46 protein-coding genes (2 of these 46 running past the window's edge) are annotated in these 57671 nt (G+C 35.1%); 27 read left to right on the top strand and 19 right to left on the bottom strand.

Annotated features, from left to right (window positions below; genetic code table 11):
- The 3 genes in view from GIY83_RS04560 to GIY83_RS04550 are tightly spaced (at most 36 nt apart) and all read right to left on the bottom strand, a layout consistent with a single transcriptional unit that may run on beyond the window.
- Positions 1–458, bottom strand: the 5' portion of a protein-coding gene (locus tag GIY83_RS04560) for a RagB/SusD family nutrient uptake outer membrane protein (RefSeq protein ID WP_208685112.1). The gene continues 1249 nt to the left of window position 1, outside the view; 458 of the gene's 1707 nt are visible here — the first part of the coding sequence; it begins with the start codon at positions 456–458; its stop codon lies beyond the left edge, outside the window.
- 11 nt (positions 459–469) lie between these two features.
- On the bottom strand, positions 470–3646 hold the full coding sequence (locus GIY83_RS04555) for a TonB-dependent receptor (RefSeq protein ID WP_208685110.1): 3177 nt from the start codon (positions 3644–3646) through the stop codon (positions 470–472).
- A gap of 36 nt (positions 3647–3682) precedes the next feature.
- Positions 3683–5056: a glycoside hydrolase family 28 protein gene (locus tag GIY83_RS04550; protein ID WP_229029211.1), complete on the bottom strand. Its 1374-nt coding sequence runs from the start codon at positions 5054–5056 to the stop codon at positions 3683–3685.
- 350 nt (positions 5057–5406) lie between these two features.
- On the opposite strand from GIY83_RS04550, the gene GIY83_RS04545 reads away from it, so the two are divergent.
- Positions 5407–6435 carry a LacI family DNA-binding transcriptional regulator gene (locus tag GIY83_RS04545; RefSeq protein WP_194620360.1) on the top strand — a complete coding sequence of 343 codons (1029 nt, stop codon included), beginning with the start codon at positions 5407–5409 and terminating at the stop codon, positions 6433–6435.
- Between the two features lie 148 nt (positions 6436–6583).
- Here GIY83_RS04545 and GIY83_RS04540 read toward each other — a convergent pair whose 3' ends face one another.
- The 8 genes from GIY83_RS04540 to GIY83_RS04505 form a co-directional block, all read right to left on the bottom strand.
- Entirely contained in the window at positions 6584–8197 is a 1614-nt protein-coding gene (locus GIY83_RS04540; RefSeq protein ID WP_208685106.1) for a UxaA family hydrolase, read from the bottom strand.
- An 88-nt stretch (positions 8198–8285) separates the two neighbouring features.
- Positions 8286–9728, bottom strand: coding sequence for a tagaturonate reductase (locus GIY83_RS04535; RefSeq protein ID WP_208685104.1), 1443 nt, complete (start codon positions 9726–9728; stop codon positions 8286–8288).
- A 204-nt stretch (positions 9729–9932) separates the two neighbouring features.
- Positions 9933–10604 (bottom strand): bifunctional 4-hydroxy-2-oxoglutarate aldolase/2-dehydro-3-deoxy-phosphogluconate aldolase, encoded by a 672-nt coding sequence (locus GIY83_RS04530; protein WP_208685102.1) that lies wholly within the window; start codon positions 10602–10604, stop codon positions 9933–9935.
- Between the two features lie 10 nt (positions 10605–10614).
- A complete protein-coding gene (locus GIY83_RS04525) occupies positions 10615–11637 on the bottom strand; it encodes a sugar kinase (RefSeq protein WP_208685100.1) in 1023 nt (340 codons plus the stop codon).
- 97 nt (positions 11638–11734) lie between these two features.
- Positions 11735–13141, bottom strand: coding sequence for a glucuronate isomerase (gene uxaC, locus GIY83_RS04520; RefSeq protein WP_208685098.1), 1407 nt, complete (start codon positions 13139–13141; stop codon positions 11735–11737).
- 23 nt (positions 13142–13164) lie between these two features.
- The gene (locus GIY83_RS04515; RefSeq protein WP_208685096.1) at positions 13165–13956 is read right to left on the bottom strand and encodes a gluconate 5-dehydrogenase; all 792 of its coding nucleotides are present in this window, start codon (positions 13954–13956) and stop codon (positions 13165–13167) included.
- A 5-nt stretch (positions 13957–13961) separates the two neighbouring features.
- Complete coding sequence (gene kduI / locus GIY83_RS04510) at positions 13962–14801, bottom strand: 5-dehydro-4-deoxy-D-glucuronate isomerase (protein WP_208685094.1); 840 nt, start codon at positions 14799–14801, stop codon at positions 13962–13964.
- An 86-nt stretch (positions 14802–14887) separates the two neighbouring features.
- Entirely contained in the window at positions 14888–16360 is a 1473-nt protein-coding gene (locus GIY83_RS04505) for an MFS transporter (RefSeq protein WP_208685092.1), read from the bottom strand.
- Positions 16361–16824: 464 nt separating this feature from the next.
- Between GIY83_RS04505 and GIY83_RS04500 the strand changes: the two genes are divergently transcribed.
- Complete coding sequence (locus tag GIY83_RS04500) at positions 16825–17751, top strand: alpha/beta hydrolase (protein WP_208685090.1); 927 nt, start codon at positions 16825–16827, stop codon at positions 17749–17751.
- Between the two features lie 178 nt (positions 17752–17929).
- Here GIY83_RS04500 and GIY83_RS04495 read toward each other — a convergent pair whose 3' ends face one another.
- The 3 genes from GIY83_RS04495 to GIY83_RS04485 form a co-directional block, all read right to left on the bottom strand.
- Complete coding sequence (locus GIY83_RS04495) at positions 17930–19363, bottom strand: PepSY domain-containing protein (RefSeq protein WP_208685088.1); 1434 nt, start codon at positions 19361–19363, stop codon at positions 17930–17932.
- Positions 19364–19438: 75 nt separating this feature from the next.
- Positions 19439–20677, bottom strand: coding sequence for a DUF4374 domain-containing protein (locus GIY83_RS04490; protein WP_208685086.1), 1239 nt, complete (start codon positions 20675–20677; stop codon positions 19439–19441).
- 24 nt (positions 20678–20701) lie between these two features.
- The gene (locus tag GIY83_RS04485; RefSeq protein WP_208685084.1) at positions 20702–23095 is read right to left on the bottom strand and encodes a TonB-dependent receptor; all 2394 of its coding nucleotides are present in this window, start codon (positions 23093–23095) and stop codon (positions 20702–20704) included.
- Between the two features lie 107 nt (positions 23096–23202).
- Between GIY83_RS04485 and GIY83_RS04480 the strand changes: the two genes are divergently transcribed.
- From GIY83_RS04480 to GIY83_RS04440, 9 genes are all read left to right on the top strand, one after another.
- Complete coding sequence (locus tag GIY83_RS04480) at positions 23203–24234, top strand: AraC family transcriptional regulator (protein ID WP_208685082.1); 1032 nt, start codon at positions 23203–23205, stop codon at positions 24232–24234.
- An 844-nt stretch (positions 24235–25078) separates the two neighbouring features.
- Positions 25079–25393 carry a hypothetical protein gene (locus tag GIY83_RS04475; protein ID WP_194620309.1) on the top strand — a complete coding sequence of 105 codons (315 nt, stop codon included), beginning with the start codon at positions 25079–25081 and terminating at the stop codon, positions 25391–25393.
- A 230-nt stretch (positions 25394–25623) separates the two neighbouring features.
- Positions 25624–26313 (top strand): hydrolase, encoded by a 690-nt coding sequence (locus tag GIY83_RS04470; RefSeq protein ID WP_065449042.1) that lies wholly within the window; start codon positions 25624–25626, stop codon positions 26311–26313.
- Between the two features lie 87 nt (positions 26314–26400).
- On the top strand, positions 26401–28188 hold the full coding sequence (locus GIY83_RS04465; RefSeq protein ID WP_208685080.1) for an amidohydrolase: 1788 nt from the start codon (positions 26401–26403) through the stop codon (positions 28186–28188).
- A gap of 3 nt (positions 28189–28191) precedes the next feature.
- Positions 28192–29562, top strand: a complete 1371-nt coding sequence (locus tag GIY83_RS04460; RefSeq protein ID WP_208685078.1) for an alginate export family protein — start codon at positions 28192–28194, stop codon at positions 29560–29562.
- Between the two features lie 149 nt (positions 29563–29711).
- Entirely contained in the window at positions 29712–30275 is a 564-nt protein-coding gene (locus tag GIY83_RS04455; RefSeq protein WP_208685075.1) for a 2'-5' RNA ligase family protein, read from the top strand.
- Between the two features lie 114 nt (positions 30276–30389).
- The gene (locus GIY83_RS04450; protein ID WP_208685073.1) at positions 30390–31313 is read left to right on the top strand and encodes an AraC family transcriptional regulator; all 924 of its coding nucleotides are present in this window, start codon (positions 30390–30392) and stop codon (positions 31311–31313) included.
- A gap of 187 nt (positions 31314–31500) precedes the next feature.
- A complete protein-coding gene (locus tag GIY83_RS04445) occupies positions 31501–32226 on the top strand; it encodes an SDR family oxidoreductase (RefSeq protein WP_208685071.1) in 726 nt (241 codons plus the stop codon).
- Between the two features lie 204 nt (positions 32227–32430).
- Positions 32431–33195 carry an SDR family NAD(P)-dependent oxidoreductase gene (locus tag GIY83_RS04440; RefSeq protein WP_208685069.1) on the top strand — a complete coding sequence of 255 codons (765 nt, stop codon included), beginning with the start codon at positions 32431–32433 and terminating at the stop codon, positions 33193–33195.
- 155 nt (positions 33196–33350) lie between these two features.
- On the opposite strand, the gene GIY83_RS04435 is transcribed toward GIY83_RS04440, so the two are convergent.
- Positions 33351–33824, bottom strand: coding sequence for a hypothetical protein (locus GIY83_RS04435; RefSeq protein ID WP_208685067.1), 474 nt, complete (start codon positions 33822–33824; stop codon positions 33351–33353).
- Between the two features lie 149 nt (positions 33825–33973).
- Between GIY83_RS04435 and GIY83_RS04430 the strand changes: the two genes are divergently transcribed.
- A complete protein-coding gene (locus tag GIY83_RS04430) occupies positions 33974–34690 on the top strand; it encodes a DUF4386 domain-containing protein (protein WP_208685065.1) in 717 nt (238 codons plus the stop codon).
- 103 nt (positions 34691–34793) lie between these two features.
- On the opposite strand, the gene GIY83_RS04425 is transcribed toward GIY83_RS04430, so the two are convergent.
- Together GIY83_RS04425 and GIY83_RS04420 are read right to left on the bottom strand one after the other, a co-directional pair.
- Positions 34794–35492, bottom strand: coding sequence for a LytTR family DNA-binding domain-containing protein (locus GIY83_RS04425; RefSeq protein WP_194618340.1), 699 nt, complete (start codon positions 35490–35492; stop codon positions 34794–34796).
- Positions 35489–36529: a sensor histidine kinase gene (locus tag GIY83_RS04420; RefSeq protein ID WP_208685058.1), complete on the bottom strand. Its 1041-nt coding sequence runs from the start codon at positions 36527–36529 to the stop codon at positions 35489–35491. The genes GIY83_RS04425 and GIY83_RS04420 overlap by 4 nt, the downstream gene beginning before the upstream one ends.
- A gap of 165 nt (positions 36530–36694) precedes the next feature.
- Between GIY83_RS04420 and GIY83_RS04415 the strand changes: the two genes are divergently transcribed.
- The 7 genes from GIY83_RS04415 (at position 36695) to GIY83_RS04385 (ending at position 45702) form a co-directional block, all read left to right on the top strand.
- Positions 36695–38080, top strand: coding sequence for a TolC family protein (locus tag GIY83_RS04415; RefSeq protein WP_208685056.1), 1386 nt, complete (start codon positions 36695–36697; stop codon positions 38078–38080).
- 10 nt (positions 38081–38090) lie between these two features.
- Positions 38091–41375, top strand: a complete 3285-nt coding sequence (locus GIY83_RS04410) for an efflux RND transporter permease subunit (RefSeq protein ID WP_208685054.1) — start codon at positions 38091–38093, stop codon at positions 41373–41375.
- Entirely contained in the window at positions 41365–42453 is a 1089-nt protein-coding gene (locus tag GIY83_RS04405) for an efflux RND transporter periplasmic adaptor subunit (protein WP_208685052.1), read from the top strand. Before GIY83_RS04410 ends, GIY83_RS04405 begins: the two co-directional genes overlap by 11 nt.
- Before the next feature lie 604 nt (positions 42454–43057).
- On the top strand, positions 43058–43501 hold the full coding sequence (locus GIY83_RS04400; protein ID WP_208685051.1) for a hypothetical protein: 444 nt from the start codon (positions 43058–43060) through the stop codon (positions 43499–43501).
- A 317-nt stretch (positions 43502–43818) separates the two neighbouring features.
- Positions 43819–44082, top strand: a complete 264-nt coding sequence (locus tag GIY83_RS04395) for a hypothetical protein (RefSeq protein WP_208685049.1) — start codon at positions 43819–43821, stop codon at positions 44080–44082.
- A gap of 192 nt (positions 44083–44274) precedes the next feature.
- Positions 44275–44880: a hypothetical protein gene (locus GIY83_RS04390; RefSeq protein WP_208685047.1), complete on the top strand. Its 606-nt coding sequence runs from the start codon at positions 44275–44277 to the stop codon at positions 44878–44880.
- Positions 44881–45282: 402 nt separating this feature from the next.
- Entirely contained in the window at positions 45283–45702 is a 420-nt protein-coding gene (locus GIY83_RS04385) for a DUF4359 domain-containing protein (RefSeq protein WP_208685046.1), read from the top strand.
- 204 nt (positions 45703–45906) lie between these two features.
- On the opposite strand, the gene GIY83_RS04380 is transcribed toward GIY83_RS04385, so the two are convergent.
- Entirely contained in the window at positions 45907–46455 is a 549-nt protein-coding gene (locus GIY83_RS04380; protein WP_208685044.1) for a type 1 glutamine amidotransferase domain-containing protein, read from the bottom strand.
- 544 nt (positions 46456–46999) lie between these two features.
- Here GIY83_RS04380 and GIY83_RS04375 point away from each other — a divergent pair.
- The 7 genes from GIY83_RS04375 (at position 47000) to GIY83_RS04345 (ending at position 55990) form a co-directional block, all read left to right on the top strand.
- On the top strand, positions 47000–47671 hold the full coding sequence (locus GIY83_RS04375; RefSeq protein WP_208685036.1) for a response regulator transcription factor: 672 nt from the start codon (positions 47000–47002) through the stop codon (positions 47669–47671).
- A 2-nt stretch (positions 47672–47673) separates the two neighbouring features.
- Positions 47674–49032 (top strand): HAMP domain-containing sensor histidine kinase, encoded by a 1359-nt coding sequence (locus tag GIY83_RS04370; protein ID WP_208685034.1) that lies wholly within the window; start codon positions 47674–47676, stop codon positions 49030–49032.
- A gap of 97 nt (positions 49033–49129) precedes the next feature.
- Positions 49130–50416 (top strand): TolC family protein, encoded by a 1287-nt coding sequence (locus GIY83_RS04365; protein ID WP_208685032.1) that lies wholly within the window; start codon positions 49130–49132, stop codon positions 50414–50416.
- A 38-nt stretch (positions 50417–50454) separates the two neighbouring features.
- The gene (locus GIY83_RS04360) at positions 50455–51543 is read left to right on the top strand and encodes an efflux RND transporter periplasmic adaptor subunit (RefSeq protein ID WP_208685030.1); all 1089 of its coding nucleotides are present in this window, start codon (positions 50455–50457) and stop codon (positions 51541–51543) included.
- Between the two features lie 31 nt (positions 51544–51574).
- The gene (locus GIY83_RS04355) at positions 51575–54679 is read left to right on the top strand and encodes an efflux RND transporter permease subunit (protein WP_208685028.1); all 3105 of its coding nucleotides are present in this window, start codon (positions 51575–51577) and stop codon (positions 54677–54679) included.
- Positions 54680–54808: 129 nt separating this feature from the next.
- Positions 54809–55234: a response regulator gene (locus GIY83_RS04350; RefSeq protein ID WP_208685027.1), complete on the top strand. Its 426-nt coding sequence runs from the start codon at positions 54809–54811 to the stop codon at positions 55232–55234.
- A 327-nt stretch (positions 55235–55561) separates the two neighbouring features.
- A complete protein-coding gene (locus GIY83_RS04345; RefSeq protein ID WP_208685025.1) occupies positions 55562–55990 on the top strand; it encodes a GNAT family N-acetyltransferase in 429 nt (142 codons plus the stop codon).
- Positions 55991–56030: 40 nt separating this feature from the next.
- Here GIY83_RS04345 and GIY83_RS04340 read toward each other — a convergent pair whose 3' ends face one another.
- Positions 56031–56867 (bottom strand): AraC family transcriptional regulator, encoded by an 837-nt coding sequence (locus GIY83_RS04340; RefSeq protein ID WP_208685023.1) that lies wholly within the window; start codon positions 56865–56867, stop codon positions 56031–56033.
- A gap of 98 nt (positions 56868–56965) precedes the next feature.
- Between GIY83_RS04340 and GIY83_RS04335 the strand changes: the two genes are divergently transcribed.
- On the top strand, positions 56966–57671 hold the 5' portion of the coding sequence (locus tag GIY83_RS04335) for a ketopantoate reductase family protein (protein WP_208685021.1). The gene runs 224 nt beyond the window's last position; 706 of the gene's 930 nt are visible here — the first part of the coding sequence; its start codon is at positions 56966–56968; the stop codon falls past the right edge of the window.

Below are 57671 nucleotides of genomic sequence, written 5' to 3'. Positions count from 1 at the left end.
ACAATTGGCACACCTCCATAAGTCTGAACTAATAGAAAATAAGCATTTGCTCTTAAAAATTTAAGTTCACCTACTCTTGTATCCAGTGTACTTGTTTTCTCTGTAAGGGTAGAATAATATATTCCTTTATTGGCTTGTTGAATGGCCATGTAACAAGTTCTGTACAATAAATCAACTCCTGCAGATGATGAGGATAATGTTAAATATTTGGCTAATCCTTCAGGCTCCTGATTTCTTCCCTCAGAGTACATATCTGTACCTGCTTCAAATAACCACGGATCACCACCATAAATATCTTTTAAGGTTGAATAATTTGTATTTACCAATGACTCAAACCCGGCAGAGGTAAGAAAATATTGTTCTGCTGAACCAAAAGCAAGATTTTCTTCTTCAATAAAATCTGAACAAGAATGTAGTGTGGTTGCCAGAATTGCTATAACTATTATTAATTTTTTCATTTTTCTTTAATTTAAAATTTTAAACTTAATCCCATCTGAACCGTCATTGTAGAGACACGGTTAACTGCTAAAGCCGCAGTTGCCCATTCAGGGTCATATCCTTCATAATCGGTAAATACAAAAGGATTCAAGACATTAACATATAATCTTAAACTTTTAATTTTCAGCTTACTAACCAGATCCTGATCAAAACTATATCCTAAGGCAATGTTTTGAACTTTTACAAATGAAGCATCTTTATAAAACGCTACGTTGTTGGTATCATAGTAAACACCTGCTCCACGAGGCAAAGGATTTGTATTGGAGTATTGAGAAGGAAGACCTGCTCCGTTTGCCGGAACATACCAATCACCAAGATCTAATTTCTGACGACCTCTATCTGTAACATCGGCAAAATTATCGTGGAATCCACTAAATACAGTCATTCCCTGATTGGTGATTAAAGACAATGATAAATCAAATTGTTTTACTTTTAATGTTGTAGAAAAACTTCCTGACCATTTAGGATCATAGTTCCCCAGAATAGCCCTGTCGTTATTGGCATCAATTTTTCCATCATTATTCAAATCCTTTACTCTTGCCTCACCTGGTTTCTGACCGTAAGAAAGTGCCTTAGCTGCTTCACTTTCCTGCCATACTCCATCAAATACAAAATTGTAATAAGAGTGAACGTTTTCCCCAATAAATAAGTTGTTTCCAACATCATCTACTTTATCTTGTCCGTAAATAGATTCTAATTTATTTACGTTTTTAGTAAAAGTAAAACTGGTTTCCCAAGACACATTTTTAGTCTGAATGTTTTTAGTCACTAGCGCAACCTCGATACCTTTATTTCTAATAGACCCCACATTTGAAGTAATAGTAGGAACTCCTATTTCCAGTGGTAAAGCTTGTTGAAACAATAAGTCTTTAGACAAACGATTGTACACATCTACACTACCTGAGATTCTATTGTTAAAAAAGCCAAAATCTAAACCTAAATTCACCTCTTTTGTTTTTTCCCATCCCAAATTTGGATTTCCTAAACTCGATGCTGTGTAACCATTGGCAACAGTAGAACCATATTCATAATAAGTTGGTGTTTTAAGAAGACTTAAACTTGAATAAGGATTCACATTATCGTTTCCTGTATAACCAATACTTCCTCTAAATTTAAAGTTAGAAACAAAAGATAATTTTTGCATGAATGCTTCCTCATGAAGATTCCATCCTAAAGCTACAGAAGGGAAAGCAGTCCATTTATTTCCTTCAGCTAAAACTGATGATCCATCATATCTCACTGAAGCTGTCAATAAATAGCGCCCTTTATAAGCATAATTAAAACGAGCTGCATATGATTCTAAAGTATTTTTAGAATAAGGAGTAAACACACCAGAAGGAATCAAAGCAATATTGCCACTTCCAGGGGTCAATGTATAAGTAGACTGAGCTCCTGATCCTAAATTATAAAAACTGGTTTCGAAAGGATTTTCTCTTGAGGCTGCAAAATAAGTTTCAGTAGTATTAGAATAAAAACTCTGAAGTCCTAAAAAGCTAAACACATGATCCTTTGCCAGGGTATAATTGATATTAAACTGGTTGTCCCAGGTATAATTAAAGTTTTGCACGTTGGTTACATCACCAGATGGCAAACTTTTGTTTTTAAGTCCAAAATCTGTTTGTGCACCAAATGATCTTCCTTCTCTTGCATCCATTTTCCCAGCTGAAAAAGTAGATTTAAAAGACAGCCAGCTATTGACTTTGTATTCTGCAAATACATTTCCAATTGTGGTGAATCTCTCTATTTCATCGGCAGAATTGGCAATTTCTAAAAATGGATTATACGATCCTGTTTTATTAATGGCAGATGTTCCGTTTGGATATTTTAATGTACCTGGCTGTTGCGCATAAGTGCCTACAATGTCGTTACCGGCTGCATCAATTGCCCAAGGTGAAGTAAATGGATTTTGTCTAAAAGCTTCCTGCATGGCAGTTGGGCTTCCTAACTGCTCATCTGTTTTAGAAATGGTAAGATTTACTCCAAATGAGATTTTATCATTTACTTTATGATTTAAACCTGCCTTAAAGTTGTATTTATCGATACCTTCATTATCAATAACTCCGGTTTCTTTTTGTACTCCCAGACCTATATTATAAGAGAGTCCGTTATCGGCGCGACCTGAAACATTTAGATAATTATTCTGAGTCATCCCTCCTTTAAGGATTCTGTCCTGCCAATTATAAGTTTTGTTTTTTACTACTCTCTGAAACAAAAGAGGATTAGAACCTGCCTGACCTACAGCGGCTTCTAATTCTGTTTCGTTGATATCATTATAAGTTGGATTTGTAGCTGAAATGGTAGTGGCTAAAAATGCTGATTGATGGTAATACCACCATTTTTCAGGGCTCATTAATTTAGGTAATCTCACTGCTTGTTTGTTACCATAAGAAGAATCGAATGAAACTGTTACTCCTGATTTTGCATTTGTTCCGCTTTTAGTGGTAACGATGATAACCCCGCTTCCACCTCTGGAACCATAGATTGCCGCAGACGAAGCATCTTTGAGTACATCCATTCTGGCGATATCCTGCGGATTCAAAAAGTCAATATTATCAGTAGGTACTCCATCGACAACAAAAAGTGGTTTAGAACCATCTTTATTAATGGAGTTTGTTCCTCTGATAATCACATTAAATCCATCACCTATACGACCTGAATTCGAAGTTACCTGAACCCCTGCAATTCCTCCCTGGATAGCCTCCATAGGGTTGGTTACGTTTCTTTCGGTAATTTTTGCGGCAGATAAAGTATTAATTGCACCGGTTAGATCTGTCTTTTTTGCCGTGCCATATCCCACTACAACAACCTCGTTAAGTGAGTTTGATTGTTCAGAGAGACTTACGTTTACTTTAGATTTTCCAGCTACACTAACTTCCTGTGTTTGAAAACCCAGGTAGCTAATTACTAAAATTGCTTTATTATTGGTTACATTAATTTTAAAACTTCCCTCAAAATCTGTTGAAGTTCCGTTTTTAGTTCCTTTCTCCTGGACATTTACACCTGGTAGTGATAATCCTGCAGCATCTGTAATTTTCCCTTCTACCACAGTAGATTGAGCGTAGATTGTAGTGCTCAACAGGAAATTCAGGAAAAATAAAAATACAAGATTGTATTTTATTTTTTTCTTTGATAATTGTTTAAAATTCATAGTGTGGTTAAATAGTTTTGGTTAAATTGAAAGTTTTTAATTTTTAATGGTTTCTACTCTTTTTTCATTCGCATTTGTATTTATAAAATTGATATTCTTTACATTTTTCAATAAGTAGGGCTCCCCTACTTTGGCTATTGTTACATTTTTCAGGGTAATATTCTCCACGGGAGATTCCTGATATCCTTCTGCCCACACTGCGTATTTTCCGCCGTTTTTTACCGTTATATTCTCAAGGTTTATATTTCTCACTGTAGGTATAAAATTCCCTGTTTGCGAACCGTATACATTATAGAACATCGTTACGCGCAAAACACATTCTTTTACTGTTCCTACTTCAAGATTTCTCACATAAATATCCTCTACAATTCCTCCTCTTTTTGAATTTGTTTTAATACGAATTGCACGATCCAGATTGGGGCTGTCCATTACACAATTCTCTACAAAAACATTATTTACACCGGCAGATATTTCGCTTCCCATGACAACTCCGCCATGACCATCGATCATTTTACAATTCTGAACAATGATATTTTTACTTGGTATGGCCACTCTTCTGCCGTCTGCATCGCGTCCGGATTTTATGGCAATACAATCATCACCGGTATTAAAAGTGCAGTTTTTAATGAGTACATTTTGCGAATATTCAGGATCACAGCCATCATTGTTAGGTCCATGACTATTTACTGTTACACCATCAATGATGATATTATTTGTTTTTATGGGATGCAGAATCCAAAACGGGGCATTGATCACCGTAATGTCTTTTACCAAAACCGTGTTGCACTGAAAAAATTCAATAAAATTGGGGCGTAAATAACGTCCTTCACCAAACACGCGCTCCGAAACCGGAACACCTTTTTCGGCCATTTCAATTAAAACCTCGCGGTTTTGAGGATCATTTTGAGAAGGAATTCCTTTCTTCCAGCCATAATCTTTACCTGCCGACCAAATCCACCAGTTCGTATCATCAGCCTGACCATTAAGAGTTCCTTTTCCTGTTATGGCAACATTCGTTTTATTTTTTGCATATATAAGAGGAGAATAATTCATCAGTTCGGTTCCTTCCCATGAAGTATGAACCATTGGATAATCTTTTGGATTTATGCTGAAAAGAATTTCGGCGTTGTCTTCTAAATGCAAATTCACATTACTCTGTAAATGTATAGGTCCTGTGAGATATTTTCCATTAGGCACCAAAACTCTTCCCCCACCATTATCAGCACATGCCTTAATTGCTTTTTCAAAAGCCAGTGTATTTGACGTTTTTGCGTCTCCTACAGCGCCAAAATCATTTATATTGAAAGTTTTATCAGCAAATTGAGTCTGAGGAATACTCTTTATAATTAATTCCATCTTTTTCCACGGATCTGAATGAGAAACTACAGCAGTACGCTTTGTACATGACATTATTGTTATAGCCACTGTACTGGAGATTAAAAAAGTTTTAAGTGCTATAATCTTATTTACAAACATTTGCGCGGGATTTATTGTTTACTCTTTCAAATCATTACATATATGTAATCGATTACACGAAAGTATAAAATAAGTTCTTACACACCAAATTAATTAGCAAAAAATTTATATATTTAATTTTTATTATGAAATATAATTACACTTTATGTAAAAAAACCTATAATTTATTATCATTGTTGATTCGAAAACGTTTTAATTATAAATTATGGTAATCGATAACAATTTGTGTAACGTTATAAAAAAAAATGTATTTTTGTCTAAGATTAATCTGAAAACCTTTTTTAATGAGCGAAAAAATAACTATTTACGATATTGCTGAAAAATTGAATATCACTGCCGCTACTGTTTCAAGGGCTTTAAACAACAATCCTAAAATAAAAGAAAGCACGCGCGAGCTGGTTATTAAAACTGCTGCTTCGATGAACTATAAGCAAAATAAACTGGCGTTGGCATTAAAAAGCGGACGTAGTAATAATATTGGCGTTATTGTTCCTCGTATCGACAGCAACTTTTTTGCCTCTGTCATTAGAGGAATCGAAGAGGAACTTCATCCTCATGGTTATCAGGTAATCATTTGCCAGACTCATGAAAGCGCAAAAAGAGAAAACGAAAATTTATATACTTTAATAGATGCGCAAGTAGACGGTATCCTAATGTCTGTTACTGATGTAACAGGCGAGAATAGCGGCGCTTTTGATAACGTATTACAAAAAAATGTTCCGCTTATCTTTTTCGACAGAAGCAAACATATCGATGGGGTTAGCTCAGTAACCATTAATGACTTTAAAGGAGGATATATCACTACAAAGCATTTAATTGATGAAGGCTGTAAATCTATTGCTCATTTATCGGGAGATCAATCCCTAGAAATTTTCAAAAACAGGTTTTTAGGCTACAAACAAGCTTTACTAGACAATGGAATGGAATTTAAAGAGGAATATGTAATCCCCGTTAAAAGTTTTGTTGATGCCGGAAAAGATGCAGTTGATATTTTATTACAATTGCAAACCCCGCCAGATGCTATATTTTCATCGAGTGATTTCGCTGCGTTAGGAGCAATTCAGGAATTACGATCCAGAAATATCAGCATTCCTAAAGATTTCTGTGTTGCGGGTTTCAGTAACGAGCCCTTTACTAAATTCATGGAATTATCTATTACCTCTGTCGATCAGTCGCCACTTGAAATGGGAAAAATGTCGGCGCGTGTTTTCCTGGAACAAGTAGACAAAACCGATACTATTAAAATTGAAAAAAAGGTAGTTCTCGCTCCTGAATTACACATCCGTAAATCATCATCAAGATCTAACTCATAATTTTTTTACCATATAAGTTCATTTAACAATGAACTTTTTTTTACCATTAAGATAGTAAGAAAATGAAGTTCAAAGCTTATATCTTAATGGTAAAAAACAAAAAAGCTCACTGTTCAAGTGAGCTTTTTGTTATATAGTTAGCTTTTAATTAAAGCGAAACTCCTCTTTTCCAGGGAATAAATACATCTTGTTTCAACTGGTCTGCTTTTGTTTCCACCTTTCCGCTCGCCAATTCTATAATGTAATCTACTATTTCTGCTCCAACCTCGGTAATGGTTTTCTCACCCGTAATCACCGTTCCGGCATTTACATCGATAATATCAGACATTCTATTAATTAATGCCGTGTTCGAAGAAATTTTTACAACCGGTGCAATGGGATTTCCCATCGGATTTCCTAAACCTGTGGTAAATAAGACAACTGTTGCGCCCGATCCAACCAATCCTGTGGTACATTCTGCGTCATTTCCTGGCGTATTTAAAAGATTTAATCCTGGTTTTGAAATATATTCTCCGTAATCTAAAACATCTACAACAGGTGAAGTTCCACCTTTTTTAGCTGCGCCAGCAGATTTCATTGCATCTGTAATTAATCCGTCTTTGATGTTTCCCGGAGATGGATTCATATCAAAGCCTGAACCTGCATCTACAACTGATTTTTCAAAAGCTTTCATTAAAGATAAAAACTTATCTGCTTTTTCTTCATCCACACATCGGTTCATCAATTCTTGCTCAACGCCACATAATTCTGGAAACTCTGCCAAAATTGTTTTCCCTCCCAAAGCTGCAAAAATATCTGAAACAATTCCTAATGCCGGATTAGCAGAAATTCCTGAAAATCCGTCAGACCCTCCACACTCAAGACCAATACTTAGCTTTGAAAGAGGAGCAGGTTTGCGTTGAATTTTGTTGGCTCTTTTAATGGCTTCATAAGAATCTTTAATCACCATTTGAAACATTTGATCAGTAGTTCCAATTTGTTGTTGCTCATAGATCAAAATTTCTTTATCACTATTGGGACTCATTTCTTTCAATGCCTTTTTAAAAATATCAACTTGCAAATTTTGGCAACCTAAACTTAAAACAGTTGCACCTGCAACATTTGGGTTATTCACATATCCTGCAAGCAGTTTTGCCAACAATTCTGAATCTTGTCGAATCCCTCCACAACCACCTTGATGATTGATAAATTTTACCTCGACATTATCTAAAAGATTTTCATTCAAATTTTTATCCGAAACTTCTTCTACGCTTTTTTCTTCAATTAAAGAGCGTAACAAATTTTTATAAGAAACTTCTTTTTTGGGCATTAATTCGTTTTCGAAAATATCTTTGAGTTTTTCGATATTTTTGTTTTCACAAAAAACCAATGGAAAAAACAACCAAACGTTTTTGGTTCCAACTTGTCCATCAGTACGGTGGTACCCGTTGAAAGTTTTGTCTTTCCAACGATCTACATTTGGGGGAGTCCAACCTAAATTTCCGTTTTTACCAAATACTTTTTCACTTTGATGTTTTACATTTTCGGTGGTAATTACTTCTCCTTTTTTTATAGGTTTAGCAGCCTTTCCAACCAAAACACCATACATTATAATATCACTACCAATTGTAAAATCTTTCTCTGCGATTTTATGTTTTGCTTTAACATCAGTTGTTGGTGAGACACTAGTTCCTTCAAAGATAATTTGTTCGTTTTGCACCAAATCGGTTAAAGCGACAATTAGGTTATCTACTGGGTTGACTTTTATTAATTTTTTTTGCATGATCGTTTTTTTTAAAGTAGCTAATTCTCTAAGGTGCTGAGTCGCTAAGATGCGTCCCGAAACCTTAGAATTCTAGAAACTATTCCAATTAATAGTGTTTGCTGAAATTAGCAAAACCTTTTTCTATTCCGTTTTCTTCAATTTCATTTAAGGCCAGTATTAAAGCTTCAGATAAACCTTTTACCTGAGTTAAATCTTCACCCCAGAATTCAGTATTAGTCAATATTTTAGCTACAACTAAATCTGTAGCTTTTAATTGCCACGCGTTTTTAAATGCTTCAACTATCTCCGGAGAATCTTTTACAGGTAATACCTCGTCATTCCAGGTTCCTTTGTAGAACTGAATTAAACTTGCTAATGAAAAAGTTAAGTTAACAGGCAATTTTTTATTAGCATTGTAATATCCTAATAAACTAGGCAAAACCCTTACCTTGAATTTTGAAATAGAATTTAATGCAATATCGGCCAGGGCATGTTTGATAAATGGATTTTTAAATCGGTCCATTACCTCTTCCGAGTAAGCTGTAATTTCATTTTTGTCCATATCAAGGGTTTCACTAATTTCACCAATAACGCTCTTTACGAATTTTCCGGTAAAATCTCCGTTAACGGTTTCCATTACTAATTTATTACCATATAAAAGTGAAAAAGGAACCATTGCCGTGTGTGCACCGTTTAGAATACGAACTTTAATCATTTTAAAAGGACGTATATCGTCCACGATTTTTACATTCAAATCTATTTTATCAAAAGGTAATTTTGCTTTTAAAGCATCGCCACCTTCAATAGCCCAAAGAAAGAAAGGTTCTGCAGCAACAATTAAATTGTCCTGATACTCTAATTTATTATTGTATTCTTCAATTTCAGCTCTTGGATATCCCGGAACAATTCTGTCAACCAAAGTACTGTGATACGTACAAGAATCTGATACCCAGGTTTTAAATTCATCCTCTAATTTCCATAAATCAACATATTGTAAAATATATTTTTTAAGCGTCTCTGAGTTATAATCAATCAATTCACAAGGAATTATGGTTACTGCTTTAGAAGTATCTCCATTGAAATGTTTAAATCTTTCATATAATAACACGGTCAACTTTGCAGGAAATGAAACTGGCGGCTGCATATCGGCAGTATCACTTTCGATGAATTCAATTCCGGCTTCAGTAGTATTTGAAACAATAAACTGAAGCTCTTCTTCTTTGGCTAAAGCCAAATAATCTGCAAATTCAGTATACGGATTTATAGCCTTTACAATATTGGTGATCAACTCAATATCCTGTATTTTTTCGCCTTTTTTAATACCATTCATAAACAAAGTATAAAGACCATCCTGATCGTTAATCAGGTGTACCATACCGTCTTTCAAAGGCTGCACCATTGCAATACCGGCATTAAAATCAACTTCTTTATTTAGTTTGTGAAATGCGTAATCAACAAAAGCTCTCAGGAAATTTCCTTCTCCAAACTGAACTACTTTTATTGGCTGTAATTTTTCTAATCCTGTATTTTTTCTGTTTAACTGTTTCATTTTAAATCTTCAAAGTGTTATAAATAACCACATTAAAACCTTATTTATTTTTAGATCTTCCATTGTAAAAGAAACATTACACTTGTGTGAGGAAAGTAAATTTTGCTGTGAGGAATGACAAAACTTATTTTTCAAGTGTAATGCTCAATTACAATTTCTAAAATCTAAAAAAAACGTGCAAATAAGGATCGGTATGATTACTCCTTATTTATTTTTAATATTTTTAATGATATCCAGAACCTGGCTTACTTTTGTTTTTAAGCCATCATAATCCTTTTTATCTAATATATCTTTCGAAATTAATTGCGATCCGATACCTACACAAGTTGCGCCGGCATCAAACCACGAGGTCAGACTTTCTACGGTTGGTAAAACACCTCCTGTTGGCATTATACTGGTCCACGGACATGGCCCTTTTATTGCTTTTATAAATTCTGGTCCGTAAATATCTCCAGGGAATAATTTTACGATTTCACATCCTAATTCTTCTGCTTTTGCAATTTCAGTAAGCGTTCCGCAACCAGGTGACCAGAGTACTTTACGCCTGTTACAAGCTATGGCTATATCTTCTCTAAAAACCGGGGTTACAATAAAATTAGCTCCTAAACTCATATACAATGAAGCTGCAGCGGCATCAGTTATAGAACCTACACCTAGCATCATTCCAGGCAGTTCAGCCAAAGCATATTTGTTTAAAGCTCCAAAAACTTCATGAGCAAAATCTCCTCTGCTTGTAAACTCCATTAATCGCGCACCACCATCATAACATGCCTTTAATACTTTCTTGCTTACTTCTATATCTGAATGAAAAAAAAGCGGAACCATTGCGTTCTCTTTCATTTGTAAAGCCACTTCAATTCTTGAATATTTTGCCATCTTTTCTTAATTATCTTGATACTAATGCAGAACCATCTCCATCTATCATATTTTCAACTTCTTTTAAAGTAACCAGATTATAATCCCCTGCAATGGTATGTTTCAAGCAACAAGCCGCTACTGCAAAATCTAAAGCTCTCTGGTTATTATTTTGATATTGCTGCAACCCATAGATCAGTCCACCCATAAAAGCATCTCCACTACCTACTCTATCTACAACGGGTGTAACTTCTTTTACAGTTGCCTGATAAATTGCTTTTCCGTCAAATAAAATACCGCCAATTCTCTGGTGTGAAGCACTTACAGAATAACGCAATGTAGTGGCTACAGTTTTTAAATTCGGAATTACATCAAACAATTTACTATACAAAACAGGAAGTGATTTCTCATCCTGATAATTCGGGTTTACTTTAGGAATTCCTAACATGAAATACGCCGTATCTATATCTCCTAAAATAACATTACTATACTTTAGCATTTCGGGCATAACATCACTTGGAGTTTTGCCATATTGCCATAATTTTGATCGGTAGTTCAAATCACACGAAATAGTAATTCCCTTTTTATGCGCTACTTTAATAGCTTCTAAACAAGCCTCGGCAGCACTTTCTGATATTGCCGGGGTAATTCCACTCCAGTGAAACCATGTTGCACCTTCCAGGACTTTCTCCCAATTAATGGTACCTTTCTGAATAGTTGCCATCGAACTATGCGCACGATCATAAACAACATTACTGCCACGTGTTCCCGCTCCGGTTTCAAGAAAATAAATTCCTAAACGTTCTCCTCCATAAACTATGTTTTTAGACTCTACGTTCATTTTTCGCATTTCTTTTAATGCCGAGGTGCCAATTTCATTCTCAGGTAATCTTGTTACAAATTCTGCCTTTAGGCCATAATTCACCAAAGACACACAAACATTAAATTCGCCTCCTCCGTAAGAAGCGCCAAATGCTGTAGATTGTGAAAAACGTAAATGTCTCTCTGTGGATAGACGCAACATAATTTCTCCGAATGCAACTACTTTACTCATATTAATATTGTTTTGCCACAGATTAAAAGGATTAAAGATTTTTAAAAACTTTGCGGACCTTTGCTAAATCTTTTCAGGCTTTGCGGTTAGTATTTAATTAGAACTTGAAATATTCTTTTGCGTTGTTATATGAAATATCTGAAACCAATTTCCCTACCCATTCCATATCCTCTGGCAATTCGCCGCGTTTGATTTCATCTCCTAAAAGATTACATAAAATACGTCTGAAATATTCGTGTCTTGGGAAAGACAAGAAACTCCTTGAATCAGTGAGCATTCCCACAAAACAACTAATTAATCCCATGTTTGAAAGGGCATTTAATTGCTTGGTCATTCCGTCTTTTTGATCTAAAAACCACCATCCTGATCCCAACTGTACTTTTCCGCGAACACTTCCATCATTGAAGTTTCCAATCATGGTTGCCATCACTTCGTTATCAGCAGGATTTAAGTTGTAAATAATTGTCTTAGTCAATTTATCTTTACTATCCAGTGCGTTTAAAAAACTGGATAATTTTTGCGCCTGAGGATAATCTCCTATAGAATCCCATCCTGTATCAGGTCCTAAAATTCTGTGCATACGCGCATTATTATTGCGCAATGCCCCTAAGTGAAACTGCTGTACCCATCCCAACTCATGATAGGTTTCAGACAAGAACAATAAAACAGCGCTTTGGAATTTTAAAGCTTCTTGGGGCGTTATAATTCTGTTTTCTCTTTTCTTTTGGAAAATGGCATTTATTTCAGATTCGGTAAATTCTTCAAAATAAATCTGATCCAAACCGTGATCACTTAATTTGCAGCCATTTGCATTAAAAAACTCAATTCTTTTTCTTAGTGCAGCCTGTAGATCAGCAAAAGTATTAATTGCAATTCCGGACACATCCCCTAATGTGTCCAGATATGCATTATAACCATCATTAGAAATTAAAATGGCTTTATCGGGTCTGAAAGCCGTACTCATTTTAGTTCCGATAGGATTGTTTGTCAGTTTCTGGTGAAACTCCAAACTATCAATTGGATCTTCTGTGGTACAAACCAATTCAGCATTTACTTTTTTAAGAAGGTTTTGAGTGCTGTAGGCCTGAGAATTAATTTTCTCTGAAGTTTCGATATATATTTTTTCTGCTGATTTTTCATTCAGTAGATCATAAATATCAAAATAACGGGCTAATTCTAAATGTGTCCAGTGATATAAAGGATTACGCATAGTGTAGGGAACCGTTTTTGCCCAGTTTAAGAACTTATCTTTATCTGAACCATTTCCTGTAACAAATTGCTCGTTGATCCCCAATGTACGCATCGCACGCCATTTGTAATGATCTCCGTTAATCCAAACTTGTGTTATATTGTCGAAAACCTTATCCTGTGCAATAAACTGCGGATTCAAATGATTGTGGTAATCAATTATGGGTTGATTTTTTGAATAATTGTGGTACAACTCTTCAGCAAATTTATTTTCAAGTAAAAAGTTATCGTTTATAAATGTCTTATTTGCGCTCATGTCTTTTAAAATATAATTGAGAATTATGCTTCGTTTGATGGCTTGCCAATAGTGGCCAGGATGCCGCCATCTACGTATAGAATGTGACCGTTAACAAAGTCACTGGCTTTAGAAGATAAAAATATTGCAGCTCCGGCTAAATCACCCGGATCTCCCCATTTTGCTGCCGGAGTACGGCTAATGATAAAATCGTTAAAAGGATGACCATCAACTCTGATAGGTTTTGTTTGTTCAGTAGCAAAATAACCCGGTCCGATTCCGTTGATCTGAACATTGTATTTTGCCCATTCTGTTGCCATATTTTTAGTCAGCATTTTTAGTCCGCCTTTTGCAGCGGCGTACGCCCCAACAGTATTACGGCCCAGCTCGCTCATCATTGAGCAAATGTTGATTATTTTTCCTTGTCTTCTCTCAATCATTGCTTTAGCAACATGCTTAGAAACAATAAAGGGACTTACAAGGTCTATATCAATTACTTCTTTAAAATCAGCTACTTCCATTTCAATTAGCGGAATTCTTTTAATGATTCCCGCATTGTTAATCAAAATAGCAATAGGTCCTACTTCACTTTCAATATTTTTTATAGCGGCAATAACTTCTTTCTCATCAGTGACATCAAATTTATACCCCACTGCATTTATTCCTTCATTTTTAAGTGATGCCACGGCCTGATCAATTTTTTGTTGAGAAGAGTTTCCGTTTACCACTATTGTCGCGCCAGCCTGACCTAATCCTTTTGCCATTGCCAGTCCCAGTCCGTGTGTACTTCCTGTAATCAGGGCAATTTTTCCTTTTATATCAAATAAACTTGTCATAGTTTTTATCTTAAATCTGTGATTTTACAAACATCCATATCTGCGTAATCTAAATTCTCTCCTGCCATTCCCCAGATAAAAGTATAATTACTGGTTCCTGATCCTGAGTGAATTGACCATGGTGGAGAAATTACCGCCTGATGATTGTTCATCCAGATATGTCTTGTCTCCTGTGGTTGTCCCATGAAATGGCAAACTGCCTGATTCTCGGGAATATCCAAATAGAAATACACTTCCATTCTACGATCGTGTACGTGAGCCGGCATGGTATTCCAAACACTTCCCGGTCGTAACTCGGTCATTCCCATTTGCAGCTGGCAAGTCGTTACCACACTACCAATGATCATTTGGTTAACTGTACGGTGATTGGCCGTTTCCATTGTACCCAACTCTAATTTATTTGCTTCTGCCAGACTTACTTTTACCGTTGGGTAAGTAGTATGAGCCGGCGCAGAGTTAATGTAATATTTAGCAGGATTATTGCTGTTGTCACTCTTAAAAATTACTTCTTTATTACCGCTTCCGATATACAAAGCATCTTTAAATCCTAATGCGTATGTTTTTCCTTCCACTACAATAGAACCACTTCCTCCAACATTAATAATCCCGATTTCTCTTCTTTCTAAAAAATAAGAAGCTTTTAGCGGATCGATACTCTCCAATACTAAATCGCCTTTTACCGGAACTGCAGAACCGGCAATATATCTATCGTAATGAGAATAGGTTAAAACAATCTCATCGGCTTGCATTAGGTCATCAATTAAGAATTCATTTCTTAATTCCTGAGTATCATACTTTTTTACAGCTTCCGGGCTTGAGGCGTATCTTGAACTATATTTTGTCATAATTTTTAATTTAATGTAATCGATTGCACAAAATTAGATTTTTATCTTTAAAAAACACATTTTCAACTATTAAAATTTTCCAAATATTACATACCGGTAATCGGACTGTATTTAGGAACTAAGGTTTTCATTACGATCCAACCCGCTAAGTAACATACCGCACAGATAGAGAAAATGATAAAATAACCCGCTTCAATACCATGAAAGCCCATAAAAGACATATTGGTTTCTTTGGCATGATCAAACAATAATCCTGAACCTTTATTGATTATGGTAGAACCAACACCTCCTGCAAGTCCACCTATTCCTGTAATGGTTGCTATTGCCTTTTTAGGAAACATATCTCCTACAGTTGTAAAAATATTTGCCGACCAGGATTGGTGAGCCGCCCCTGCAATACCAATGATAATTACCGGAATCCAGTAACTTATATATCCCAAGGGTTGTGCAATTAAAGCCAGTAAAGGGAAAAATGCAAAAATTAGCATCGCTCTCATTCTCCCCTCGTATGGGTTCATCCCTTTTTTCTCTACAAAGTAAGTTGGCAACCAGCCTCCTATTATAGAGAGCAATGTAATTAAATATAAAACAAACAATGGTAAGGCAGCCTGGGTGGAATCCATTCCGTAAACCGAGCTTAAATAAGCAGGTGTCCAGAATAAAAAGAACCACCACACACCATCTGTCATGAATTTACCAAAAGCAAACGCCCAGGTTTGTTTGTATTTAAAGCATTCTACAAAAGATACTTTAGTGGTAGTTTCCGGAACATAACCCACTAACTTACTATCGGCAATATCATCTTGTTGAATGTATTCTAATTCAGCAGCAGATACTTTTGGATGTCTCTCTGGTTTATCATACATAAAAACCCAAAATCCCATCCAGACAAAACCCAGTGCCCCAATGATAATAAAAGCCATTTCCCAACCGAATGATTTGGCTATAAAAGGAATCGATATTGGAGCTGCCAAAGCACCTACTGTAGCCCCGGCATTAAAAATACTAGTAGAAAATGCCCTGTCTTTTTTAGGAAAATATTCAGCCGTAGTTTTAATAGCCGCCGGGAAGTTTCCTGCCTCACCCACGGCCAGTACAAAACGTGCAAATATGAACAATGTAACACTTACATTAATCACTAGTCCTGTGTCCTGTACCAGATCTATAGCATCTTTTGCACCTTGAAAACCTACAAACCAGTTTCCGGTTATAATTCCCGCTGTTGCAATACCGCAAAAAGCATGCAGACAAGCTCCAAAAGACCATATTCCTATAGCCCAAAGAAATCCTTTTTTAGTATCGAGCCAATCCACAAATCGTCCTGCAAATAATAAAGAAACGGCATAAAAAATAGAGAATAATGCTGTAATATTTCCGTAATCGTTGTTTGTCCAGTGAAATTCCGGCGCGATAAAATCACTCCATGTCAGGGAGAGTACTTGCCTGTCTAAATAATTGATCGTTGTAGCAAAAAACAATAAGGCACATATACTCCAACGGTATGTTCCTGTAGATTTTTTGGATTGATTTGTAATGCTTGCGTCTTGTGGTTGGTTCATAGTAAAGTTGTATTATAAAATTGATGTTCTCTTTGCACTATTAATTTCCTTATTAACTCTTCAAAAAAGACAATAAAAATCAATCTGACAAATCCAACAAATTAAAATAATGTAATCGATTGCACAAATATAGTTTTTAATCTTTATATTCCAAATATATTATATAAAAAATTATTATAATCAAATAAATAAACATATAGAACAAAAAAGTCTATTCAAAATTACACATTAAACAATATAATTGTTAAATGAAGACATATGAAATTTGTCCTTATTAGGGGGTAAAATTGTACCAGATTCAACACCCTGAAATCCTATACCGCTCCTATACCCAATCTCAAAATAAAAACTGCTTTTTAACGTTCTTCCCAGTACAGAAATAGGCGAAAATTTCTATTTTTGACTATTTGCTAGAAAGCCTACTATTTCACTAATTCATTATAGAATTGAAAAAATCACAAAAAATGTTCCTAAAAAAAGCCTTTATAATTCTTGTTGTTTTCACAGCAATCAACCACCAGCTTAATGCTCAAAATAAAATTGTTGCGCTATGGAATAAAATACCGTACGAAATTAAAGCCATAGATTATAAGGAAAACCAAAGCATCAAGGAGGGAAAAGTACAAAGTACCAGCCAGGTCAGCGTTCCTACATTAAGCATATTTCTGCCGACAGCAAGTAAACCCAATCAGGCCGCAGTTATCATATTTCCAGGCGGAGGATATCAGCACTTGGCAATTGATAAGGAAGGAACTAAAGTAGCCGAGTGGTTCAATAGTCTGGGAATCGCTGCTTTTGTAGTAAAGTACCGACTACCAAATGATAAGATCATGAAAAACAAAAACATCGGCCCTTTGCAAGATGCTCAGCAAGCGGTGCGCTATGTGAGAGAGAATGCAGCAAAATACAATATTGATGCAAACAAAATTGGAATTTTAGGCTTTTCTGCCGGAGGACATCTGGCTTCCACCCTAGCCACACATTACGAGGAAAAGACCTATGAGACCACTTCTAAAGTAAGTGCACGTCCTGATTTTTCTCTTTTAATTTATCCTGTTATATCCATGCAAAATGATATTACACACAAGGGATCACAAGTGAGTTTACTAGGCAATAATCCTTCACAGGAATTGCTTGATTCTTTTTCTAACGAAAAAAGGGTAACGGCGCAAACCCCGCCAACTTTTTTGGTACATGCCTCAGACGACACGGCTGTTTTACCTGAAAATAGTATCAATTTTTACTTAGCCCTTAAAAATAATGGCGTTGCGGCTGAATTGCATATGTATGAAAAAGGCGGACATGGTTTTGGCCTGGGGGTAAAAGACACCAGCAAGTTCTGGACACGAGATTGCCAAGAATGGCTTAAAAATCAGGGATTAACCCAATAAAATCAATGGGGGGGGTGTAATTATTTTGACCATATAGAAATCTTTACCAAAATATGGTACTTTTATTCTGTTTTTGCGAATTAGGTACAATGAATCAAATTAAAAAAAAAGGCAAAACTCATAAAGTTTTACCTTTTTAACCAACATCAAAAACTATAAAAAACTGATTATCACTGCGTTAAACTGACAATTCTTTCTCTAAGACTGCTTTAGATTTAGCAATAGGAATTGCCTTTGTAGCAACTTTTGCAGATGCAGCTGGTTTTTTGCCAAATTTCTGTTTTCCCCACCAAATTAAAAATCCCGTAATAGGCAAACTGGCTGAAATTAGACTGGCAAAAAATGCAATAATTTTCCCTGTAAGTCCCAGTACACTTCCCACATGAATATCATAATTCATTCTGCGTATTTTGTCTGGTATATTGGCATCGATATATTTTCCTGAAAAAGTCGACTTTATTGAAATCTCTTTCAAAGTCTGCTGATCAAAATTATACCTGTCCATATTGTAGTAGGTGTTTTTTTGTTTGTAAACAAAAGCTCCAATAGGATCTGCTGGTTTGGCAGGAATAGAAATTAATATTCCCGCTGCCTGTGGATTTTCTTTGTTCATCTTCAACAAAACTTTATCAGCCGTAGTAAGATTAAAAGTCTTAACATTTGTGGTGTCTGATTTTGCAGATTCACGGCTTTCTACTAGTGGTTTTCCTGCCGATGTAAGCCAGTATAGGGATTTACTCCACCAGTCAAAACTCCATACTAATCCACTTACAGCAATAAAAAATAAAAAAACACAGCTGTAAAACCCAAGCACATTATGCAAATCATAATTGACGCGTTTGAAACTGGCATCTGTTTTTATTTTAAAACTTTTATTAATAATGGACTTAATCCATTTAGTGGGCCACCAAAGCACTATACCTGAAATGAGTAAAATCACAAAAATGATAACCGCCACACCCACAATTGGCCTTCCTATATTATAAGGTAGCCATAAAGCACGGTGACCATTTAATATCCATCTGAAAAAATCGGGCGATTCGCCTCTTGAAAAAGATTTCACATTTAATATTTCTCCAGAGTACGGATTCATATAAATGCTGGTAAAAACGCCCTTTCTTCTTTTTCTGGGCTTTTCTTCTTTTTGATCTTTTTGCTTGCCTTTTCCTTGCGGTTTTAGATCAGATTTTCCTTTTTCACTCCCATTTTTAGCTGTGTCATTTTTAAGATTTCCTTTTTTCTCTCCTCTTTTATTTTCTCCTTTTTCGTCTTTACTTTCTTTTTTCTCGATAAAGTACCCCACAATAGCAGCATCCTCTTTTGATCCAAAAGTAACACTTGTGGCATGATTGCCTTTCATGGTTTTATCTGCAATTGTAACTAATTGCGAGGGTAATAAAAAAGCTTTTTCCTGAGGGGCTACAAAACGCCAGTCTTCGATAAAATCTTTAATTTCGTTTTCAAAAACATAAATACAGCCCGTTATACTAACAATAACCACAATAATACCCGAAGCCAATCCGAGCCATAGATGCAACCAGGCCATAATACGCTTGAAAAGCGATTTTTTACTTTTTTTCTTATTAGTATTTGATTTTGAAAAAGAAAACATAATTAGTAGCGTATAAAAAGATAAATAAAAAAACCGCAAGCCCCGAAAGGCCTACGGTCCAAAAGAAACCAATTTTTAATATTTTAATTTTGCAATTGCAGTAATCTGACCACCTTCAACTTTTATTCCCTTAGTAGCAACAGCAGTTGTGCCGTTGATGGTATAAATCCAGTTTCCTTCAGGAGTATTAATACCAACAATAGCAGATGAACCGTCCTCACTAACAAGATTATATCTTTCTACTGTTGTAAAACTAATTATTTGAGGCGCATTAGTTACCCATGTAAAAGTTTGATTGTAAAGATCCGCAATGGCCAGTTTTGCAGCGCCTTTATTAGTTCCTGGCGTACCATACATTTGTAGTAATACTTTTCCTTTAGAAATATAGCTGGATGAGGCAATTTTATATCCTCCTGACTTTTCCTGTACATTAAAGAAATAGGTTTTATCAAATTCTGTAGTTCCTTTTTTAATTTTTACCACAGCAGATGGTTTGGTAGAAGTTACAACAGAATTGCTTGTAGCAACTGCTCCTGAGAAACCGTAAGCATCTCCGTTTTCGTCCTGATACAATCCGTTAGTGAAATAACCTCCTAAATAACTGGTACGGTTATCTTTGATCACTTTTTCTAATTTAAGCTCCGGATATGTATATACCGCAACCCATGTACTGTCCGGGTTTTTAGTTCCAAAATTATCAACTCCGTCACCTTTAATACTCATATAAGGCATGTACACTTTCTCGCCCACCTGAGTTGCCCAGGTAAAAAAGGCTCTTTCACCGTTTCCGGCTAATTTTTTCGTATCTTGTTGCGCCTCACCTGTAATAAGTGATTTTTCTGCATCAATTTTATACATTTGAGCAATAGATGCCGCGCCGCTTCTTGGAACTTTAATTGTTAAAATATCCTTGTTTACAGCTGCAAAAACGTGTACTGTTTCTGCCTGAAAATTAGATTTCTTAATTAGCTTTCCTTCTGCATTCAGGTTGTAAGTTGTCACGGCGCCAGGATTTCCTTGTCCGTATAATAAACTAAAAAAGTTGTTTTGCGCTGTAATGTAATAACGGTAAGATCCGTCTTGTTCGATACCATTACCCGTTGTAGTAATAGACCCTTTAGAAATATCATCAGCCGTTAACAAATAATCTGCAATTCCTGCTGCTCCGGTAGTGGCAGTAATTATATATTTTGTTTTTCCGGTGTCTACTCCACCGCCTGTTTCATTTCCGGGTTTATCAGAATCACTACTACAAGAGAACGTTGTAAAAGCTACTAAGGCTGAGAACAAAATTAATTTGCTACTTTTTTTCATGTTATTATGGTTTGAATTATTAAATTATTTACGTGATTTATCAAGAAAATATCTGAATTTGAGGTAAAAGCCACGACTTGGTTTTTGCAATGAAAAGTTATCGTAGAGCTTATTGTCTAATACATTTTTACATTCAAAAGCTATATTGTATTTTCCATCGGCAAGTGTGTAAACAATATTGATATCGTGATTAAACTGTGTTGGAATATCCAGTTTACTAGATTGGATACCACGGCTTGGCCATGACAAATAATAGTCATAGACATAGAGAAGATTGTATCCTAGAGATAAATTATTTCCTTTTTTTATAAAATCATTAAAAAATATTGTCGCATCAAAATTCCCAAAGAGATATGGGATGTTGGGAACCCTGTCTTTGTAAAAAAGCGATACATATTGCTGACCTGGTTCATATTTAGTCATATTACGAAGATTTTGATAAGTCATATTTACCCCCGCAGTAAATCGGTTTTTGTATGAATACCTGATCTCTGTATCTACGCCGTAATTAGTCACTCGTCCCTGATTGACGTTGGTTTGCATGGTTTGATTTATATTGAGCTCAGAGCGTATAAAATCTCTAGCATCGCGATACAAAAAGTTCAGATCAAATGTCATGGCATTTACTTTTCTAAAGCTAGTCTGGTAGCTCACTCCAGCATTAAAATTATTACTGGTCTCGGGTTTAAGATCAAGATTTCCTGCAATATTTTCATTTACGTTTCCAAAGATTTCCTGTGGCGTTGGTAAACGGTAACTTTTTTCAAAAGATCCTTTTACCTGTAAACTCTCTCTGATATAGTAACTTGTTGCCCCACCATATCCTACTACAGATGTATGGTCTACATATTGCTGGTAGGCAATATCTCCGGTATTTCCCGATGGATTATAACTTCTGGAATAAGTCGTTTTTAGGGAATAATCTTTTAAAAATACAGAGGTACTCCACTTCTGGTTATAATCAAATTTATACCCTAATCCTATTACATTTTTTTGTGATTTTTTAGGTTGTTTATACACTAAAGATTCAGGAACTAACTCATCACTTTCTTTACGATCAAAAGTATTGAAGGTATTATTAAGCATAAATGAATGTCTCTCGCTTAAACTATAAGTGGCATTTGCTGTAGCAATTCCGTTATTGTTTTTGAATTTGCGTAACGTACGGCTGCGTTCTCCGCCTAAACCCTCAAACTTTCTGCTCTCGCCAAACCAGTTATATCTAATATATACGGTATCTATATTTTTTTCTTCTCCAAAATTAAAATTCCCTGTAAGATTAAAATTCAAGCCTTTTGTAAAAAGATCTTTAACCTGATATTTTACAGTGGGCATCAAAATATTTCCTTTCGAATAAACAGATCCAAAGACACTTTCCATTCTTGCTCCGGTTTGAATGTCTGCTTTATTTTGACCTGCTGTAAGACCAAATAGCAATTTATCGGCATATTTTTTTCCAGTAATTCCAATGTTTACAACCACCGTTTCGTTATGGTAGTTATCATGAAATCTTCTTACACGCTGATTTGGATAATATTGACCTGAGAATAAATTGGCCGCATCAACATTGACCCAATAATTATTATCAGAATAATTTTGAAAAGCATTTATCTCTGTGGTAAAACCGCTTTTAGAAGTATAACCCGCATTTACAGCAGAGCGATGGGTATTAAAAGATCCAAAAGAATACGACGCATCAATATAAGTTCTTGGTTTGCTGTTTGTCACAATATTCACCGCACCTCCTAAAGCATCACCACCCAGCCAAATTGGTACAACACCTTTGTAAACTTCGACACGATCGGCAAGATTTACAGGAATGTTATTGAGCTGAAAAGAAGATCCAAAATTATCCATGGGAACTCCATCAATAAAAACCTTGATTTGATTTCCCGAGAAACCATTTATCGAAAGTTCTGATCTTGAACCCACTCCACCAGCCTCACGAACACGAACACCGGAAACCCTGTCTAAAGCATGAGACAAATCAAGGGTAGTATTGTGAAGCTTTTTAGCATCAAGAGCCGTTACATTATAAGCTTGTTTATTTACTTTCTCGGTTGCCGTACGTCCTAAAACTGTAACGCTTTGCAATTCGTTTAATTCATTTTCTAAGCGAACCTTAAAACTAACATCCCCGGATGAAACTTCTATATTTTTTTTATAGTTCGAAAAACCAATTGCAGAGATTTTTAAAGTGTATTTTCCCGGCTTTACATTTTTAAAAACAAAACTCCCGTTTTCATCCGAGATCATGCTAAAGTTGGTTTTTTCGATACTAATTGTGGCATAAGGAATTGTTTGTCCGGAATTTTCTCTTACCTCTCCACTGATGAAGAAACCTTGATTTTGCTGGGAATGCGATAAGACCGAAAAGAAAAAAAATATACTAAAAAATAAAAATTTGTGAGTTGTCATATCTTTAATTAGACTAATTATAAATAACTTTGGCGCAAAAGTACCATCTACAACTCGAAAAAAGATAGGGAAAAACGGATTATTATTTTGTAAAAACGGATTATATTTTGAAGATCAAATCGAAAATTTTAGCGCACGAAAAGTCACTTATTCAAATTGAAATTGGTGACACTCATTATCCAAAAAATTATTTAACACAGGAGAATGTCAATATAAAAAATGGTGATTCAGAACAAATTAAAAGCCATCACTTAATCACCCAGGGAATGGTTTTGCTCGATACACAAATGCTTTTTTCAACGCCTCAAACTATCATTTTTGAAATTGATCAAGAATCTGTAGTGATGAATTTTATTTGCTGCAATAATGTCGAGACCCATATTGATGAATTAGAAACCGAAAAATATTCAAAAAAAAATACTCATAATATATTTTACGCTACAAACTATAAAGCAACTATTAAAATACCTGCCTTTGAACAAATTAATTATTTCTCTATCATCTTGTCAAAAGACTTTTATTACAGTATTATCAATGAAGATTGGGAACTTCATGAGAAATTTTCAAAAAATATCCTGCTTAAAAAATCGAGTTATCTTACTTCAAAGTATATTGCCTTTACCCCGGCAATTCAGTGGGTGATTCACGAAATAAAAAACTGCAAGCGTCAGGGTGCTCTAAAAAAAATGTATATCGAAACTAAAATCAAAGAACTCCTTATACATCAGCTCGAAACAATCATTACCATACCTGTACAAAAAGATCAAATTGACAAAGACGATTACCATAAATTACTAGAAGCCAAAGAAATACTAGACAACGATTATGTTAACGCGCCAACATTAGCAGAACTCTCAAGGTTGATTTCGCTAAATGAATTTAAGCTAAAAAAAGGATTTAAAGCTTGTTTTGGAACTACTGTAAAAAGTTATATTATTAAACTCAGAATGGAACATGCCAAAGAATTATTCCAAAATAAAGCCTCGACAGTTAGTGATGTAGCGTATAAATGTGGGTATAAAGATGTGTCTCATTTTTCGGCAGCTTTTAAAAATTTCTATGGTTTTTCACCTCAAAAGTTTAAAATCAATTGGGACTATATTCATTTTTGGATTACGGGAGTTTTATTATTAAGCTAATAAAAAAAGGGTTTTCAGACTTTGATTAACAAAATCTAAAAACCCTATAAAAATTTAGACTTTCCCGTATGTCTTGCAAACTTATACAAAGATATCCACTATGAAATGGTGTCAAATTTTCATTCTAAAAAAAAATGTTTCTCCAAAAACAGTAACATAGAGAATTGACAAATGCTGTTTAAAAAGGCAAAAACAACGCCTATATCAATTTCTATAACACAAATCTACAAGCTACTTTAGAGAAAACATTACGGGTTTCCACATTTGGAGAATCTTTTTTTTCTCTTATTTATATTCATTCAATATTAATTTATTGTTTTACTTGACATTACGCCTCTTTTTTCAAACAATTATAACTTAAACTTTTTTTGTTAAAATTATTATTTCTTAAAAAAGCGATATAGAAATCCTACTCCTTACACTCCAAAATTAGCTTTCAAAAACTCAAAATTAATTTCTTGTCCTAGATTAAGCCACTACCTTTTAGCTTAGTGATACATTTGTCAAATAAATGAATCGTTCTTTTTAAGCCTGAATCTAAAGCCTGAGAAACATACTTCGAGTAAAGATTAATTTCTTGTCCTAGATTAAGCCCTGCTTTTTGAGTTAACCAATACATTTGTCAAATAAATTATTAGTTCTTAAAAAGCTGTAGTCTTAATCCTGAAATGATCAAATTATAGAAAATTATATTTCTTGTCCTAGATTAAGCCAAACAATTTAATTAGCCTATACATTTGTAAAACAAATTACAAGTTCTATCAAAACTGAAAAATTAAAGCCTAAAAAAACTTAGAAACTTAGTAGCTCAGTGTCTTAGAAACTAAAAAAAAAAAAAACGATTATGAAAACTCTTGAATTCTTATTACTTGGAAAAAACGAAGCGATCCTGGCCATTTTACTTCGACTTGTAAATGCAGATGAGAACTGGAATGCAGTTGCTTTTGATCACGAGAATGAAGCTCAGGAATACTTTCAAAATCACAAAATCGACATTGTTCTGTTGAGTTCCGGAATCGAAGATCATGTCGAGAAAAAGTTCACTTCTTTTTGCTTGGAACAACAACCCCAAGTCGAAGTAATTGAACATTTTGGAGGAGGAAGCGGTTTATTAAAATCAGAAATCCTTCACCGATTACATCTAAAAGGAAAAATTTAGGTACCAGAATTTTCCTTTTTAAAACTCATTAAAAAGCTTTAAAACATTTCATTGACGACTATCCAATAACAAATTGACGATATATCGTTAGGAACTTTATTGCCTTTTTTGAAAAAACTTTTAAAATCAAAACATTACAAACAAAGCATTTAACACGAGTGCAAAACACTGAAAATCAAATATAAAATAATTTCAAAAAACCTTTTTATTCACAACAAAAATAAATTATCATGAAAAAATTAATCTTAACCGCAGCATTATTATTTGTAACTTTTATAGGATTCGCTCAAAAACCAAGTCCGGCGCAATTAGATCCTTTCAACCACACACTAGTACTTATTGATTACGAAAGCCAAATGGCATTTGCAGTAAATAACATTCCAATTGATCAACTTCGTAACAACACCGCTTTAGTTGCCGGAGCTTCAAAAATATTCAAAGTTCCTACCATTGTAACAACCGTTGCCGAAAAATCATTTAGCGGACCGGTTTTTCGTGAAATAGAAGAATTTTATCCAAAAGCTACTTCAAACTACATCGATCGTACCTCAATGAATACCTGGGAAGATATTCCTGCTCATAAAGCTATAGTTGCAAAAGGTAAAAAGAAACTGGTTTTTGCAGGTTTGTGGACAAGTGTTTGTATTGTTGGGCCAGCATTATCAGCAATCAACGAAGGTTATGATGTTTATGTAATTACAGATGCAAGTGGTGATGTTTCTAAAGAAGCACACGAAATGGCCGTAACCCGTATGGTTCAGGCTGGTGCTCATCCCGTAACTTCATTACAATACTTATTAGAATTACAACGCGACTGGGCTCGTCAGGAAACTTATGTACCAGTAACTGATTTAGTTAAAAAATATGGTGGTGCTTATGGTGTTGGTGTTCAGTACGCTCACGAAATGTTGAAACACTAATTTATAAATTCTTCATCAATGGTTCTTTTAAGGGCTGTGATACTCTCACAGCCTTTTTTTATCCAAACCTCTAATAAAAACCAGATTATGAAACCAAAAATTATAATATCCGCTTTACTTCTTCTACTTTCCTTATCGATTTTCGCTCAAGGCAAAAGAGCCACACTTATTGTTCACCATGCTGTAATTCATACACTAGATGAAAAAAATACGATTGTAGAAGCAATGGCTCTTGCCGATGGAAAAATCTTTAAAACCGGAAAAAACAGCGAGATTTTAAAACTAAAAAACAAAAACACAACTGTAATAGATGCCAAAGGAAAAGTAATTATTCCCGGAATATTCGATTCGCACATGCATATTATCCGCGGTGGAAGATTCTTTAATACCGAGTTGCGCTGGGATGGTGTTCGTTCTATTAAAAGAGCTTTGGCAATGCTAAAAGAACAAGCACAAAGAACCCCTAAAGGACAATGGGTTCGAGTTGTTGGGGGATGGAATGCCTATCAGTTTGAAGAAAAAAGATTACCAACTCTTGAAGAAATTAATCAAGCTACAGGGGATGTTCCGGCATTTATTCTTCATCTATACGGTCACGCTTATCTGAACAAAGCCGCAATAGCAGCCTTAAAAATAGATGCCAATACACCAAACCCAAATGCGGGATTGATTGAAAAAGATGCAAACGGAAATCCAACCGGATTATTAGTTGCAGAACCAAACGCTTTTATTTTATACTCTACGCTTGCTAAACTTCCGGAATTATCCGAAGATGAAAAATTCAATTCGACCAAACAATTTATGAGCGAAATGAACCGACTTGGCGTAACGGCAATTATGGATGCAGGAGGCGGATTTCAAAATTTTCCGCACGATTACGGCGTGACAAACGCTTTATGCAAAGACAGCGATTTAACCATTAGAATGCCTTATTATTTGTTTGCCCAAAAAGCAGGAACAGAACTAAACGATTATACCAAATGGATGCAGACTGTTGAAATTGGCGAAGGCTGTGACGATGATCATCATTCTGACAAAGTAGAATATCATGTTCAGGGTGCAGGAGAAAATCTGGTAATGAGCGCCGGAGATTTTGAAAACTTCGACAAACCAAGACCTGAATTAAGCCCGGCAATGGAAGGACAATTAAAAGAAGTTTTGTCTTTGTTAGTAAAAAACAGATGGCCCTTTAGAATTCATGCCACATATAACGAAAGCATCACCCGATTTTTAAATGTTATTGAAGAGATCAACAAAGAAACTCCCCTAAACGGACTTTTATGGTTCTTTGATCACGCAGAAACGGTTTCTCTAGAAAACTTAAAACGTATAAAAGCGCTGAACGGTGGATTGGCAATTCAGCACAGAATGGCCTATCAGGGAGAAAGTTTCATAAAAAGATATGGCAAAACAGCAGCTTCAAATACAGTTCCGCTAAAGAAAATATTAGAATTAGGAATTAAAGTAGGAATGGGAACTGACGGAACCCGTGTGGCAAGTTACAATCCCTGGGTTGGTTTATATTGGTTGACTACAGGAAAAACACTGGGTGGCTTAAAATATATGAATGACGAAAATATAGCAGACAGAACAACGGCTTTAAAATTATTTACTCACGGAAGTGCACAATTAATCAATATCGAAAAAGACAGAGGAATGCTCGCAGCAGATAAATTAGCCGATTTCGCCATTCTTTCTGATGATTATTTTAATACCTCTGAAGAGAAAATTTTAAACATCGAATCGAAACTTACAGTTGTAAACGGTAAAGTAGTTTATGCAGATGATGATTTTAGAACCTTTGCACAACCTACACCAAAAGCAATTCCGGATTGGAGTCCTGTAAACTATTTTGGTGGATATCAAAAAAACTAAATTATGAACACACTATTGCAATTATTGCTGCTTTTGGGATTCATTTCAGCTACAAATGCACAACAAAATCCTGTATTTCAAAAGTTGCGGTATGATGATGATGTTACGTATTTAAAAACAGATTCGGCCAAAAATGCGTACCAGAGAATCAAATATATTCCGCTTGGTAAAAATAGCAGTTACTTCGCCTCTATTGGCGGGGAAGCCAGATGGCAATACACCTACACAGTAAATGACAAATGGGGCGATGAATCTGACGAAGGGGACGGCTATTTACTTTCCCGTTATCTGCTTCATGCCGATATTCATTTAGGTGCTTTCAGAACATTTTTTGAATTGCAAAGCAGTCTGGCAAATAGCAAAATAGATCCGAGTCCTGTAGATGAAAATCAGCTCGATATTCATCAGGCATTTTTAGATATTGATTTTATCGATAATAAAAACGAGCAATTTACATTACGCTTGGGAAGACAGGAAATGATGTACGGTTCACAACGTTTGGTAGCTGTTCGCGAAGGCCCAAACAGCCGACTTGCTTTTGACGCAATCAAGTTGTTTTATAAAAATAAAAATTGGCAGACAGATGCCTTTTTCACTCATCCAATCGCGAATAAAACCGGAACCTTTAATGATCAATTCAATGAAAATGCCAAGTTCTGGGGAAACTATACTGTGATTCATAAAGTACCATTTATTGAGAATATCGATTTGTATTATTTAGGATTATGGAAAAGCCGCGCAGTTTTTGATGATGCTACGGGAGAAGAAACCAGACATTCTCTGGGAACCAGAATCTGGAAAACAAAAGGAAACTGGAAATATGATTTTGAAGCGCTTTACCAATTCGGAAAAATAAATGAGAAAACAATTTCCGCCTGGACTATTTCCTCTTTTGCCTGTTATACTTTTGAAAACATAAAATTCAGTCCCGAAATTGGCTTAAAAACAGAAATTATTTCAGGGGATAAAAATGCAGACGACAATCATTTACAAACCTTTAATCCCTTATATCCAAGAGGCGCTTATTTTGGATTAGTAGCCTTAATTGGCCCATCGAATTTAATTGATATTCATCCTTCAGTTAGTTTTAACCTAACTGAAAAATTTACTCTGGGAATCGATTATGACATATTTTGGAGACAGAATACAAGTGATGGTCTATACGCGCCAAATATGCAACTCTTATATTCAGGAAAAAGTACAATAGAACGTTATATAGGATCTCAATTGATTTCAAATCTAGATTATGATATGAATGACTTTCTTTCTTTTACACTTGAAACTGGTTGGTTTAATGCAGGTTCATTCTTAAAAGAGGTTGGTAGAGGAAAAGATTATTTTTATGGGGCTCTAACAGCGCAGTTTAAATTTTAATAATAAAATAAAAACACAAACAACTTAAAGAACCGCAGGTTCGATTTATTTTGTAGGATGGATTTTAATCCATTCTGGACGAAGATTATTTTTATGTGGATTTGACAATGAAATTTAAATTTTAAATTTGCATAAAACCAGATGTAAAAATGGAAAAGAAATATTCTGTTGTTTTTCATCCTTCAGAAGATGGAATTGAGGTAATCAAAAAACTAAAATTAGAATTATTCAATAGAATTGGATGGTACGGCAGCTGCAATTCTGTGGCGCATATTACAATTGGTGGATTTAAAGCAAATGAAAATCAACTTGCTAAATACAGACAAAAACTTTTTAAAATCGCTGACACTTTAACTCCTGTTCAAATTCATTTAGATCATTTTGACGCTTATGAGGAAAGTCGAGCTTTCTTTATATCCCCAAGTGAAAATTCTAAAGCAGACTTAAAACCTATGATGAAAAAAATTCAGGAAGCACTTCTGATTGCCAGTAAAGACAGAAGCGACGATCCTCATATTTCAATAGGACGAAATCTAGAGCCCGAAAACATCCAAATTGCCCGTGATTTATTCACTACAATTAGTATGGCGTTTTTATGTGATGCCATTATATTAAGAGAATTTGATCCCATTAAAAGGCAATATTTTATCTTAGAAACTTTCCCCTTTGGCAGTAATCCTCAGCCAGAATTAATTCAAGGGAGCCTTTTTTAAACGCAACGTTCGCAAAGATTTTACGCAAAGGGCACTAGTGATTTCTAGCAAAGAACTTGAAACTAAAAAAACTTTTTATTAATTTTCGTATATTTGAATTTTACAATTCTTCTTATGAAATCACTCGATTCATTTTATCAGGACATCACCGAAGGTTCTTCAATCGAACCAAGTTCATTACTACCCAACGACATTCAAAAAGAGATTGGGCATTTTAATGTATTTGACATTAAGGAGCTTTTAGAACGTATGCAGGGAAAATCAATAATGCCTTATGACCGAAGAGCGTATTATAAGATAAGTCTGATCAGAGGAAAAAACAGATCTGAGTATGCCGATAAAATAATCGAAATCGAAAAACAAGGCCTTTTGTTTGCTACCCCAAAAATCCCCTACAATTATGTGCCGCAGGACACCAACCAGTACGGGCAGTTTTGTGTTTTTACAAGTGAGTTTTTATCCAAAAATAAAAGTGGAATTGATCTGGACGAATTGCCTATTTTTTCTTCAGACGGTTATCCCATTTTTCAGCTTACAGATCAAGAAGTTGCAGAAGTTGAATTGATTTTCAACAAAATACAAAAAGAAATCAATTCAGATTATATCTACAAATACGATCTGATTCGTAATTATGTTGCTGAACTAATTCACTTTGGACAAAAATTACAGCCTATAACCGCTTTATATTCTAAACATAATTCGGCCGCAAGAGTTTCCTCTTTATTTGCCGAATTACTGGAAAGGCAATATCCTATTGAATCTCCAAACCAAAGATTAGAACTTAGAACCGCCAAAGATTTTGCAGAACGATTATCTGTTCACGTCAACCATCTCAATAAAGTTCTAAAAGAAAACACCGGAAAAACCACCACCGAGCTAATCACCACAAGATTAACAAATGAAGCCAAAATACTTTTAAAACAAACCGATTGGAACATCTCTGAAATTGCTTTTTCACTGGGTTTTGAAGAGTTGGCGCATTTTTCTAATTTCTTTAAAAAACAAACGACATTTACCCCACTGGCTTTTAGGAGTTAGATTTTAGCACTTTTTAAAAGTCGAAGACTTTTAAAAAGTTTAACGTAACGTTTTTGGAATTTGGAATTTTAAAAATTGGAACTTCACAACTCTGATTTGAATTTCGCAAACATCGATTTGATATTTACAATTCCCCATCCCTACTTGGCTCCTACCTTTGTCTTATCAATTTAAAAGATCGAAAAAGATGAAATTATCAAACAACAAAATTCTAATAACAGGTGGTGCAAGCGGTATCGGACTTGGGCTAACCCAAAGATTTATCCAGGAAAACAATACTGTAATTATTTGCAGCAGACGTGAATCTGTTTTAAGTGAAGTAAAAGCAAAATTCCCAACCGTAATCACAAAAGTATGCGATTTGTCAATCGAAGCTGAACGCCTAGCTTTATATCAATGGATTGCAGAGAATCATCCTGATTTAAATGTTTTAATTAATAACGCAGGAATTCAAAAATGGGTCTCGGTTACAGATGCTGGCTTTTATGAAAGCATGAAAACAGAACTTGCTACCAATATTGAGGCTCCTTTACATTTAACATCTCTTTTACTTGAGTTAAACTCACTAAATACAGTTATGAATGTAACATCCGGATTGGCTTTTTCTCCTTTTGCTAAAGTTCCTGTTTATTCGGCTACAAAAGCATTTTTTCGCTCCTTTACATTATCACTTCGTCATATTCTGAAAGCAAAAAATATTGAAGTAATCGAGATTATTCCACCAGCACTAAATACAGATTTGGGAGGTGTTGGTTTACACGACGCACATCCAAGCGTGAGTGATTTTATCGAATCTATTTTCGAACAATTAAAAGAAGGAAAAGACGAACTTACTTTTGGAACCAGTGCAACGAGAATAAATGCAAGTGTTGCGGAATTAAAAGCATCGTTTAATGCATTGCATTCGAATTAATTTCATTGAACATAATAATTTAAACACATAGAAACATAGTTTCCCGGAACTTAAAAAAGGCATTTGATTTGTTTTAATTCATATAGCTATGTGTTAGAAACTGGTTTCTTTTTTAAACTCTTATTGATCTTAAAAATTCTATGTTAGTATGTGTTTAATTTTTTACCCAAATTTTTAATTTTTAATTCAAAAAACAACTATAAAATGGCAGTAAATACAAAAATAGCTCTTGTTACAGGTGGTAGCAGAGGTTTAGGAAAAAATATGGCAATCGCAATTGCAAAAAAAGGAATTGATGTTATCCTTACATATAACAGTAAAAAAGACGAAGCTGATGCTGTTGTAAAAGAAATCGAAGCATTAGGACAAAAAGCAGCTTCATTACAATTAAACGTGGCTGATTCAGGTACTTTTGATGCTTTTTTCACCAACGTTTCAGAAGTTTTAAAAAGTATTTTTAAAACCGATAAATTCGATTTTCTTGTAAACAACGCCGGAATTGGAATTCATAATTCATTCATTGGAACGACAGAAGCTGAATTTGATCAACTGACCAATATTCAGTTTAAAGGACCTTTTTTCCTTACTCAAAAAGCGTTGAATAGCATCAATGATGGTGGCGGAATCGTGAATATTTCTACTGGTCTGGCTCGTTTTTCATTTCCGGGTTATGCTGCATATGCCGCTATGAAAGGGGCAATTGAAACCTTGACAAAATATCAGGCAAAAGAATTAGGATCAAGAAAAATCAGGGTAAATGTTGTGGCTCCAGGAGCTATTGAAACTGATTTTGGTGGTGGTATTGTTCGTGATAATGAGCAAATGAACCAACAAATAGCATCAGTTACCGCTTTAGGAAGAGTGGGTTTACCGGATGATATTGGTGGTGTTGTTGCCTTTTTATGTACCGAAGAAGCCCGTTGGGTAAACGCTCAGCGCATTGAGGTTTCCGGTGGAATGATGCTGTAATTAATTACAAATTTTGAATTAATTAAATTCTAAAACATACCTAACAGGTTTAAAAACTGTTAGGTTTGTTACAGAATAAAAAAACAAAACCCGAGAGATGTAAAGTCTCTCGGGTTTCCCATTTGAAATATATTGAAGTTAGTAAGTATTCTGGTTTAATCTTTTTGGACAATCACATCAAAACCTCCGTTTTTATCGAAAACAACATCATAAAATTTGGAGTCTTTTTCTATTCCTACTTCATAAGTGGTTTTCTTTTTATCGTCTACCACAACAGCAATTTCTTTGATTGATTTGGCTGGATAATTTTTCTTTAAATACGCCTGAGCTTTTACAGGAAGTTTGCCAAGGGGAATTTGAGATTCAAAAGCTTTTAAAACTCCTAAATTATCATAAACAGCTAGTACTTCTGTAGTGGCATTTGTTTTGAATTTTGCTTCGTAACGAATTTCATCGTCATCATCACCAACATACTTCAGGTTCCATACCGGGACTTTACCGGGATATTCTTTTTGAAAAGTATACAGTACTTTTTCTGGCGGAGTGACTACCTTATCTGGAGAAATACCATTTTGTGCTATTGAAAAACTACTATAGAAAAAGGTAATTATAAAGAAAAGGTTTTTCATCGTTACGGTTTAAATTAACAACCCTTAAAATAACGTATTAAAATTACTACTTTATTTTGAAGTAAATATAGAATTGAAAAAAAATGTTAAAAAAAAGAGTAACATTCCGCTAAATAAGCCGTCTTATATAAAACCAAAACCACAAAACAATGAAATTGAGTTTTAAGAATTTCCAGGGTTCACCACAACTTTATGCCCGTATAGCCGGACTATTATACTTGGTTATTATAATAATGGGATTCTGTGCTGAAACTTTTGTTAGAAATAAACTTTTTGTTTCCGGAGATGCCAATGCAACGGCAAATAATATTATACACTCTGAATTTCTTTGGAAAATTGGAATCACAGCCGATCTTATTATGCAAATTTGCGATTTGCCGGTAATGATCATTCTTTATTATCTTTTAAGACCTGTGAGCAAAAAACTCGCTCTGCTTAACCTGTCTTTCAATCTGATACAAACAGCAGTTTTGGTGGCCAATAAATTAAATCTTTTAGCAGCCTTATTCTTTTTGGGAGATGCTGAGTATTTAAAATCGTTTACCCCGGATCAGCTCCATACACTATCTTATCTTTCCATCAAGCTGCATGACTTTGGTTTTGGCATTGGATTGATCTTTTTTGGGTTTGTATGTCTTTTAGAAGGATATTTAATTTTTAGATCAGTATACTTTCCTAAAACAATTGGCGTTTTAATGACAGTTGCAGGAATCTGTTATTTATCAAATAGTTTTATCCTGATTCTTGCGCCTCAATTCTCTAGTATTGCATTATTAATGCCGTGTTTACTTGCTGAATTGTCATTGAGTTTATGGCTTATTTTTAAAGGCGTAAATCTATCGGTCTGGAAACAAAAAGTAGCATAATCATTTATAATAAAACCCGAATAGAAATAAAAAAGCCCACAAGAAAATCATTGCAGGCTTTCATTTTTGAAATAGTTGAATTAGTAAGCACTTATTTCGGGTTTTATTTTTTTAACCGGTCTGACAATTCTCTTTTATAGGTAATACCCACTGGTAATTTTTCGTTTTTAATGACAACAAAATCTTTATCTGTTGCTTCAATTTTATCCAGCGCTACAATGTATGATTTATGAATGCGAATGAAGTTTTTCTCGGGTAAACATTTCTCAAGTTCACTTGTAGTAATCGAGGCCAGATACGTTCTCTTTGTGGTATATAGTTTCACATAATTACCAAAACTCTGAGCAAATAAAAGCTGGTCTAATTCGATGTCCATAAAATAACCGTCTACCTTTACACTCACAGAATTTATAATTGCTTCTTCGGTTTTTGCCTTTGTGGTTTCGGTGGCAAAAAAACGATCAATCGCTTTTAGAAACCTGGGGAAATAAATAGGTTTTAAAAGGTAATCAATTACACCATAATCATAACTTTCCAGAGCAAATTCAGAATAGGCTGTGGTTAGAATCGTTTTGGGATGTGTTGGAAGAATTTTCAACAATTCCATACCCGAAATCTCAGGCATATTAATATCCAAAAACATCAGATCCACAGGATTCTCGCGAAGATAATCCATGGCTTCAATACCGTTATAGCCTTGAAAAACCAACTCCAATTGTGGATTTTGCTTGATGTAATTCGCCAGCACATAATGCGCTGCGGGTTCATCATCTACAATGATACATTTTTTGGATTCTCTCATTCTACAAACTTTTTCAATTGTACTTTAAAATCTACAATGTAGGTGTTCTTATCGTCCTGAATATCGAGTTTATAATTTTTTCCGTAAATCAAATTCAAACGTTCTATGGTATTTTTTAAACCAATTTTGGTAGAAACCACATCTGTTTTTTTGGTAGGAATTGAATTGACAACATGAAGATGCAATTGTCCTTCTTCGACAGTTATAAAAATTCTCACATAACATTTTTCAATCGCGCAGGTTCCATGTTTAAATGCATTTTCGATAAAAGCAATCAACAGCATCGGCGAAATCTTATAGGCATTTTCATTATCGATTTTAAAATCATAAGTGATCTCGCATCGATATCCAACACGTTCTTTCTCGAGCTGTACATAACTGTTTATAAACTCGAGTTCATCCTCAAGGGAAACACACTTTTTGCTATTACTTTCTAGCTGATAACGCATTAATTGCGATACTTTCATGATCAAATCCGGGGTTCTTTCTGGAAACTCAAGACTAATTCCGTAAAGTGTATTGAAGGTATTGAACAAAAAGTGAGGATTTAGCTGTCCTTTCAGGGAGTTCAATTGCATTTCGTTAAACAACAAGGTTTCGCTTGTTTTTTTTCTGTGAATTCTATAGAATTTAAAGACAATAATCGGGCTTAAAATACAAACCAAAGTTCCCAAGACACTGGCCAGTTGATAGGCGTAACTTCTTTGATGAGAGTTTTGATACAAATGACAATTGCTAAACATATTCAGCATAGTGACCTCGTATAAAACTACCGAGAAGACAAATACACCAAAAAGAGTCAGAATGATATAAGTTACAGGACGCTGGGTTTTGAATAAGATGGGCAAAAGAAAGAAGCGATTGAATTGGGCATGCATGTATAGAACCAAGTAGAAAAAAATCCCCATTAATATGGAAGTAAACGAACTAAATAACATCCAGTCATTTTTTAACGTATAAATCGTAAATGAAAAGGCAACAACGGCAATTTCCTGCCACCATTTGTTGTCCAATATGTTATCAAATTTTATATTCATTTTTAATACTTAAATAGTCTACAAAGTACGTACAAAAATTTAATTTATTTTTCCAAAAAATGACCAATTCAATTGGTCATTTATTATCGCAGTACATCATTTAAGATGACATATATCAGTTGAAGTCAAATAATTTTGTTCTATCAATTTCATACCACTAATTTTATGTACTTCAGAAAAATTACTTTATTAGTTTTCTTGATTTTTGCTTGTGGTAGTTATGCGCAAACCTTGTCTTTAAAACAAGCCATTAAAACAGGTTTAGAAAACTACGGTTCTATCAAAGCAAAAAGCAATTATACCAATGCTTCACGTGAGACACTCAAACAATCCAAGCGTGATTATCTGCCAAACCTTAATTTATCGGCACAACAGGATTACGGAACAATCAACGGGCAAAACGGTGCTTTGTACGGTTTTAATGGTTTAGGAACAGCTTCTTCCGGACCTGCCTTACCGGACCAAAACTGGAATTCAGCTTTTGGCGCTTTGTATCTGGTCAATATGAACTGGGATTTTTTCACCTTTGGGAAAATTAAGGAAAAAATCAATTTGGCTAAAATTGATCTTCAGGCCAAGGAAAAAGATTTGAAACAGGAAGAATTTCAACAGGAAATTAAAATTGCTGCTGCTTATTTGAATTTACTGGCAAGCCAGAGATTATTGATTTCGCAGCAAAAAAATTTAAGCCGCGCTGAAATTTTCAAGAAAACTGCCGTAGCCCGCGTTAAAAACGGATTACTGGCCGGAGTTGATTCTACATTGGCTACAGCCGAAGTTTCCAAAGCAAAGATCTCTTTGAATCTGGCTAAAAACTTCGTTAAGGAACAGAACAATAAATTAGTTGATTTGATGGGCGTTGCGCCTCAGGATTTTGCAACCGATACTTTATTTGTAAACGATATTCCAAAAGAGGTTTTGAGAGGAACTACAACTTCAGACAGTTTGCACCCTTTATTACAATTCTATAAAACGAAAATTGATTACAGCAATCAACAAGTAAAATTATACAAGCGTTTTTACTATCCCACAATGAGCGCCTTTGGGGTTTTGCAAACACGCGCCTCAGGATTTAATAGCGACTATATTACAGATCAGAATTCATTCAACAGAAATTACTGGGATGGGGTAAATCCGGACCGCACCAATTATTTAGTCGGAATTGGAATTAGCTGGAATCTTACCACTCCTTTTAGAGCAAGTAAACAAGTAAGCGCTCAAAAGTATGTTTCTCAAGGTCTACAGGAAGAATACAACCAGGCCGAGAGAGAACTCAAATCACAACTAAAACTAGCCGACGATAAAATACAGATAACGCTCGACAACTTTGCCGAAGCCCCTATTCAGGTAGATGCAGCCAAGAAAGCGTATTTGCAAAAATCGACTCTATACAAAAACGGACTTACCGATTTAACCGATATTACCCAAACGCTTTATACGTTAAACCGCGCTGAAATTGACAGAGATATTGTCAATAACAATGTCTGGCAATCGTTTTTGCTTAAAGTAGCTGCTAGTGGCAATTTTGACTTATTTATAAATGAATTTTAATTAGATCCTAATGAATTTAATACGTTTTGCACTCCGCAAACCCATCTCCATATTAGTATTGGTTGCGGGTCTATTTTTCTTCGGAATTGGTGCCATCCAGGACATTAAGGTAGATATCCTGCCAAAAATGAACTTGCCGGTTATCTATATTGCACATCCTTTTGGAGGTTACACGCCAGACCAGATGGAAGCTTATTTTGCTAAGACTTATGTCAACATTCTACCCTTTGCCAATGGTGTAAAATCTGTTGAAACCAAGAATATCCAAGGGTTAATGATTATGAAATTAACCTATTATGAAAACACGAATATGGCTCAGGCTGCGGCCGAACTGAGTTCACTTTCGAACAGAATCCAGGCGGCATTTCCTCCGGGAACCCAGCCGCCGTTTATCATTCGTTTTGATGCTTCATCATTGCCAATTGGTCAATTGGTTTTGAGCAGTAAGATTAGATCAAACAACGAATTGCAGGATTTGGCCAATGTGTATGTTCGCGCCTCCTTTACCTCGATTCCAGGTTTATTATCGCCTGCTCCCTTTGGCGGAAGCCCAAGAACTATCGAGGTCAACGTAGATCCGGATTTATTGCGTTCGCACAATATGACACCCGATCAGGTGGTGGAGGCCATTCGTATCAACAACCAGACCGCACCGTCCGGAAACGTAAGAATGGGCGATGTCAACTATATTACACCAACCAATAATACAATCAAAGAAGTTAAAGATTTTGAAAATATTCCACTCTTTAAAGGAAGCGTTCAAAACTTAAAATTAGGAGATGTTGCCACTGTAAAAGACGGCGCGGATATTACACAAGGTTATGCTCTGGTGAACGGAAAACGCTCGGTATATATCAGTATTGCAAAAGCCGGAGATGCTTCGACCTGGGATGTGGTGCAGAAATTAAAAGCCGAATTGCCTAAAATTCAAAGTACACTTCCCGAGGACGTAAAATTATCTTATGAATTTGACCAGTCGGTTTATGTAATTAACTCGGTGAAAAGTTTGATTACAGAAGGTATCATTGGAGCGGTTTTAACCGGACTAATGGTATTGCTTTTCCTTGGCGATAAACGTGCAGCTTTAATTGTAATTTTAACCATCCCGATTTCTATTATATCAGGGGTTCTATTCCTGAAATTATTCGGGCAAACCATCAACTTAATGTCTTTAAGTGGACTAGCACTGGCAATTGGTATTTTGGTGGATGAAAGTACGGTAACAATCGAAAATATTCACCAGCATCTCGATATGGGTAAACCCAAGGCACTGGCCATTTGGGATGCCTGTCAGGAAATTGCCTTGCCTAAATTATTGATCTTACTTTGTATTCTGGCAGTTTTTGCACCAGCATTTACCATGGTAGGAATTCCTGGAGCGTTGTTCTTGCCTTTGGCTTTAGCCATTGGATTCTCGATGGTAATTTCGTTTTTACTCTCTCAGACTTTTGTGCCTGTAATGGCCAACTGGCTCATGAAAGCACATCCAAAACACGAACATGGACCTAATATTTCAGATGATGAAGCAGAATTTAACCATTGCGGATTAACTCCGGAATCGGAAAAAGATCCCATCACGCAGAAAAAAGCAATGGTTGCAAAAGAAGATATCGACAATGACGGGAAAATTGGTGCTTTCGAGCGTTTCAGAATTCGTTTTATGAGAACCCTGGATCGATTATTCCCTTATAAAAAAGCAACAGCTATCATATATCTGGTTGGAATTACGCTTTTGGCGGTTGTCTTTATCAATTTCATTGGAAAAGATGTTTTCCCAAAAGTAAATTCAAGTCAGTTTCAATTAAGAATGCGCGCTCCTGATGGAACCCGTTTAGAGCGTACTGAAGAAAAAGCCATTATTGTTTTGAAAGAATTACAAAAAATGGTAGGCAAAGAACATATCGGAATCTCCTCTGTTTATGTAGGACAGCACCCTTCGTTATTCTCCATTAACCCGATTTACTTGTTCATGGCAGGTTCGCATGAAGCGGTATTTCAGGTAAGTTTAAAAGAATACCATACCGATATGGACAACTTTAAGGACGACTTTAGAGCCCGAATTAAAAAAGTGCTTCCCGATGTAAAACTTTCTTTTGAGCCAATCGAACTTACCGATAAAGTGTTGAGCCAGGGATCTCCTACTCCAATTGAAGTTCGTATTGCAGGAAAAGATAAAAAACGAAATGAATTATACGCTAATCAAATTGTAGAAAAACTAAAGAAAATTTCTTATTTCAGAGACGTACAAATTGGTCAGCCAATTCATTATCCAGCCATGAATATTGATATTGACAGAACCCGTGCTGCCGAATTGGGCGTAGATATGAATGATATTTCCAGATCGCTTGTGGCCTCGACCTCATCATCTAGATATACAGAGAAAAATACCTGGGTTGATGAAAGAGCCGGATTATCCTACAACGTTCAGGTTCAGGTTCCTTTGAATCAAATGAAGAGTAAAACTGATATTGGAGAAATTCCGGTATTAAAAAATTCGCTTCGTCCTGTTTTAAGTGATGTTGCAAAAATTACACCGGGATTTGTGAGTGGTGAAAATGACAATTTAGGGGCTATGCCATACATTACCGTTACAGCCAACATTAGCCAGACCGATTTAGGAACGGCAGTAAAAGATGTGGATGCAACCATCAGTTCGTTGGGTGAATTACCTAGGGGGTTATTCATCACTCCAATCGGAATGAGTAAAGTATTGGTCGAAACATTAAGCAGTTTACAAGTCGGATTATTGGTTGCCATATTTGTAATCTTCTTAATGTTAGCCGCTAATTTCCAGTCGTTCAAAGTTTCGTTAGTAATCTTAACAACAGTTCCTGCAGTAGTTTTAGGAGCATTATTAATGCTTACGATTACTGGCTCTACGCTAAACTTACAATCCTATATGGGTATCATTATGTCGGTTGGGGTTTCTATCGCGAATGCCGTTTTATTGGTTACCAATGCAGAACAGCTTCGAAAACGAAATGGAAATGCACTTGAATCGGCTCGTGAAGCTGCGGCTTTAAGGCTTCGTCCTATTATCATGACATCAGTTGCAATGATTGCCGGAATGTTGCCAATGGCAATTGGTCATGGCGAAGGTGGCGATCAGGTTTCTCCGTTAGGTAGAGCCGTAATTGGTGGATTATTATTCTCAACTTTTGCCGTATTGCTTATCCTGCCACTTATCTTTGCCTGGGCACAAGAAAAAACAACAACACAATCTGTTTCTTTAGATCCTGAAGACGAAGAAAGCATCCATTATATCTCATCATTAAATCCAAAAAATGAAAAATAAAATTATACAATCGAGCGCATTATTTTTTGTAGCCGTTTTTTTTCTAACGAGCTGTAATTCTAAGAAAGAAGAAACTGTTACTGCCGAAATTGAACCTAAAACAGAAACAATTTCTTTAGAGAAAGAAAAACTAACTACAGAGTTGCGTTTACCGGCTGAATTAACCGGTTTCCAGCAAGTAGATTTGTACGCTAAAGTAAGCAGTTTTGTAAAATTGCTAAAAGTAGATATTGGTACCAAAGTAAAAAAAGGACAGCTTTTGATCGTTCTTGAAGCACCGGAAATCAGTTCTCAACTCGCTGCAGCCGAATCAAGACTAAAATCGATGGAAGCTATTTATGCTACAAGCAAAAGTACTTACAATCGTTTGTACGAAACCAGCAAAGTCGAAGGAACAATTTCTAAAAATGACCTGGAAATGGCCAACGGAAAGAAAAACTCAGATTATGCACAATACCAGGCAGCAGTTGCAGCCCACAAAGAAGTGTCGATTATGAGAGGTTATCTTGAAATCCGTGCCCCTTTTGACGGAGTTGTAGCGGCAAGAAATGTGAATTTAGGAACCTTTGTTGGTCCGGCAGGAAAAGGATCTGATTTGCCTTTATTGACCATTCAGCAGCAGGATAAATTACGTTTAGCTGTTTCTGTTCCTGAATTGTATACAGGATACTTACACGAAGGTGACCAAATGAGTTTTAATGTAAAATCATTACCGGAAAATTTTAAAGCTAAAATTACAAGAATGTCCGGAGCTTTAGATTTGAAATTACGCTCTGAGCGTGTTGAAATGGATGTTATCAATACCAAAAAAGATCTTTTACCAGGAATGGTTGCCGAAGTACTTTTACCCCTTAACGCAAAAGACAGTACATTTGTAGTTCCAAAATCGGCATTGGTAAGTTCTGCCGAAGGTTTGTATGTGATCAAAGTGATCGACCATAAAGCAACAAGAGTCAATGTGAAAAAAGGAAGAGAAATCGACGATAAAATTGAAATCTTCGGCGATTTGAACCTGAAAGATAAACTGGTAAAAATTGCCAGTGAAGAAACTAAGGAAGGCGATATCATAAACGAATAACCTGCGTTTAGTCTTCATTTTTAGTGATTACCAATAACTGTACGCTTAATGCGGCATTTTAAAATCTAATTTTAGAATGTAGATTACAATTTACCTGAAAGGACGATACTTGATATAGTATCGTCCTTTTTTTTGTTTTTTTTCTTTTTGTTTTTACCACGAAGGCGCTAAGACACAAAGTTTTTTTTAGTAACTATTACGCATATTGTTGTCATTTCGAGGAACGAGAAATCACACTCGAAACTCCGCTCCTAAAAGCACCAATCTTTGTCGAATTACTATTGTGATTTCTCCCTTCGCTCGAAATGACAGACTTTGTTATTATAACACACCTTACAATAAACAATAATTTAAACAATGCTTTTATTACAAAATAAGATATATTTGTAAGTCTTAAAAATCATCAAAAACCACACACAAATCGTTAAAATTAAAAACGAAATAAGATCTATTAAGCCAAACATTATAAGTATGACAAAAAAACTATTTACTCTTCAAATAAAAAATTTACACACAAATTCATAAAGAAATAATTACCATTTTAAATTCCTATTTTTCGTTAACCAACACTAATGGAATCAAGCACTTACAAACAACAAAAATTATGAGAAAAATTAAAGTGATAGCATTATTTATGCTATTCATTGTCATCGCCGCATTTAAAATTGAAAGTAGTAGTATTGAAGGTTTACAAATTAAATTTAGAAAAGTTTCAGAAGATTATATGAGACCAGGTCTGCCAAATGGTCCCATAATCTCAATGCCAATAGAAGCAGCAGAAGGAATGAAGTTTGTAAAACTGAAACTTACTTTGAGAAACGAAGGCGAAAAAGATTGCATTTTCGATTTCGAAAATGTTTACATTTCAACAGAAAAGGATAGTTTATATCGATTTTTGAAGTTTCAGGCCTATTTTACCGGTACGAAAACCAAAATAAAACCCAAAAAAGAAATTGATAGAATTGTATTATTTGAATTTCCTGATAACGCAAAACCTAAAGAATTATTTATTGAAGATAAAAGGTATAAAATTATTGAAGAGAAATAAACTTAATATTACGCCGGCTAGGATAAGTGTCTCAATCGTGAACTTATAAATGTTTAGTCTTCATTTTTAGTGATTACCAAAAACTATATACATTCTTAGGAATGCAAATTTAAAATTTGCCTAAAAGGGCAGTTCTTCTTTAATTGGAGGGACTGTCCTTTTTTTTGTTTAATAAATTCGGGTAAAAATACGTGCTTATTGAGATAGTTAAATTAATATTTTTGATAAAACATCAATAACTTAAACTACTAAAAAAGAATAAAAAAGAATGGCAAAATTTATATGACATTTTGTACAAGATTCACTCAGATTTCTTAATGGCATATCCAACATATAAAAATGGAAAAAATAAAAAAATTAGGAATGATGCAGAAAGTGAAGTTGACAGTTCGATTCATCTAGCAGATATGCATATTAAAAACAACTGGGAAGTTTATGAACTATATACGGGAGGCCCTGAAGTTTCTAATTATGGCAGAGCAGTTATTTATGAAGAATTTTGCAGGCCTAATTATTTTGGGGGAGATTTAAACAAATTACTAAACCTGATTCAAGAAAAAATAAAAACATTGGAAGATTAAACATTATACTTAGTGAAAAATGGCCTATATACAAATGTTTTCTTTAATTGTGTGCACGAGCAAGGCACTCATGCCAACAGGAGGAAAATAAAATCGAATAATAATTTCAATGAAATTTTATTAAATAAAAAAATCGTAATCATACTTTTACTTACGTTCATTTCTTGTAATAATCAGAGAAAAGAAACCAATATGAAGATTGAAAAGAAAATTTCAAAAGAAAAAGTCGTTCAAGACATAAGTATTTTGAGAAAATGCGGTTTCTTTGAAAAATTTCATGATCTTACAAATCAAGAAGTATTTGATAAGCTCCATTTAAAAAGGATAGAAAAGTATTCAGAAATATTCGGAAAACCATACGATCCAGGTATGAATATAGATGAATTTGAACTGGCATGCCTAGATGATCATAAAATGTTTTACATGGATTTAGAAGCCGATGTTTGCCAAGAAAACAAAGTTTATGAGAATGTAATTAATTCTTTTTCTTTACTATCAAAAGGCAAATTTAATCCTGAAAATATTGACGAAAAATGGCAAACTAATTTTGGCCCGATTAAAGTTCAGTTTAAACTCAATAAAGAAATCGTAACGTTTGAACCTAAATATTCTGATGATTGGTTAGATCCTAAAATATTTGAAATTTGTATTAACAAAATTAAGACCAATAATCTAAGAATTGTTGAGTGTCTTGGAGATAGTAAATACGGATATGGGCAATGCATTTCTTTTATGAGATTAACAAAAAACGAACAAAAAATATTAGAAAAAGGATATCATTATATGTTTCGGGATTAAAGCACTTTAAAAATAAAAAAACTAGGTTTTCTAAAATTAAGGTTTTATTATTCCAATTATATTTTTAAATAAAAATAACTCAAAAAAGGTTTTCCGTAATAATTAGGTAATGATTGGTTTTAAGTTTGGTAATTATTAACCTAAATTATTTAAATTATGTCATTACCATTAGGAACAACCCGCAAGACTGGTGAAACATGTCCTGAATCAGGAGTTTGGGAAGCACAGTCTTCCCCGTCAACAACTATACCTTTAGCAAAAGGTAATCAATTTCCTCCTTACAACAATAATGCTATAACATGGAAGTTAATCCGATATGCTTAAGAGCTTTATTGTTTATTTTAAGACTTCCAGAAATGGAAGTCTTATTTATTGGAAAAATTAAGACCAAATAAAAATATCATGAAAAAATCGAATATAATACTTTTAGTTTTTGCTATTATCATTTTGGCAGCAGTTTTAACTAACCCAAGTAGTGAAGAACATAAACAAGTTGTAAAATCAGTAATAAATCAAGTTGTTCAGAATTCTATCTCAGAAAATGGGTCTGATATGGAAAAACTAGGAATTTTGTTTGGAAGTTCTTTGGCAGAAAAATTAATTGAGAATTCTGTAACCAGAGACAATTATATACTATTTTCAATTACTAAAATTACATGGCAAGGCAAAAGTAAAAGTATTGGATATGGTCTATTTGGAAATGTTTTTCTTTCTGAAAAAGTAAACAAAGCGTTCAATAATAATGAAGAAAACAACTATGAAAATACCTTAGAAACAGTTGATACTATAGCTGTCAGTGTAGACTCAATTGCTACAGAATAACCCGCGCTGTGCGAAGTCTCCCGACTTCCTACACATCGCTATATTCCATTCTTATCTAGATTTGCAATGTCTCATTGTACGTGCATGAAGTCGGGAGACTTCACACAGCATAAATAATTAAACTGGCAATTACAAAAAAATGCAAGACCAAAATTGATCCTGCATTTTTTGTAACCTGATAAATCTAAATAAAAATATATCTTTTTATACTGTCTGACGATCGTGTTTTCCTTCTTTAATTTCTTCCACCATTTTTTTATTAAAAGCGGGCAAATCATTCGGGTTTCGGCTGGTCACCAGTCCATTGTCTACGACTACTTCTGAGTCTTCCCATTGTGCTCCGGCATTTATCAAATCGTTTTTAACAGAGAAGAACGAAGTTACTTTTCGGCCTTTTAAAACATCAGCATCTACGAGAATTTGAGGCCCATGACAAATAGCCGCTACTGGTTTTTTACTTTCAAAAAAGGAACGTACAAAATTTACTGCAGCCTCGTCTCTTCTTAATAAATCAGGGTTTATAACTCCTCCCGGAAGAACCAAAGCATCGTAATTGGCTTCATTTGCCTGATCTAATACTACATCAACATTATATTCTTTGCTCCAATTACCTTCTTTCCAGGATTTGATAGTTCCAGATTTCAAACTGATAATATCTGCATTCCAACCTTGCTCTTCCAGATAGGCTTTAGGAGATGATAATTCTGATTCTTCAAAACCGTTTGTTGCTAATATGGCTATATTCTTTTTCATAATTTTAAGTATTTAAAACGTTATTAATTTTGATTTAGTTAAAATTAGTTATTTCAGACAGTCAGCTAAAACAGACCGTGTTAAACCTTTCTTTAATAAAAGTTAATTAATTGAATTTCAGATTTTTATTAAAAATAAAACTGAAATTATATAATATTCATGTCAATTTGGTTTACTATTTTATAGGATGAAAGCTTAAAGAATAATTGTATAAATTAGTTAGTACGGAATATAATGAAAAGACGTTTTTTGTTTTAAAAATAAAGTTTACTTATGAAAACAACTCCCCTAGCCCTATGGGAGGGAAAATCCTTTTTCTTGCTCCTTTAGCAAGGAAAAGATTTGGAAGGACAGCAGGAATAGCTCCTAAAAACTCAAATAAACAACTTCATTAAAAAACATCTTCTTTTCTTACAAGATTCAATTTTAACAGCGATTGCGAGAATTAATTGTTATTTTTGAATTTCTCTTTAAATATGATTCTTCAGGAAATTCAACTTTATAGCCTGATCCGTACAAAAACCAATTATAACAACATTAAAGTATGAATGTTCTACTCATTGAGGATGATAAACGCATTAGCGAATTTATTATAAAAGGTTTAGAAGAAAACAATTTTACGGTACATCTGGCTGAAACGGGCGAGATTGCAAGAGACCTGCTTCAGCACGATACCTGGGATATTATACTGATGGATATTATGCTTCCGGGAATTGATGGCATTCAGCTGACAAAAATAATGCGTTTCAAGAAAATTCATACTCCAATTTTAATGCTTAGCGCGCTTAGCGATACTGATGATAAGGTAAATGCGTTGGATTCCGGTGCGGATGATTATCTGGTAAAGCCATTTCATTTTAAGGAACTCATTTCCAGAGTAAATGCATTGACGCGCAGAACTAAATTTAATTATGATAAAGTAGAAACCTTGCATAAACTCGGAAGTTTAGCTATAAACCCAGAAGAACATAAGGTTACAGAAAATGATGTACTGATCGATTTATCTCCAAGAGAATATAAACTATTGTTGTTTTTACTTGAAAACAGAAATAAGGTCATGTCCAGAACTCAGATTTTAAACGCGGTTTGGGGCATTAATTATGATAATAATACCAATGTTGTCGATGTATATATATCGTATTTAAGAAACAAAATCGAGCAAAACCATAAATTCATCCATACCATAAAAGGAACCGGATATATTCTTAAAGAATAGTCATGAAAATACGCAATAGGTTTACCTTAATATCGTCTTTTACTTTTAGCATTGTATTTCTAATTGCTTCGGTGATTACTTACTTTTCTTTTTACAGTTATTCGGAGAAAATTATTTATAACGAACTTCAAAAAACGGGTTTGCTAACGGGGATTTTCTATCTTGAAAAAGATGAATTACCTCAGAATCAGCATTTGATCATTGGTCAGCAATTCAAAGAAAACTCACTGGAAATCATCACGCGTGTTTACAACGAAAGCAATCAGATTGTATATGGCGATAAAACAATAGATGGTAATATCAATTCCGAAAAACTGGATTATATCAGGAAGAATCGAAAGCTGAATTTTAAATCGAATCATCACTTTTACTTTGGGAGTTTTTATCATGACAATCAGGGTGATTTTGTAGTTTTTGTCAAAAAAAATGATCAGGAATTTAAAACCATTACCAACCGTTTGATGATCATTATGATTCTGGTGTTAATTAGCGGATTAATCACCATTTATATCGTGAGCCGTTTACTATCGAATCTGGCCTACAGTCCGATAAAAAATATCATCAATCAGGTCAATGAGATCGAAGCTTCTTCGCTGGATCGCCATATTACCTCGCCAAATACCAAAGATGATATTCAGGAATTGATAGAAACCTATAATAATTTGTTTAAGCGATTATCCGATACTTTTATCATCCAGAAGAACTTTATCAATTATGTTTCACACGAATTCAAAACACCTCTGACGGCCATTTCGGGAAACCTCGAAGTATTTGCACAAAAAGACAGAACCAGTGCAGAGTACAAAGAAATGTCTGAAAAAGTACTGGATAATGTCTACCAGATCGAAGATACGATCAATACCCTTATGATGCTTTCGGGACTTCGAGACAATACAGAACTCAACGAGATTTTCAGGGTTGATGAACTGGTTTGGGATATCAACGATCAATTGCCGGATGTGTATCAGTTAAAAAGCTCTCAGATACAAATTACCATCGAAATTATAAATGACAAACTCCTTTCGATTAAAGGAAACAGCAACGAGATTAAAATTGCCTTATACAACATTATAGAAAACGCCGTGAAATACTCCAGTGGAAATCCTATCAAAATAAGTCTGCTGCAAGAGGACAATCAGCTTAAAATTGTAATTGAAGATCACGGAACCGGCATTAGTGAAGAGGACTTAAAATTTATTAAACAAACCTTTTACAGAGGTAAAAACGTCAATGATATAAAAGGCAGCGGTGTTGGACTTTCGCTGGCTAATATTATCTTCAAACAAAATAATATTCACTTTAGCATTACATCCAAAAAAGACGTTGGAACGACGGTAACCTTACTATTTCCAACACTCTAATCGTTTTCTAATGTAACTCTAACTCCTTTCTAACAGACATCAAATTAGGGTTTAATATGCCGCAAGTAGCTTTGCAACATATTAAAACAAACTTAATTTGAAACGTATACTCTTAACTCTATTCGTTATTGTATCGCACAAAAGTGTGGCACAAATTGCTGCAATAAACGATACAATTGTTCTTTCCCGAACACAAGCCGAGGCGCTGTTTCTGGAAAAGAATATTTCTATTATTTCTGAAAAACTAAACATCGAGATTGCCGATGCGCAAGTGATTCAGGCAAAATTATGGCCTAACCCTACCCTTACCATTGGCGAGCTGAACCTTTGGCACAATGCTACGGCGCAAGAAGTACCTCCTCTATGGGGTAATTTTGGTAAAACATCCCAAGTTACTGCAGAGCTTGAACAACTGGTTCAAACGGCAGGAAAGCGAAAAAAGATGATCGCCATGGAAAAAGTGGGCGTTGATATCGCCAAAGAATACTTTAAAACTTTTCTTCGCAACCTTAAAATCGAGTTTCGAGGCAATCTTACTGATTTGCAATATACTCAGGCCAAGGAAGCCCTCTACAAAAAACAACTTTCCTCGATGCAAACCATGCTAAAAGGATATGGCAATCAGGTGACGCAAGGCAATATTGGCAGAGGCGAATATATCAGGCTTCAGGCATCTGAACTACAATTTTTAAAAGAAATTGCTGATTTGCGCAAAGAGAACAATTCATTGCAAAAAGAATTGAAAGTCCTGATGAATCTTCCCCCGACCAGTTTTGTCAAACTTACCGATGAGGGTTTTGTTCCTGATAATAAAAATATCGAGAATATCAACCTGGGTAATCTTATGGCTTCGGCAATAGAGAATAGACCTGATATGAAAGTAATTAAACTCGGAAATGATTATAACGATAATAAGTACAAGTACGAGAAGGCCATGCGAACCCCAGATGTAACTCTTGGTATTAGTTATGATCGCGGCGCCAGTACGATGAACGATTTTGTGGGTCTTGGTTTTGCTTTGGATCTTCCGTTTTTCAGTAGAAATCAGGGAAATATAAAAGCGGCTAAATTAGCCATCGAACAAGGTAAATTATTGACCCAGGAGAAAACAATCAGCATACAATCGGAAGTTTTACAAGCTTACCAAGATCTTATTGTAACCCAAAAACTGTATGACAGCGTAGAGGCCAATTACGAATCCGATCTGGATAAACTCCTGGAGAGTTATCGTAAAAACTTCCTGCAACGCAACACCAGCATGCTGGAATATCTTGATTTTGTTGATGCTTATCTAGACAACAAATCTATCGTGCTGAATTCTAAAAAAGACCTGAATAAAAATCTTGAAGAATTGCGCTATATCTCCGGTCAGCAAATAAATTAAACCCCAATATGATTCTCTAAAAAATAATAACAAACATAATGAAGAAACTTATTTTACTCCCTATACTTGGGTTAATGCTCCTTTACGGATGTGGCAAAAAAGAAGCAATCAAAGAAACAAAAGAGGATAAATTTTGTATCGATAAAGACTTAAAAGAAAAAATCACAATCGAACCGGTTCAAAAACGTGCCGTTAGCGAATCGATAAACCTTACCGGAAACATCACCTACAACAATGATCACGTAGTTCAGTTTAATAGCCTTGTAGAAGGGATTATTACCAAAACTACGTTCTCATTGGGAGATTATGTCAAAAAAGGACAGGTTCTGGCCGAAATAAAAAGTACAGAACTCAACAGTATGCAAGCTCAGAGTAAATCATTTCAATCGCAACTAGCCGTAGCACAACGTAATTTACAATCGGCCAAATCAATGTTTGAGGACGGAATCGCATCTCAAAAAGATTTAATGCAGGCGCAAAGCGAGCTGGATGTTTTAAAATCTTCGCTAGAGAATGTAAGGGCCAATCTGGCCATGTTTAGCGCCAGCAGTGAAAGATCTGTTTTCCTTATAAAAGCGCCAACTGAAGGTTATATCGTGGCTAAAAACATTAGTCCGGGAATGCAGATCACAGATGCCAGCGAACCGCTTTTTACCATTTCGGATTTAAAAGAAATCTGGGTTTTGGTCAATGTGTACACCAGTAACTTGAAAAACGTAAGTGAAAACATGCCCGTTGATGTAACAACTCCGGCCTATCCTGGTGAAATTTTTAAAGGAAAAATCGCCATGCTAGCCAAAGTTTTTGATGCTGAGGAGCATGTTTTAAAAGCCCGAATTGTAATGGAAAATAAAAACCTGAAACTAAAACCGGGAATGACTGCCGATATTGTGATTGATAAAAGTAAAGGCGGCGATATGCTAGCTGCCCTTCCGGCAAAAGCAGTCATTTTTGATAACAATCGCGATCATATTCTGATTTATAAAAACGATTGCACGATCGAAACCAGAGAAGTAAATCCTACTATAAAAAACAATAACTGGATTTATTTTGATAAAGGAGTTAATGAAGGTGAAATGGTGATTACTAAAAATCAGCTGTTAATTCACGAACGATTAAAAAACTAATTATCCCTAAGGGATAAACACCATACAAGACATGAAAAAATTTGTACAAGGACTGGTCGCTTTCTCGCTAAAAAACTCCCTGATCGTTTTTTTCCTGACAGCCGTATTACTAGTCGCGGGTATAGTGAGCTATATTCACACGCCCATAGAAGCTTTTCCTGATGTAACCAATACAAGGGCAAGGATTATTACACAATGGCCGGGAAGAAGCGCCGAAGAAGTAGAGAAATTCATCACACTTCCCATTTCAAAACAAATGAATACCATCCCCAAAAAAACCGAAGTTCGTTCTATTTCACTTTTCGGATTATCGGTTGTAACGGTATTGTTTGATGATGATGTTGAGGATTTTTACGCACAGCAATATGCCTCGAATCGCCTTAACGGATTAGATCTTCCCGAAGGCGCTGATGTGGATATTGAACCGCCATCCGGAGCAACGGGTGAGATATTTAGATACGTTATCAAAAGTGATTTGCCTATCAAGGAGATCAAAGCCATTCAGGATTGGGTAATCGAGAGAGAACTCGTAGCTGTTCCCGGTGTTGCCGATGTGGTGAGTTTTGGTGGTGAAGAAAAAATCTTCGAGATCAAAATCAATCCTACGCAACTCGAAAATTATAATCTCTCTGCCTTAGATGTTTACGAAGCAGTGTCTAAGAGTAACGTAAATGTTGGTGGAGACGTAATTCAGCGCGGCGATCAGGCTTATGTAGTTCGAGGAGTGGGTTTAATTGATAAGGTCAAAGATATTGGCAATATACTGATCCAAACCAAAGGATCATCGCCCATATTAGTCAAGCACGTAGCCGAGGTTTCCATATCGGCCAAACCAAGACTAGGACAAGTAGGTTTAGATGATCAGGGCGATGTGGTTGAAGGTATTGTAATTATGCTTCGCGGAGAAAATCCGGGCGAAGTCATCAAGAGATTAAAAGATCGTTTGGCAGAACTTAACGAGAGAGTGCTGCCCGATAATGTAAAAATTGTTCCCTTTATTGACCGTACCGAATTGGTAAACACAACGGTAAAAACAGTGACCAAAAACCTTGTTGAAGGTATTTTATTGGTATCACTCATCGTGTTTATTTTCCTTTACAACTGGAGAACCTCATTGATTGTAGCCTCTGTGATTCCGCTTTCGTTTTTGTTTGCCATTATCATGCTTAGAATTCAGGGATTACCAGCCAACCTGATTTCTATGGGAGCACTGGACTTTGGATTGCTGCTCGAAGGAACACTTGTCATTGTCGAACAGGTCTTTGTATCGCTCGAAAAGAAAGCGCATAAAGTAGGAATGGAACGCTTTAATAATATGAGCAAAATGGGACTTATCAAGAAAAGTGTGGGCAGTGTAGCTACTTATATTTTCTTTGCCCTGATCATCCTGATTGTGGCACTGATGCCGATTTTCTCTTTCACCAAAGTGGAAGGAAAAATGTTCTCTCCCCTGGCCTTTACTTTAAGTTATGCGCTATTAGGATCACTTATTTTATCCCTTACTTATGTTCCGGCGATGTGTAAGGTCATGCTCAGGAAAAACATAGTGGAGAAAGAAAATATGATTTCGCGTTTCTTTAGAGAAAACCTTTATAAACTCTTTAAGTGGAGCACCAAACATCGCAAAGCCACACTATATGCTTTCATTGCTTTACTGGTAGTTTGCTGCGCGAAGTTTGCTTTTTACGGTTCAGAATTCATTCCTAAACTCAATGAAGGAGCCATTTACGTAAGAGCCACTTTGCCTAACAGTATCAATCTGGATGAAGCGGTAAGGCTAACCAAGGAAATGAAAGCCAAAATAAGGAAGTTTGAAGAAGTAAAATTTGTCCTGACACAAACCGGACGACCAAATGACGGAACAGATCCAACGGGATTTTTTAATATCGAATTGCATATCGAATTAAAACATCAGGACCAGTGGAGAAGAAAGATCAGCAAAGAAGAACTAATTGCCGAGATCAAAAAAGAACTCGATGTGTATCCGGGAATTGGGTTTGGATTTAGCCAGCCTATTCAGGATAACGTAGAGGAATATGTTGCGGGAGTTAAAAGTCCGTTGGTCATTAAGATATTCGGAAATGATCTTTTTCAACTCGAGGCAATGGCTGCAAAAGTGGCCAAATCCATCAAAGATGTAAAAGGAATTGAAGATATTAATGTGTATAAAAACATTGGTTTACCTGAACTGAGAATTCAGCTTCATGACGAAAAAATGGCTCGTTACGCCATAACAACTGCCGATGCGCAAGCTGTTATTAGAATGGCCATTGGAGGTCAGGCCGCAACCAAGTTTTATGATGATGAAAAGATTTTTGATATCACCTTGCGTTTCGAGAAAGAATATCGCGACTCAAAAGAAAAGATCGAAGATATCCTGATTCCCACTATGAACGGCAAAAAAGTTCCCTTAAAAGAAATTGCTACCGTAGAATATAAAACAGGTCCAACATTTATCTATCGTGAAGGAAACAGCCGATATATTGCCGTAGGATTCAGTATCGAAGGACGAGACTTGGGAAGCACCATTGATGAAGCTCAGAAAAAAGTAGCCCAAGAAGTAAAACTCCCTAAAGAAAATGTAATGAAATGGGCAGGAGAATTTGAAAGCAAAGAAAGGGCTTCGAGACAATTGGCGATGATTGTCCCGGTTGTACTGATCTTGATTTTATGTTTACTGTATTTCAATTTCGGGAATTTCAAAGACACTTTGGTCGCAGTAAGCGCAATGCCTTACGCCTTTATTGGTGGTTTTCTATCACTTTGGGTTACAGGAACTGTATTTGGCATCTCAGCTGGAATTGGCTTTATTATTCTCTTTGGGGTCAGTGCCATTGACAGTATTGTCCTTATCGGAATCATTAAAGAAAACATGAGGGCGGGAATGCATATAAAAGATGCCATATCCAACGGAATTTATGCCCGAATTCGTCCTATTGTTATGATTGCCTTAATGGGATCCTTGGGATTATTACCTGCAGCATTATCAACAGGAATGGGCTCTGAAGTTCAAAAACCATTGGCCATTATGATCGTTGGTGGATTAATAACCTGTATGATTTTATCCTTAACGGTATTGCCACAGGTATTTTACCTGGTATATCGTAAAAAAGATTTGAGCAACACAGCATCATAATTTATCTTACTATATTTATTTTTAAAACACCTCTTGACCTATTCTTCAGAGGTGTTTTTTTTGATTATGAGCAAATTATAAAAACCAGAAATAACTGAGAATAAACATCTACCTTTGAAAAAAATTTAAATGAACAAAGGCGGACCAATTATTATAATTGAAGATGATCTGGATGATCAGGAAATTTTAACTGATATCTTTACAGAACTTGATTATAAGAATGAAATTATCTTTTTTTCCGAAGGCGAAAAAGCATTAGAATACTTAACCTCTACACAAATTGAGCCTTTTATTATTTTCTCTGACATCAATATGCCAAAACTAAATGGTATGGAACTTAGGGAAAAAATTCATCAAAACGAAGATTTACGACTCAAATCGATTCCTTATTTGTTCTTTTCCACAAGCGCAGAACAAAAACATGTGGTAGATGCTTATTCAAAATCCATTCAGGGATTTTTTGTTAAGCCAAGCGGCTATAACGAGATCAAAGAAATGATTAAAACAATTGTAAGTTACTGGGAAACTTGTGTTTCTCCCAACTATGTAAAGTAGATAATCTAACTCATTGAACCAAAAAAACACCTCTAGATAAAATCTTTACAGGTGTTTTTTTAGTTTTAGAAGCAGAGAAATTTCATTTAACTATCTCTTTTATGGTGTCCCGGGGCTTTGCGACCGCCATAAAAGGATGCCGTTTCAATCGGAGATAATCTAAATATTTATTGCTTCAATCATCTTTTAGTATTGCTGCTAAGCCTTGTATTTATTATAAAAAAAACACAAAATTTAAAATTTAACTTTGAATATATGTAGTTAACTACGTATATTTGCACACAAATTATTTTTACTTTAATCAGGTATATCAAACCCAGAAACAAAATGAACAACAATAGTATTAAAGTCGAGAAAGTCGACGATAAAGAACAAATAGAAACCGCATTTTCAATAAGAAGACAAGTATTTGTAGAAGAACAAAATGTATCCCAGGAGCGCGAATCTATGGATGATCAAGAGGCTGTACATTACCTGGCAACCGTAAAGGGAGAACCAGCCGGAGCAGCACGATACAGAAAAATGGAAAAAGGAGCAAAAATTGAAAGAATTGCGGTCCTTAGTACCTTTAGAGGACAACGAATTGGCCAAGCGATTTTGTCAAAAATATTAGACGATTTAAAACAGGAAGAGAAAATTTATCTTTATGCCCAGGTAATCGCTACTCCATTTTATATCAAAAATGGATTCAGACAAACTGATAATTATTTTCTGGATGCCGGAATTGAGCATGTCGAAATGGATTTTATAAAATAACTATCTCAAGAGTATTTCTTGGTAGCTACTAATTTTTCTGCTAAGAAATACTTAATGATTTTTTAAATTCCGATGGAGAAACACCAGTGCTTCGCATGATGAATTTATTAAAATGACTACTGTCAATAAAACCTAAATCGTTACTAATCTCAGAGAAGGTCAAATTGCTTCTGCTCAATTTTTCCCTAACCACTTTGAGCTTTGTTTGCTCGATATAATCCCGCAATGTGATATTGAGATGTGTTTTAAAATACTCGCCAATATAATGGATCGAAACATTAAAATGACTGGCCATTTCTTTTTTTTTGAGCAAATGCGGGTTGGCAATATTGGACCGGATATAGCTTAAAATCGTATCAATTTTTAAAACTTCGGTGCTTTGAAAATTCAAATTGCTCTCCTTTATACTCGCATTTCGTCTAATGATCTGAATCAATGAGATCATCAAACTTTTTATAATGATCTCGTTTTGTCCTTTTGGTCTGGCTACTTCTTCTAGAATCTTCACAATAACCATCTCGCAAAAGGTTTTGTCATCTTCAGGAAAAATCAAATTTCCATTGGTCTGGTTGTGGTAGTAAAACAATTTTTCGATGTCTTCTATTTCTTTTTTATTCGAAAAGAAACCGGGCAGAAAACGCAAACAATGAAATTTTGTAGGCGTTACTGTTTTAAAAGAATGATAATCCTTTGGCGTAAGCAAATAAATATCGTGGGCTTTATAATTGTGATCAATAGAATTTAAGATATGATTGCCCGTTCCGTATTCGATATATAATAGTTCGAAAAAATTATGCCGGTGCACTTCCTTCTTCCAGGTAAGTTCTTCGACAGAATAAATTTCGAAATCTTTGTATATAAAAAAGGTGTCTTTCATAATCCTTAATTTTTACAAATATAACCGATATTTTTACATCATTTAATAATTTCGAACCTCTTTACTTTGCAGGAGCAATTAAAATCAAAAACTAGAATATGAACTCAAATACAATAAAAATAGGAATACTTGGAATTGGTGGCATCGGTGGATTTGTTGGTGCTCCCCTGGCCAAAAAATATAAAGACAGCGCTACAAAAATCATATTTATTTGCAGAGGCGAAACCAAAAACGCCATACAGAACGAAGGTTTATTATTTGATTCTAAAGGTACTACAACCACTATATTTCCTGATTTAGTTTCAGACAATCCAATAGAAATTGGAATTCTGGATGTTTTAATCCTGACCTGTAAATCGTATTCTATAAAAGAGATATTAAATACATATAAAGATTGTATAAATGCTGAGACGACCATAATTACTTTGCAAAATGTGGTGAATGCCAAAGAAATAATACAAGAGGTATTGCCAAATGTCGCAAACATTTTACAAGGATGCATTTATGTGGCTTCGAATGTAAAACAACCTGGACATGTTCAGCATGTTGGCGGACCTGGAAAGATTTTTGTTGGAGGAAAAGAGAATCAATCTTTAATTGATTTATTACTTGTCGGAGGTTTAGACATTACATATGTTCCTAACATCAATAACATCCTATGGAAGAAGTATCTATTTGTTGCTCCCGTTGCTGCAATAACATCCGCTTACAAAGTTACATTTGGTCAACTCCTAGAAGATCAAAACCTGATGCACATTCTCCAAAACATGATGCTAGAGATTCAGTCCCTTGCAAAGAAAAACT

It is taken from the genome of Flavobacterium sp. SLB02 (assembly GCF_009664855.1).
Taxonomy (GTDB): Bacteria; Bacteroidota; Bacteroidia; order Flavobacteriales; family Flavobacteriaceae; genus Flavobacterium.
This window is presented reverse-complemented; position numbering and strand designations above follow the sequence as displayed.

Excerpts from the sequence above, each read along its gene's own strand:
- GIY83_RS04555 (WP_208685110.1), bottom strand. The coding sequence starts at position 3,646 with ATGAATTTTAAACAATTATCAAAGAAAAAAATAAAATACAATCTTGTA.
- GIY83_RS04430 (WP_208685065.1), top strand. The coding sequence starts at position 33,974 with ATGAAATTGAGTTTTAAGAATTTCCAGGGTTCACCACAACTTTATGCC.
- kduI (WP_208685094.1), bottom strand. The coding sequence starts at position 14,801 with ATGACAAAATATAGTTCAAGATACGCCTCAAGCCCGGAAGCTGTAAAA.
- GIY83_RS04370 (WP_208685034.1), top strand. The coding sequence starts at position 47,674 with ATGAAAATACGCAATAGGTTTACCTTAATATCGTCTTTTACTTTTAGC.
- GIY83_RS04410 (WP_208685054.1), top strand. The coding sequence starts at position 38,091 with ATGAATTTAATACGTTTTGCACTCCGCAAACCCATCTCCATATTAGTA.
- GIY83_RS04485 (WP_208685084.1), bottom strand. The coding sequence starts at position 23,095 with ATGACAACTCACAAATTTTTATTTTTTAGTATATTTTTTTTCTTTTCG.
- GIY83_RS04530 (WP_208685102.1), bottom strand. The coding sequence starts at position 10,604 with ATGGCAAAATATTCAAGAATTGAAGTGGCTTTACAAATGAAAGAGAAC.
- GIY83_RS04400 (WP_208685051.1), top strand. The coding sequence starts at position 43,058 with ATGAGAAAAATTAAAGTGATAGCATTATTTATGCTATTCATTGTCATC.
- GIY83_RS04355 (WP_208685028.1), top strand. The coding sequence starts at position 51,575 with ATGAAAAAATTTGTACAAGGACTGGTCGCTTTCTCGCTAAAAAACTCC.
- GIY83_RS04340 (WP_208685023.1), bottom strand. The coding sequence starts at position 56,867 with ATGAAAGACACCTTTTTTATATACAAAGATTTCGAAATTTATTCTGTC.
- GIY83_RS04495 (WP_208685088.1), bottom strand. The coding sequence starts at position 19,363 with ATGTTTTCTTTTTCAAAATCAAATACTAATAAGAAAAAAAGTAAAAAA.
- GIY83_RS04360 (WP_208685030.1), top strand. The coding sequence starts at position 50,455 with ATGAAGAAACTTATTTTACTCCCTATACTTGGGTTAATGCTCCTTTAC.
- GIY83_RS04505 (WP_208685092.1), bottom strand. The coding sequence starts at position 16,360 with ATGAACCAACCACAAGACGCAAGCATTACAAATCAATCCAAAAAATCT.
- GIY83_RS04395 (WP_208685049.1), top strand. The coding sequence starts at position 43,819 with ATGGCATATCCAACATATAAAAATGGAAAAAATAAAAAAATTAGGAAT.
- GIY83_RS04405 (WP_208685052.1), top strand. The coding sequence starts at position 41,365 with ATGAAAAATAAAATTATACAATCGAGCGCATTATTTTTTGTAGCCGTT.
- GIY83_RS04550 (WP_229029211.1), bottom strand. The coding sequence starts at position 5,056 with ATGTCATGTACAAAGCGTACTGCTGTAGTTTCTCATTCAGATCCGTGG.
- GIY83_RS04465 (WP_208685080.1), top strand. The coding sequence starts at position 26,401 with ATGAAACCAAAAATTATAATATCCGCTTTACTTCTTCTACTTTCCTTA.
- GIY83_RS04470 (WP_065449042.1), top strand. The coding sequence starts at position 25,624 with ATGAAAAAATTAATCTTAACCGCAGCATTATTATTTGTAACTTTTATA.
- GIY83_RS04390 (WP_208685047.1), top strand. The coding sequence starts at position 44,275 with ATGAAGATTGAAAAGAAAATTTCAAAAGAAAAAGTCGTTCAAGACATA.
- GIY83_RS04435 (WP_208685067.1), bottom strand. The coding sequence starts at position 33,824 with ATGAAAAACCTTTTCTTTATAATTACCTTTTTCTATAGTAGTTTTTCA.
- GIY83_RS04535 (WP_208685104.1), bottom strand. The coding sequence starts at position 9,728 with ATGAAACAGTTAAACAGAAAAAATACAGGATTAGAAAAATTACAGCCA.
- GIY83_RS04420 (WP_208685058.1), bottom strand. The coding sequence starts at position 36,529 with ATGAATATAAAATTTGATAACATATTGGACAACAAATGGTGGCAGGAA.
- GIY83_RS04450 (WP_208685073.1), top strand. The coding sequence starts at position 30,390 with ATGAAATCACTCGATTCATTTTATCAGGACATCACCGAAGGTTCTTCA.
- GIY83_RS04415 (WP_208685056.1), top strand. The coding sequence starts at position 36,695 with ATGTACTTCAGAAAAATTACTTTATTAGTTTTCTTGATTTTTGCTTGT.
- GIY83_RS04440 (WP_208685069.1), top strand. The coding sequence starts at position 32,431 with ATGGCAGTAAATACAAAAATAGCTCTTGTTACAGGTGGTAGCAGAGGT.
- GIY83_RS04515 (WP_208685096.1), bottom strand. The coding sequence starts at position 13,956 with ATGACAAGTTTATTTGATATAAAAGGAAAAATTGCCCTGATTACAGGA.
- GIY83_RS04445 (WP_208685071.1), top strand. The coding sequence starts at position 31,501 with ATGAAATTATCAAACAACAAAATTCTAATAACAGGTGGTGCAAGCGGT.
- GIY83_RS04345 (WP_208685025.1), top strand. The coding sequence starts at position 55,562 with ATGAACAACAATAGTATTAAAGTCGAGAAAGTCGACGATAAAGAACAA.
- GIY83_RS04545 (WP_194620360.1), top strand. The coding sequence starts at position 5,407 with ATGAGCGAAAAAATAACTATTTACGATATTGCTGAAAAATTGAATATC.
- GIY83_RS04490 (WP_208685086.1), bottom strand. The coding sequence starts at position 20,677 with ATGAAAAAAAGTAGCAAATTAATTTTGTTCTCAGCCTTAGTAGCTTTT.
- GIY83_RS04380 (WP_208685044.1), bottom strand. The coding sequence starts at position 46,455 with ATGAAAAAGAATATAGCCATATTAGCAACAAACGGTTTTGAAGAATCA.
- GIY83_RS04460 (WP_208685078.1), top strand. The coding sequence starts at position 28,192 with ATGAACACACTATTGCAATTATTGCTGCTTTTGGGATTCATTTCAGCT.
- GIY83_RS04540 (WP_208685106.1), bottom strand. The coding sequence starts at position 8,197 with ATGCAAAAAAAATTAATAAAAGTCAACCCAGTAGATAACCTAATTGTC.
- GIY83_RS04385 (WP_208685046.1), top strand. The coding sequence starts at position 45,283 with ATGAAAAAATCGAATATAATACTTTTAGTTTTTGCTATTATCATTTTG.
- GIY83_RS04475 (WP_194620309.1), top strand. The coding sequence starts at position 25,079 with ATGAAAACTCTTGAATTCTTATTACTTGGAAAAAACGAAGCGATCCTG.
- GIY83_RS04525 (WP_208685100.1), bottom strand. The coding sequence starts at position 11,637 with ATGAGTAAAGTAGTTGCATTCGGAGAAATTATGTTGCGTCTATCCACA.
- uxaC (WP_208685098.1), bottom strand. The coding sequence starts at position 13,141 with ATGAGCGCAAATAAGACATTTATAAACGATAACTTTTTACTTGAAAAT.
- GIY83_RS04425 (WP_194618340.1), bottom strand. The coding sequence starts at position 35,492 with ATGAGAGAATCCAAAAAATGTATCATTGTAGATGATGAACCCGCAGCG.
- GIY83_RS04500 (WP_208685090.1), top strand. The coding sequence starts at position 16,825 with ATGTTCCTAAAAAAAGCCTTTATAATTCTTGTTGTTTTCACAGCAATC.
- GIY83_RS04375 (WP_208685036.1), top strand. The coding sequence starts at position 47,000 with ATGAATGTTCTACTCATTGAGGATGATAAACGCATTAGCGAATTTATT.
- GIY83_RS04455 (WP_208685075.1), top strand. The coding sequence starts at position 29,712 with ATGGAAAAGAAATATTCTGTTGTTTTTCATCCTTCAGAAGATGGAATT.
- GIY83_RS04350 (WP_208685027.1), top strand. The coding sequence starts at position 54,809 with ATGAACAAAGGCGGACCAATTATTATAATTGAAGATGATCTGGATGAT.